We start from the raw sequence: 56,873 nt of genomic DNA, 5'->3' as shown, positions 1-56,873 counted from the left end.
GTCGGCCGGTAGGTACACCCGGCCGCGGTCGAGGTCCTCGGCGATGTCGCGCAGGAAGTTGGTGAGCTGAAACGCTTTTCCCAGCGCAGCCGCGTAGGGGGCAGCATCGGCTCGTTCGCCGACGGTGCCGAGCACCGGCAGTACCTGCAAACCGATCACGTCGGCCGAACCGCGCACATAGCGGTCGAGCGCGGCCCGGTCGGGGTAGTCGGTGACAGTCAGATCCATGCGCATCGAGTCGAGGAATTCGTCGAACAGGACGTGGTCGATCTCGTATCTGGCGACGGTATCGGCCAGCGCGGCGAAAATCGGGTCGTCGACCGGGGCACCGGAAAGGCTGTCGTGCAGGTCCCTCGTCACCGCGTCCAGCCGTTGCGCCGGAGTGCCCGCTGCATCGTCGGTCAGCGGTTCGTCGACGATGTCGTCGGCCCACCGGGCGAAGCCGTAGAGAGCGTGGATCGCCGGGCGCTGGGCGGGCGCGAGCAGCCGAGTGGCGAGGAAGAAGGTGCGGCCATGGCGCGCGTTGAGTTCCCGGCAGCGCTGGTACGCCTCGCGCAATCGAGCATCGCGGATACCGGCCGCGTCGAGTTCCGTGCGAATCATCGTCGATCGCCTCCGATCGAGGTCGAGGTCGAAGCCCGCGACGCGGACACCGTGCCGGTGACGCGGTCGGCGGCGAGGCGGCCCGACAACAGTGCCGTCGGTACGCCCACGCCGGGTACGGTGCCGCAGCCGGCCAGCACCGCATTGCTCACACCGCGCGGCAGGTTCGCGGGGCGGAAGGGACCGGTTTGAGCGAAGGTGTGCGCGAGCGAGAACGGGGTTCCGGCCAGCAGGCCCTGGCGCTGCCAGTCGGCGGGCGTGTCCAGATGCACGACCCGGGCGTCGCTGACGAAGCCCGGAACCAACCGGTTCTCGACTATCGCGGCCAGCTCCTCGCCGTAGGCGGTGGCACGGCGATCCCAGTCGAGGTCACCGCTGCGGTAGAGGTTGGGCACCGGGGCGAGAACAGTGAACAGGTCGCGGCCGGGTGGGGCCAGGGTGGGGTCGGTCGCGGTCGGGCGGGTCACCAGCAACGACGGGTCGGTCATCACTTTTCCGGCACCGATCAGTTCGTCGAAGGTCTGCTCCCACGCGGCGCCGAAGACGAGGTTGTGATGGGCGGTCGGCACCGATTCGGGGACACCGACGTGCATGACGACCGCGGACGGCGCGGGGCGCCAACTGCTCGGCCGACGCGGGACGCGGTCGAGCAGCTCGTAGGCGGTGGGAAGTTCGGTCGCCAGAACGACAGCGTCGCAAGGGATTCGGCGGCCACGCTCGGTGAGTACCGCGGTGATCCGGGATCCACGCCGCTCCAGATCGTTGACTGTCTCGCCGTAACAGAACGTCACACCGGCATCGACAGCGGCGGCGGCCAGGGCGTCGGGTAGTGCGCGCATGCCGCCGCGCGGAAAGGAGACCCCGCCCACGGTGTCCATGTAGGAAATCACCGCGTACAGCGCCAGTGCGCGTTGTGGCGAAACGCCCGCGTAGAGCGATTGGAAGGTGAAGACGCGGCGCAGCCGCTCATCGGTCAGGAACGATCCGATGGCCCTGTCGAGGCGCCGGAATCCGCCCAATGCGATCAACCGCGCGAACGCCGGCGTCAGCAGCCCGAGCGGAGAGTCGACATTCGCGGCGATGAACCGTTCGAATTCGACCTGGTACAGCTCGCTCAACCACGAACGCAGCCGGCGATATCCCTCGACCTCTGTCGGTCCGGCGAACGCCAGGACCGATTCCTCCATGGCCGAGGCGTCGCTGTGGACATCCAGCGCGGTGCCGTCGGCGAAGTGCGCGCGATAGGCCGGGGCGACGGGCAACAGCTCCAACCGGGACTCGAGGCTGTCACCGACCGCGGCGAGGGTGTCGGCGACGATGTCGGGCATGGTGAGCACCGACGGTCCGGTGTCGAGCAGATAGCCGTCGACGTCGCGCCGTCCGGCCCGGCCACCGGGGACCGTATCGCGCTCCACCACCGTGACGCTGCGTCCGCGTCCTGCCAGGTGCAACGCGGCGGCCAGTCCTGCCAGGCCGGCCCCGACGACGACCACCTCATCGGTTGTTCCCGATATCGTGCGCATTGCTTCCTTTCGGTGGGGCGGCGGGTTCGCCGGTCAGTGCGAGCGGTGCGTGCACAACAGCGCCATTCGCTGCAGCGCGTCGGCCACCGATGGTTCGAGGTCGGCGCTCCGGAGGAGCCGGCGTGCGTGCTCGACGCGCTCGCCGATCATCTGCTCGGCACGCCGGCGTGCGCCGCTGTCGATGATCACGGTCTGGGCGAGCGCTACGGCCTGCTCGTCGATGAACTCGGCCCGCCACAGATCTCGTAGCCGGGCGCGATCCGACGGCTCGGCGAGCTGATCGGCCAGCGCGATCACGGTGGTCGCCTTGCGTTCCCGGACATCGTCTCCGGTGGGTTTTCCGGTAGTCGACGGGTCGCCGAAGATGCCGAGAAGGTCGTCACGGAGCTGGAACGCTTCCCCGATCACGTCGCCGTATTCGCCGAGAACGCGCATCACCGTCTCGTCGCAGCCGGCCATCGCCGCACCCAATTCGAGTGGGCGCCGCACTGTGTAGTTGCCGGACTTGCGCCGCGCGATATCCATCACCTCGCCCACGCTCGGTAGCCGGTTCGCGTCGTTGGTCAGATCCGCGAGCTGACCTACCGCCAGCTCGCTGCGCATCGCGTCGTAGCGCGGCCATGCCCGATCCAGCGCGGCGGCAGGCAGGCCGCTCTCGCGCACCATGCGCTCAGCCCACACCAGGAACAGGTCGGCCATGAGGATCGCCGCGGACTCGCCGAATCGGGCCGGCGAGCCCGACAATCCCTGATCGCGGTGCCATGCGGCGAGCCGGAGGTGAGCGGACCGCTGTCCGCGCCGGACCGTCGACTCGTCCATCACGTCGTCTTGCACCAGCGCGAACGCGTGCAGGAGCTCCGCGCCGGCGGCCGCACGCAGGGCGGCTTCGGATTCCCCAGCGCCGCCGCACAGCCAGCCGAGATAGACGAACACCGACCGTACGCACTTGCCGCCCGACGCGAAATCGATCATCAACCGGCCCGGGAACGAAAATCCCGCCGGGTCGAGTTCTGCCCGGCAACGCGCGCGGACGAACTCGTCGACATGACCGCGGACCGAGATCTGTGTGCGCGCGAGCCAGTCGGCGAACCGCGCGGATCCGTCATCACCGGTTGCGGGTTCACAAGGTCGAAGCGCGATTGCTACTCGTTCGGCATCCACCCATCGATTGTGACACCGATCGAGCAAAAATGCATCGTTTGCGCATCGTTTGATCGTTCCGGCGGCGCTGCGACTGCCACCGCACCAGAGATCACGCGTCATGGACCGACTCTCAACGCTGGACCGCGCTGCGCATTCTTGGCCGGACCCCGGCTCAGGTTGCTCCGGCTCCGCAGGGAAGTGTCGGTAACCTCGTCGCCGGAGGAGGGACTGATGTTGCGTCCAGGAGAGGTTTTCGCCGGGTATGTGATCGAACGGCTGCTCGGTGCCGGTGGGATGGGCGAGGTCTACGCGGCCAGGCATCCGCGGTTGCCGCGCTCGGACGCGGTGAAGGTGCTGGCCGCGGAGTTCGCCCTGGATCCGCAGTACCGGGTCCGGTTCGAGCGGGAGGCCGATCTCGCGGCGGGTTTGTCGCATCCGGCGATCGTGAAGGTCTATGACCGTGGCGAGTGCGACGGCCGATTGTGGATCGCGATGGAACTGGTCGAGGGTGCGGACCTGGCCCAGCGGCTGTCCACGATCGGGCCGTTCGCTACCGACGAGGTGGTCCGGATCGCGGAATCCGTTGCCGGAGCATTGGATCGCGCGAGCGCGCAAGGTTTGGTGCATCGGGATGTGAAACCGGCGAACATCCTGCTGAGCCGGACCGGCGATCTCCTCCTGACCGATTTCGGGATAGCGCGACAAGTCTCGGACACCTCGGATCTGACCGGCACGGGCGTCATGATCGGGACGCTGAACTACGCCTCGCCCGAGCAGCTGACCGGATTGCCACTGGACGGGCGAAGTGATCAATACTCACTGGCTTGCAGCGTCTTTCACCTGCTGACCGGCGGGCCACCGTTCGCGGATGCGAACCCCGCGGTGGTGGTCACCCGGCACGCCACGGCCGCGCCGCCGAGCGTGCGGACCGCGCGACCGGAGCTGAGTCCCGAGGTGGATCGGGCGCTCGCACGGGCGATGGCGAAACGGCCCGCCGACCGCTTCGAATCATCGTCGGACTTCGCGACCGCACTGGGTTCGGCGCTGGGGTTGTCCGGCAGTGGATCGCGGGGCGCTGAGACGTCTCCTCCCGGCGGGCCACAGGCCGCCATCGCGACGGTGATCCGCGACAGCGACGCACCCGCTCGACCGAGACATGGCAGGTGGGTGGGGGCGGGCGTAGCCGCGATCGTCGTCGCGGTCGTGACGACGATCGTCGCGTGGTCGAGTGGTTCCGACGAGATGGGGCCGACCGATGCCGCCCGCGCGATGCCCCGCGTCTCGGTGACCGCGCAGAGTCCCGACCTTGCCGTCCAGCCCACAGCCGAGCGGTGGCGACAGCCGGCGGTGCCGGGCTCCGAGTACCCGGTCGGCGGCTCGGACGACGTGGTGCTCTACGCCCGAACCGGGCGGACGAACTCTCTGGACATCCTCGACGCGGAGAACGGGACGGTGCTCCGTAGTGTCGATGTGGGCCATGGGAGCATCGGCGCCTGCGTGTTCACGCCCTCGGGCCGCTACGCGGGATGCCGGGTGCGCCACGCCGAGTCGGCGGCGGGAACCGCGGACATCGACTCGGACTCGTACGCGACGACGATCATCGACATCGAGGCCGGGGCGGTCTCCGGCAGGCTCGGCGCCGCGACCGAAATCGTCGCGGCGGGAGAAACATTCGCGATCTTCGAGCCCGAACGCAAGGGCAGTTCCAGCGGTTCGGTGACCGTCGCGAACAGCGCGGGCACCGTGATCTGGCAGGCCGACGGCGTTCGCGCCGGTCTGGTGCGCGGAGCGAGTGTGCTGTCGCTGGAGAAGGATCCGGTCTCGGGTGATCCGTTCTCGACAGCGAGCTTCGAGCTACGAGCTGTCGAGAGCGGCAAGATCGTGTATCAGATGACGCCGAAGAACGCCGATTCCGCGACCGTCTGGGCGCCGGACTGGGCGGCATTTCCCGGCGGCTTCGCTGTCGGCCGGGACATGTACGCGCTCGACGGCACGAAACGGTCGAGCGTGGGTGCCGACTGGCGCGTCATCCCGAACGCCGTCTATTCCACTCAGGGCGACGACCCCTCGCCCAACGGCGGCGCCGAGCACTACGCGGAGCCCGCTACCGCGGCAGCTGTGCCGGTGCTGATGAACAAGCAGACCGGTGTCGTCGGCGCGTTCGATCCGGCGACCGGTTCCGCCCTCTGGTCGAGGGAGGTCCCCAAAGAGGCGAGCTACGGTCACCACCTGACCGTGGCGGGCATCGGCAGCAAGATTCTCGTTCGATGGGATACGACGGAAAAATCCCGATTCGCCGATGCGACAAACGCCGTCGCCTATGCGTGGTTCGACGCGTACACCGCCGACGGCGGCGTCCTGCCGAGCGAGCAGATCCCCTGGGCGACAGACGGCACCCGAGTCGTGGCCGTTCCGCGAGGCGGTCAGGGAACGGTGACCGCGATTCCGGCCGGCGAGCACTCGAATCCGCTCTGGTCACTCGACTTCGGCAGTCCTCTTCGCTGTTTCGACGGCCGGGTGTACGTGGGCAATCGGCGGGTGGTGTGAGATCCGGCGGCCCGCGCACCTAAGCCTGCGCGCGGGTGCCGCGTCGACCGACACGGGCCTCACCCTCCCCTCCAGGGTGAGGACCGCATCGGGGCCGCTGATCGAGCGGCGCGCCAGGCCCCGGATCTCCAACGGCCAGGGACGGAACAGCCGCGAGACTCGAGGTCGGCCAGGATTGTGAGCTGTCAGTTGGAGACGCCGACTGCTGTGCGCAGGTGTTGGCGCTGCTCGATGATGTCGAGCATGAAGTCGGCGGCATCGCCGCAGGTGATGGAGTAGCCCGTCGCTCGCCCGCTCGGGTCGGCCTTGACGGTTCCCTTGTCTGCCACTGCCTTCAGAGCCGGGAGGCGAACGGCTGTCCAGGCCAGCTCACTGGCTGCGAGCTGGGCTTCCATCGCCACTTTGGCATCGAGAATGGGCGGCAGGCGGCGCGCGAACAGCGGCACCAGGACGCGGCGGAAAAGGAAGGCACCGGAACCGGGTAGTCCCATGTTGCTCGCGCACACGAGTCGTTCGACGCCGTGCGCGCGCATCTTCTCGATGATCACGCGTGTGGCGTCGGGGACGAGGTCATTGGGTTTGCCGTCGCCGAGCCCGCCGACCCCCAGGTACTGGATCACGGCGTCGGTGCCGTCCAGCGCGCGCTCGACCGCCGCCGGATCCAGCGCATCGCCGCGCACGACGCGAACGCCGTGGGGCGCTTTGTCGGCGCTTGTCGCGGAGCGCGCGAGGACTGTCACGTCGTGCCCGCGTTCGAGCGCTTTCGCGACAACAGCGCTGCCGCCCATACCGGTCGAACCGAAGACCACCAGTTTCATGTTCCGAGCCCCGCCTCTGTGTGGTCGTTCGAGATCGCGATCGCCCACTCGGGCGACCCACCCTCACGACAGTAGTTACTGTTGTTTGAAACGACAGTAACTACTGTCGTAAGGTCGGTCAAGACGGAAGGCGGACACATGGTCAGAACGTGGGCGACAGACGATCCCAAGGCCGGGCTCATGGCGCGCAAGCGTGCCCAGATCGTCGCGGCCGCGCGTACGGCCTTCCTCGACGAGGGATACGCCGCGAGCTCGGTCAACAAGATCGCCGACGAGGCCGGCGTCTCGATCAAGACCCTCTACCGCCACTTCGAGACGAAGGACGAGCTCTTCACCGCCGTCATCGCGGGACTGTGCGCACCCGACAGCGACACCACCCGAGACCCCGCCTGGTACACCGATCCGCCCGAGGTCGGCTTGGTTCGCGCGGGCGAGGAGTACCTTCGCCATGCCCTTTCCGACGAGCAGCTCGCGCTCTACCGGGTGGTCGCTCACGACGCGGATCGTTTTCCCGAACTCGGGCGCATCTACCGGCGGGAAGTCCTCGGCCGTAGCGGCCTGATCTTCGCGTCCTATCTGGACCGGTGGCGTGAGCGGCAGGGCTGGCGAATCGCCGACAAGTACGAGGCGGCCGCGGTGTTCGGCGGACTGCTGAAGGCCAGGCTCTTCGACCAGGTGTTACTCGGCGGAGCGCAGCCCGACACCGAAGAGATCACCCACCGAGCGCGCCACGCGGCCGACCAGTTACTGACCATCCTCGAAGCGGGCGACCTCTGACGCTGCGGACGTGGCCCGCCGACCACAGCTCCGACTTCATCACCCCACGGAGGCTTTCGCCGACGTCCGCGGCCGATCCGTTGTTTCGGTGCGAGTTCCACGACTGCCGCCCTAGGCTTGGCCCGATCTCGTCGACAACACCGCCTCCGACAACGGCAGAGCTGCCGGCCCGGACCCGAGGAACCCCATGCCCCTCTCCCCCATTATGTCTCGCGCGCTCGCCGCGATAGCGATCACCGCGACAGCCTCCACCCTTCCCGCCGCGCAGACCGCTTCCGCCGAACCGGTTTCGTGCGCGCAATGGACTCGGCACACCGTCGCGGCGGGGTACGGAATACTCGAGAACCTGGGGTTCGACGGTCGCGGAAATCTGCTGCTGGCAGAGCAATCCGCCACCGGATCGTCCGGCACCCTGCAACGCCTCGGTGCCGACGGCTCGCGATCTGTCGCGGTGAGCGACGTGGAGGGTCCCGGGTCGATCCTGACCGCCGGCGACACCGCGTATTTCACGACGGGCAACAGCGTCACCGCCGCCCTCACCGACCGCGCCGACGGGACGATTCAGGCCCTGCACCTCGACAGCGGCACCGTGCAGACGGTGGCCACCGGTCTGACGATGCCGAACGGGTTGGCGCAGTTGCCGAACGGCGACTTCGTCGTCAGCAGAGACATCGGCGCGGGCACCTTGACTCGGGTCACCTCTGACAACATCGCGACACCCTACGTACCGTCACTGAGCTCCACCAACGGCCTCGCGTTCGACCCGCACCGCAATCGGCTCATCGTCTCGACGACGTTCAACCCCACATCGGTCATCGCCGCCGTCGACTACGCCGATCCCGACAGCCCACCACGCCAGGCCGTGATTCCCGGTGTCGGGCCACTGAACTCGGCCGACGATCTGACTGTCGGCCCGGACGGCAAGGCGTACGTGACCCTCAACGTGGCCGGCGCAGTTCAGCAGGTCGATGTGGACACCGGCCGGACCTGCGCGATCGCCGACGGTCTGCCGTTGTCGTCGTCGGCACGGTTCGGGTCCGGACCCGGCTGGGATCCGAACGCCCTGTACGTCACCAGTTTCCTCGGAACGGTCACCGAGCTCACGCCGCCCTGATCATCGATTGAGGCAGACCATCCCGAGCAGCGGGCCGTACCGATTCTCGGCGCTGCCCACCATGACCAGCAGGCCCCCGACCGGGCTGCAGAGCACGTCCAGACTCGACGAGCCGGTGTCCGCCACCGGCTGCTGGGCGTGCGCGGAACCCGCGCCGACGGCGGACGCGAGCAGGAAGAGAGCGAGTGCGGACGACGCCGCGAGCTTGTTCATAGCTCCACCGTGCCGTGTGTCCTCGCGGCGCGCACGCCCCGAATTGCTGGGGCGCGCACCGAGAATCACACCGGACCGCATCATCTGAACCCGTGCGAGTTACCCACTCGGACAACGCCCTTCGCGAATGCTCATGCGCCCCGGATCACTCCGTCACGCCGGCCACGCTCGAATGACTCGCTGTCATCGACACCTGGTGCCACCACGTGGCGATCCGGTCGACCACCGGCCCTGGTGTCCGCACCCACTTGATGTGGTCGTTGGACGCACCAGCCGGTACGTCCGCGGTGCGGTAGTCCCATCGAGTGACCCTGCCCGGGGTGAACAGCCGGCGGGCGAAAGCCTCGATACCGCGTCGCGGTGCCAGTGCGTCGTCTTCGAGGGCGATCACCAGCGTCGGTGTATTGATTGTGTCCAGTGCAGGGAAGGGAGGCCGCCCGGTCAGGACCATGGCGGCCCACTCGCGCATTTGCGTGCGTGCTCCAGGTGCGCCGAAGGCAGGCTTGGGCAGATAACCGAAGACCGCCGTGATGACCGGCACGAGCGAAGCCATGATCGCCACGGGCAGGCCGAAATTCGGAAAATGCCGGTGGTATGGCAGGCTGCCGCCGACGGTCACCATGCCATCGGCGCCAGGGTGGTTGAGCTCGTGGCCCGCGGCGAGTTGGGCGCCGAGGCTGTGTCCGAGGACGACGACCGGCCGGGCGGGGTCTTCCCTGCGGGCCTCGGCCACCGCGTGCGCGATGATGTCGATCTCGTCCCGGTAGGACCAGTTGTTGTGCCGCGATGCCTGCGGCGTGCCCTGTTCGAAGCCCCGCCGTGGCAGCGCCCGCGCGCTCCAGCCGAGGTCGGCGAATGCCGCGACGAGCGGGGCGTAGAAGCGCGAACCGATGGCCATGGCCGGCGCGATCAAGACGATCGGCGATATCGCCTTCGACTCGATTCCACCCGAATGCCGACTGCTCGACCTGCTCACTGATGCACTCCTTCGTTCGTCCGATACGCCCATCGGGTCGTTGACGGCGGGCAACCCCGAGGCTAATGTTAGCAGCGAAAACATTGGCTGCGGGTCTACGGACTCTTCTGCCGTTCCGGCCGCCTGGCATCCCCTCTGTCGAGAGTACGACCGCACCCAGGAGGAACATGTTGTGACGAAAGTGCTGATGGTCATCACAGCCGCGGATCGCTGGACATTGAAAGACGGCACGGTGCACCCGTCCGGCTACTGGGCCGAAGAGGTCGCTTTTCCGCACCGCGCTTTTACCGAAGCCGGATGGGACATCACCATCGCGACCCCGGGCGGCAAGAAACCCACGCTCGACCGACTCAGCCTCGGCATGTCCGGCGGAATGCCGAGCAAGCGCCGCGACATCGAGCACTACCTCGACAGCATTCAGGATGCGCTCGCCACACCGGTCCCGCTCGACACTGTCGACTCCGATTCTTTCGACGTCGTCTTCTACCCGGGCGGTCACGGCCCGATGGAAGACCTGGCCTACGACGAGACCTCGGGCGCGCTGCTCGCCGCCCGGTTGGCCTCTGGCAAGCCCTTGGCCCTGCTCTGCCACGCTCCCGCGGCGATCACGGCGGCGACCGGACCCGACGGAAAGAATCCGTTCGCCGGTCGCCGGATGACCGGGCTGTCCAATCGGGAAGAGCTACTCAACCGGTTCGCCTGGAAGGCACCGTGGCTGCTCGAGGACAAGCTCAAAGAACTGGGCGTCGACTATTCGAAGGCGCTCATCCCCTTACGGCCACACATCGTGGTCGACGGAAACCTCTACACCGGACAGAACCCGCAATCCTCCGAAGAGCTCGCCGACCGACTCATCACCGACGTCGGCGCCGCATGGTCGTTGACCTGACCGTCTAACGGTCACGCCACACCAGTGTTGACAGTGCTTACATTGACGGTTAGCGTCGGGATCGCCTCGAAAAGCAAACAAAGGGAGCTGCGCCGATGTCAACGACTCAACAGAGCACGGTCCAGGTAGATCTCGGTGGTCGTACGGTCACCGTGCCGGAAGACGGTCTCTACGACAGATATCGCATGAATCCCGATCTGGACGAGATAGCGCGCGATTCCCGGGTCAGCGGTGTCGACTTTTTCCGGGAACTCCCTAAAACCAAGGTCGACTCACTGATCGGCGAAACCTACACGCCGAATTTCTACTACCGGATGTCCAGTGCCAGGCTCACGATGCTGGCCCGTTCGCGCGCGATCCGTTCCCGGCTGCCCGCTGAGCTGGCGCCGCTGGAAGTGTTCCCCGGATTCGGCGTGGTCTCGGTCATGTTCTTCCGTTACGACGTCTGCGATATCGACTTCTATACCGAGGCCGCCGTGGGCATCGCGGTCCGACCGGCCAGACACGGCAAGCTCGGTCTCGCCGACCTGCTCACCGGCCTCGACAGCGACCGCCTGGATTCCTATGTGCTGTCGCTGCCGGTGAGCACCGAGATCGCCCAGGTCCGTGGGCACGACGGCTACGGCTTCCCCAAATGGGTCACCGAGATCGACTTCGAGGTCGATGGCGCCCGGACCACCGGCCGGGTCCTCGACGACAGCGGCGCAACAGATCTGACCTTGTCGGTGGCCACACCTGCCCAGACCGCATATCCCAGCGGTGAGCGGGTGTCGACGCTCACCTCCTACACCTCGATCAAGGGCGGCTGGCACTCGACACTGAGCCAGACCAACGTCCTGTCGGCCGGCAGCACGACGATGCCCCGTGACGTCACGCTGACGATGGGGCACGGCCGCCTCTCGCGAGATCTTCGATCACTCGCGCCGATCAAGACTCTGCGCCTGGACGTGATGAGCGAAGGCCAGAACGCTTTGCACATGCCGGTTCCGACTTCGGTCCCGACAAGGGCATAGGACGCCACATCGCCTGAATGAACACCCGACCAGAAGGAGATCGTGATGACCGAAATCAAGCCGGTTCTCGAGCCTGAGGCAGCGGAGTTCGCCACAGCCACCGATACCCCGCCGTTCCTTTTCCAGTTGCCACCGGAGCAGGGTCGCAAAGCGGTCGACGAGGTCCAATCGGGTGACATCGACAAGCCAGCCATCGACGAGGAATGGATCACCGTCGAGGGCGGGCCGACCGGCTCGGTGAAAGTCCGCATCGTCAAACCGGCGGGCGCCACCGGCACGCTTCCGGTGATCTTCTACATCCACGGTGCGGGCTGGGTATTCGGCAACGCGCACACCCACGATCGGCTGGTCCGCGAACTCGCGGTCGGCGCCGATGCCGCCGTGGTGTTCCCGGAGTACGACCTGTCGCCGGAAGCGAAATATCCGACGGCGATCGAACAGAACTACGCCGCCGCACAATGGGTGTTCGCACACGGTGCTGAAAAGGGTCTCGACGCTACGCGTTTCGCGGCCGTGGGCGATTCGGTGGGCGGCAATATGGCCGCTGTACTCACCTTGATGGCCAAGGACCGTGGCGATGTGCGGATCTCGCAGCAGGTGCTGTTCTATCCGGTCACCAACGCCGATTTCGACACCGCGTCCTACCACCAGTTCGCCGAGCACTACTTTCTCGCCCGCGACGGCATGCGCTGGTTCTGGGACCAGTACACCGACAACGACGCCCAGCGTGCCGAGATCTACGCGTCACCGCTGCGCGCTTCGGTCGATCAGCTCGCGGGCCTGCCACCCGCGCTGGTGATCACCGGGGAAGCCGACGTCCTGCGTGACGAGGGCGAGGCATACGCGGCCAAGCTCAGGGCGGCCGGGGTGCCGGTCACCCAGGTGCGCTTCGGCGGCATCATCCACGACTTCGTGATGATCAATTCGATGCGCTCGACGCACGCGGCCGACGCCGCCATCAAGCTGGCGCAGGACACCCTGCGCGCGGCACTGCACTGAATCCGAAACCATGGAGCTTTCATGTCTGTCGACCACGCCACCCGAACCGAGGGCCTGCCGCCTTCCCTGTCCCCGGCCCAGATCAACCGGTTGACCGCACGGATCGCGGCAGGTCCGGACGCCACACAGGTGACGACCACGGTCCCCTATACCGGCAACCCGCTGGCCACGCTGCCCGTCTCGACTCCCGAGGACGTCGAGGCGGCGTTCGCGCGTGCCCGCACGGCCCAAACCTCGTGGGCCGCAATGCCGGTGGCCAGGCGTAAGGCGATCCTGCTGCGGTTCCACGACCTGCTACTGCAACGTCAGGCCGAGGTTCTCGACCTCATCCAGGCCGAGAACGGTAAGACTCGTAGCGACGCGTTCCTGGAAGTCACCGACATCGCGATCGCCACCAGGTACTACGCCCGCAGCGCCGCACGGCTGCTCGCTCCCAAGCGTCGCCGGGGCGCCATACCGATCCTGACCCACACCACCGAGCTGCACCATCCGAAGGGTGTCGTCGCGGTGATCTCGCCGTGGAACTATCCGCTGAGTATGGGGGCCGGAGACGCGATTGCGGCGCTGTTGGCCGGCAACGCGGTGGTACAGAAGCCCGACACCCAGACCGCGCTCACCGCGCTGTGGGCCCTGGATCTGATGCACGAGGCGGGTCTGCCGAGCGGGGTGTGGCAGATGGTGGTCGGCCGCGGCAGCTCGATCGGCACGTCGCTGATGGACAACGCCGACTACCTGATGTTCACCGGGTCCACCGCCAGCGGTCGCCGGATCGCCCGCGACGCGGGCGAACGTCTCATCGGCGCTTCTCTCGAACTCGGCGGCAAGAACCCGATGATCGTCCTCGACGACGCCGATATCGATCGTGCCGCCGACGGTGCGGTGTCCGCGTGCTTCTCCTCGACCGGGCAGCTGTGCGTGTCGATCGAACGGATGTATGTGGCCGAGGCGATCCGCGACGAGTTCGTGGCCGCGTTCGTCGAGCGGACGAAAGCGATGAACATCGGTGCCGCCTACGACTACAGCACCGACGTCGGCTGCCTGACCAACCCGTCCCAGCTCGATACCGTCACCGCGCACGTCGAGGACGCGGTCGCCAAGGGCGCCACTGTGCTGGCCGGTGGCCGGGCGCGGCCCGATCTCGGGCCGCTGTTCTACGAACCGACCATCCTCGCCGATGTCACCCCGGAAATGACGCTCTACGACCACGAAACGTTCGGGCCGGTGGTGTCGATCTACCCCTTCGCCGATATCGACGAGGCCGTCGTGCGGGCCAACGCCACCGCCTACGGTCTCAATGCCAGCGTCTGGACCCGCGACGGCGCCCGCGGCCGGGCCGTTGCGGCCCGGGTGCGCGCGGGTACGGTCAACGTCAACGATGCCTACGCCGCGGCATGGGGCAGCGTCGATTCGCCGATGGGCGGCATGGGCGATTCCGGGCTCGGCCGCAGGCACGGCGCCGACGGCATGCTGAAATACACGGAGCCGCAGACGATCGCACACCAGCGCCTCCTCGGCTTCGACGCACCGGCAGGTCTGTCACGGAGCGCGTGGGCGACCACTCTGACCACCGTGCTCGCGGGCATGAAGAAGGTGGGTGCCCGCTGAGATCGGGTGAACACCGGGGCGCGGCGCAGATTCACCGTCGCGCAGCGCTTGGTTCCTCACCGCAACACGGCTGTCCGCATCCGCGCCGAGCGCTCGGCGGCGGCGCTCAGCCGTGCGCGGACGGCAGCGTCGGGAGTTCGACGATCGCGAACACCGTACCGCGGATACGACTTTCGAGTTCCGCGTCGGCGGCGGCATCGAACTTGCCCTGCAGATAGAGGAACGCGAGACCGTGCACCAGAGCCCACATCGCGTTGGTCAGCGATTCCTCGTCGGCGGTGGGATAGATCCTCCGCACGATCGCCTGGACGTAGTCGTGGATCGCCGTGGTCGCGGCCACGCGTTCGGGACTGGTCGGATCGCACGGGTCCGAGAACATGACCCGGAACAACGCGGGCCGCGCCAAGGCGAATCGAACATAGGCCACAGCGATGGTCGCGAGATCCTCGGGCGTGCTCGGCTCCGCGCTCGCGGCGACGAGCTGTTCGGCCAGCTCACGAAAGCCCACCGCGGCGACGGCCGACAGCAGTGCGTCGCGATCGGCGAAATGGCGGTACGGCGCGGCCGTGGACACCCCGGCACGGCGGGCGGCCGCCCGCAGCGAGAGGTCTGCCGCGCCATCCTCCTCGAGGAGCTCCACGGCAGCGCGCACGAGCGCGCTGGGTAGATCGCCGTGGTGATACGACGTGTTCGACATTGCCATGGAAACAAATCTAGCAAGTGTTGACACTGCTTACATTTACCTCTACCGTTGGGCTCCGCACGCGAATGTAAGCAGTGTCAATATGCGTGCCGAAAGGAGCGAACAATGGCGAGCGGTGCGGACTCGGGCGAGGTGTTCTCGCCTCTGCGGTTGCGATCCGGCCAGGTCCTGCAGAACAGGATCGCCAAGGCGGCGATGGAGGAGGGAATGGCGGGCAAGTCCCAACTTCCCGACGAGCGCCTCATCGCGCTGTATCGGCGATGGGGCGCCGGGGGCGCCGGGCTCCTGATCACCGGAAACGTGATGGTGCACGCCGAGGCGTTGACCGGGCCGGGCGGCATCGTGCTAGACGCGCAGGCGCCGCTGGCGCCGTTCACGGCATGGGCGCAGGCAGGCAAGGCGGCAGGCGCGGCCATGTGGATGCAGATCAGCCACCCCGGCCGTCAGGTGCAGGCTCGCATGCCCGGCGTGGTCTGGGGTCCGTCGAACATCGCGGTCGAATTGGGGCGTCACTCCAAGCGTTTCGGACAGCCGGTGGCGATGACTGCCCGGCAGATCCACGAGACCATCGGGCGTTTCGTGACCACCGCCCGACGCGCCGAACAAGCCGGCTTCGACGGCGTGGAAGTTCACGCCGCACACGGGTATCTGCTGTCGCAGTTCCTCTCGCCGCTGGTCAACGATCGCACCGACGAATGGGGCGGCTCACTCGAGAACCGTGCCCGGCTGCTGACCGAGATCGTGCGCGGCATTCGCGCCGAGGTATCGCCGACGTTCGCCGTGGCGGTGAAACTGAACTCGGCGGATTTCCAGCGCGGCGGTTTCGACGCCGACGACGCGCACGCGGTGATCGGCATGCTCGCCTCGCTCGGTGTCGACCTGGTCGAGGTATCGGGTGGCAGCTACGAGAGCCCCGCGATGTCGGGCCGACCCGCCGACGGACGCACCGCCGCACGCGAAGCGTACTTCCTCGAACTGGCCGCGGAACTGGCCGCGACCAGCGCCCTGCCGCTCATGCTGACCGGCGGCATCTCGCGCCGGGACACCGCCGAACGAGTGCTGGACAACAAGGTCGCGCTGATCGGCATGGCGACAGCACTCGCGGTTACGCCCGATCTGCCTCACCGCTGGCGCGAGGGACGCGAAGCCCCCAGGACCATGAAAGCGGTGACCTGGACGGACAAGGCGCTGGCTTCGGCGACCGAGATGGCGATGGTCCGCTACCAGATGCGGCGCATGGCCACCGGCGCCGATCCCGCGATCGATGTCAGCCCTGCGCTGGCCATGCTGGCCGACCAGCGCGTGCAAACCCGCGCACTGCGCAGCTACTCGAAGTGGCTGGCCGCCAAGTGATGTCATCGACCACCACCCGGGAGCACGCTGACCCCCACGGTGCTCCCATCCCCCACAATCATGTCGCGATCGTCGGCACCGGCTTCGGCGGGATCGCCGCCGCCGTGCGACTGCGGCAGGCGGGATTCGCCGATGTCGTCCTGCTCGAACGCGCCGGTGAGGTGGGCGGTGTGTGGCGTGACAACGACTACCCCGGCGCGGCGGTCGACGTACAGAGCAACCTGTACTCGTTATCGTTCGCGCCGAATCCACACTGGCGCAATACCTTTGCCGAGCAGCCCGAGTTGTTCGCCTACCTCCGAGACGTCGTGGACTCGCAGGGTCTGCGCGCGCACTTGGTACTCGACTGCGCGGTCACGAGGCTGGAATGGGATTGCGCCGCGCAGCGGTGGCGGCTCGAGACCGCACACGGGCCACGCACCGCCGACCATGTGGTGTTGGCGACCGGCGCACTCGCCGACCCCCTCGTCCCTGCGATTCCGGGGCTGGATCGTTTCGAGGGCGTGAGCTTCCACTCCGCCCGGTGGAATCACGAGGTCGACCTCACCGGCAAGCGGGTCGCCGTGATCGGCACAGGCCCCTCGGCGGTCCAGTTCGTCCCTGCGATCGCACCTGATGTCGCGCGGATGACCGTCTTCCAGCGCACACCGGCGTGGGTGGTCCCGCGCCACGATCGACCCATCAGCGCGCTGAGCCGACTGCTGTATCGCCGGTTGCCCGCGATCCAGCGGCTCGAGCGCCTGCGCCTGTATCTACGACGCGAGTGGCAGGTGGTGGCCTTCCGCAATCCCGCGCTCATGGCATTGCCCGAACGCGGTGCGCGTCGCCACCTCGCGGCACAGGTCAGCGACCCGCTGCTGCGCGCGAAATTGGTGCCCGACTTCCGGTTCGGCTGCAAACGGGTGCTCATCTCCGACGGGTATTTGCGCGCCCTCGACCGGCACAACGTCGCGCTCGAAACAGCGGGAATCCGGGAGATCACCGCAACCGGACTGGTCGACGACGCCGGGACCGAGCACGAGGTCGACGTCATCATCTTCGGGATCGGATTCCGGACTTCGCGCCTGCCACTGACCGATCGCACCCATGGGCGCGACGGGCGCACGATGGCCCAGGTGTGGGGCACGAGCCCGACCGCGTACCTGGGAACTTCCGTCGCGGGTTTCCCGAACATGTACCTCATGCACGGCCCGAACATCGGTCTCGGCCACACCTCGGTGATCCACATGTTCGAATCCCAGGCCAACTACATCGCCGGCGCCGTCGGCTATGCGGCCGAGCACGAGCTGGCCGCCGTCGAACCGACCGCCAGAGCCCAGCAGGAGTTCGCCGACGATGTCGAACGCCTCGGTGAGGGCACGGTGTGGACCAGTGGTGGCTGCACCAGCTGGTATCTGAACGAGGACGGCCGCAACACCAACATCTGGCCCGGCTCGACCTTCGACTTCCGGCGCCGCACACTACGTTTCGACCCCACCCAGCATCTGATGCGGCGACGCGAGGCGCCGGTGCTGTCGTGAGCGCAGGCGCAGTGCTCACTGGCAACCCTGGCCTGCCGACGGTCGTCCTGGTCCACGGTCTCGCCGGCTCCCACCGCGCCTGGGACCGGGTCGTGCCGAAGCTCGAGTACGTGACGCGGATTGTCGCCGTCGAGCTGGACTCGAGCGGCTCGATCGGCGACGACGCCGGCGACGTGGCCGCCCTGCTCGACACGCGGACCGTGGTTGTCGGCCACTCCCGTGGCGGACTGGTCGCCACCGCGCTGGCCGAGCGTCGTCCCGACCTGGTCTGCGCGTTCGTGCTGTTGTGTCCGCCGTGGTCACGCGCTGCTCGGCTGACCGCACGTGGGCCGGTCGAGCGCGCCCTGGCGATGCCCGGCGTGGGTGAGCTGATGTGGGCCCTCGCCTCCGGCGAACAGCAGCGCACCGCACAACGCAGCGCCTTCGCTCCCGGTGCCACCGTGCCGGACCAGTTCATCACCGACGCGCGAACACGCGGCAGGCGCAATTTCGTCCGCAGTTCGCGGGCGATCGACAGCTATCTCGGCGCTCGCCCACTCGCCGACCGCCTCCGCAACCTGCCGATCCCGACCGAGCTGGTCTTCGGCCACCTCGATGCCCGCCTCGCCCTGCCCACCGACGAATTCGCCGACCTGGGCCACGTACGCACCACCGTATTGACTGGCACCGGGCACACCCCGCAGTGGGAAGCACCCGACGAAGTCGGGGACTTGATCACCCGCATCACGGGCATACCTCGCTCCGAAGGAGAATCTCGATGACCGGTCGTATCGTGCTGCTCGGCGTCACCGGCTACACCGGCGGGCTCGTCCTCGACGCGCTACTGCGGCGCGGGATCGAACCCGTTGTGGCCGGACGCAATCGGGAGGCGCTCGCCGCGATCGCCGACCGCCACGGCCTCGAGTACGCCGTCGTCGATGTCACCGACTCCGCCGAAGTCGCAGACCTCGTGGATCGCGGCGACGTACTCATCAGCACCGTCGGACCGTTCGAACGCTTCGGCTATGCCGTCGCCCGTGCCGCGGCGGAGTCCGGCGCGCACTACATCGACTCCACCGGCGAGGTCGGATTCGTGCTCGATTTGCGCCGCGAACTACATGCGCTGGCCCGCGAGACCGGTTCGGTGATGCTGCCCGCGTTCGGCTACGACTATGTGCCCGGCATGCTCGCCGCGACCCTGGCGGCGCGGCAGGCGGGCCCCACTGTGCGCTCGGTCGACATCGGCTATTTCGCCATCGGTTCCCTGTGCCGAGGGCTCAGTCACGGCACCCGCACCACCCTGCGTGACGGTCTCACCCTGCCCGCGCCGCGCCGACGCCGCGGTGAGCTCATCCAGGAGCGAACAGGTTCGCGGGTTCGCGGGTTCGACGTGCGCGGCCGGCGTCGCAACGCCACACTCGTCTCCGGCACCGAGGTCCTCTTCCTACCGCTCGACCTCCCCACCCTAGATTCCGTGACCGTCTACAACGGCTGGTTCCCCGCGCTCAGCCGCCCGCTCGTGGCGTTGTCGGCGATCACCGCCCTGACAGCGCGGATCCCGCTGGGGCGCAGGCTCATCGATGCGCTGACCCGTCCGATGATCGGCCCGCCCGGCGGCCCCGACGCCGACGAGCGCGCACGCACGCGCTCACATGTCGTCGCGGTCGCCACCGCCGAGGGCTCGCGCCCTGCCGAAGTCCACGTCGAAGGCCCCAGCGCCTACAGCTTGACCGGGGAACTCATGGCCTGGGCCGCCCAACAACTGGCTACAACGACACCTCGCGCCAACGGTGTCGTCGGTCCGGTCGAAGCATTCGGTTTCGACACGCTGCTCCAGGGCTGTGCCGAGGTGGGGCTGCGACCGGTCGGATCGGGCCAGCGATGAATTCGCTTCGGTCGTCTCGTCTAACCATGCAGCAGGCGCTTCGCGTCGGCGTGGCGAGGAGGGCTTCCGATGATCGTGATCGAACGTCAGCGGGCAGGGCACGATGTCCTGTGCCGCGTCGTAAACCGCTGTCCTGCTTGTCGACTACCGGGTGGACCGGTAGCTCGACTGTCCCCCGGTAACCCAACCGCCAGTCGGGTTATAGTCGGCCGGTCGACCACGGGTCGGTCGACTTGCGCCGGAAGGGTCCCGGCGCCGACAGGTTCGGGAAGCACGACGGTTGACTGTTTCTGAGGGCATGGATTTCGCCGGGTACCGCCTCGAGCGGCGCCTCGGCATGGGCGGTATGGGCACGGTCTACCTGGCCCAGCATCCGCGGCTACCGCGCAAGGACGCGCTGAAAGTGCTGTCCGACAGGCACTCCGGCGATGCGGTGTTCCGTGAGCGCTTCCTGCGTGAGGCCACGATCGCGGCCCGGCTCAACCACCCCAACCTGGTCGCGGTGCGCGATCGCGGTCAGCACGGCGGCCGGTTGTGGATCGCGATGCAGTATGTCGACGGTGTCGACCTCGCCCAGCTGATCCGCCGTGGACCGAGCGCGCTGCCGCTGGAGCGGACGGTCAGGATCGTCGCCGAGGCCGCCAAGGGACTCGACCTGCTGCATCGCAAAGGTGTGCTGCACCGCGACGTGAAACCGGCCAATATCCTTGTCGCCGAACAGGACGGCCGCCCCGACCGGGTGCTGATCACCGACTTCGGCATCGCCAGACCCGCCGACGCGCCCACGGATTCGACCGGCGCCGGGCTCAGCGCGACCCTGGCCTATGCCGCACCCGAGCAGATCAACGGCGGGGCGATCGATCACCGATCCGACGTGTACGCGCTGGGCTGCGTGCTCTACGAACTGCTGACGGGGTCGGTGCCGTTCCCCCGCGACACCCCGGCCGCGGTCATGTACGCCCACCTGAACGAAGCCCCGCCGGCCCTCGACAAGCCCGGGCTCCCACCCGGATTCGACCAGGTGATCGCGACCGCGCTCGCGAAGAACCCCGGCGACCGGTATCCGACCTGTGGCGCCTTGGCCGCTGCCGCGTCGGCCGCCGCGCAGGGGACGGTCCGGCTGGCAGCGGTCCGGGCTCCCGTCCGGCGGCGCCCGCTCGTCTACGGCGCGCTGGCCGCCGCTGTCCTGATCGCGTTGACGGCCGCGGTGCTCGGTATCAGCCGAACCGGTTCCACCGAACACGCGCCGACCGCGATCGCGCTCGGACCGCAAACCGCGGTCGACCCGGTGTCCTGGGGTGCGTACACCTATGTCGCGCAGGCATTTCCGGAGTTGCTGCCTGCCTCACAGTTCGGGACCGGGTACCAGGAGATGTGGGGGTGCAGGCCCTCCGACGCACAGCTGCGGGACCTGCCCGTCGACGTCTTCGTCCCGACCGGCCGGATCATGTGTTTCGGCAATCGTGAACCGGTGCAGACGATCGAACTCGTGTGCAACGCCGACCGCACCCCGATCGCCCCGCCGCCCACCTACGATCGCGCCGAGGGCGACGAACAGTGGACCAGGCCGTCGAGCCACGGAAACCTGCACTGGGGAACCTATCTCGACCTCTACAAGGCCCCGCAGCTGACGGGTTACCTGCGGCTGTACTTCGACGATCCCGACCGCAGCTTCTGCTACATCGTCGTCACCGGCGCGCGGGACGGCACCGAGCTGCGGGCCGCCTGGTGGACGGAGGCACCGCTGTGAGACTCGCACCCCTGGCTCTCGCGCTCGCTGTGATCCTCGCCGCGGTCTCGGGCTGCGCGATGACCGGTGATCCAATGCCCGTGCCGGATCCCGCCACCCTTGATGTCGGCCCCTACAGCCGCTTCCCGCTGCGCGCGCCCGAACGCGGCAGCGAGTATCACGGGCGCGTGGTCGAATCGGTTCGGCTCGGCGAGGCCATCGCCAATCCGGCCAGGGTCGACCCGGCGCTGACCGTGCCCCGCTCACGATCGGGTTCGGACCCCCTGCCGACCGCCGCGAAAGCGGCGGCGCTGCTGGCCAATCCGGTGCGCGCGGTCCTGGAGCGTCACGGCATGCTGGCCGGCTACACCGTCGGCGCCACCGATGCTTCCACCCAATTCTCGATCGGCAGCAGCCGGATTCTGCAGCTCACACTGCTGCGATTTCCCGATGCGGCAGCCGCGGGACTGGCCGCGCAGGAGATCGACTCCGCCGACGCGGCGGTGAGCCCGGACAATGTGGCTGTCACGATCCCCGGGCACCCGGCGGCTCGCGCGCACTGGCGTCCGACGGTTCCGACGCTGGCGGCGACGATGGCCGTGGACTCGTTCGTCGTCACGGTCATGGCCGGGCACACCTCGCCCGACCTCGCCGCCCTGACAACGCTGGCGGGCAGGGCTTTCGAGGAACAGCGCCCGATGCTGCGCGATGTCGCGCTCACACCGCCCGAGCAGTTCGCCGACCTGCCCCTCGACCGTGACGGCATGCTGGGACGGATGGTGCCCGAAGCACCAGGGCGGTGGCCGTTTCCGGTGGTGATTCTCGGCGACTTCAGCGAGGTCGCCGGGTGGGAAAGCCTGCTGCAGGCGCGCGGCATCGTTCTCGGTCCGCGTGCGGGCCACTTCTACCAACCCAGCCGCGAGGTCGCCGAATTGGTCAGCCTGAACCGGTACGACCGCCTGATGCGCTTCGCCGACGCGGCGACAGCGGCCGCCTTCTTCGCCGACCTGCCGAACAACAACGACCAGCTCGCGGTTCCGCCACCGAAGGGCATGGTCGACATCAACTGCGCGGAGTCGACGAGAGACTCGCCGATCACCAAGTTCAGTTGCCGCCTGAAGTACGGCCGCTACGTCGCGCTGGTTTTCAGCCGGGACTACCAGGATGTCCAGCAACGAGCGGCGGCGCAGTACGCGCTGCTGGTGAACAGCGAGTAGAGGCGATGACCGAAACCCTTCCCCCGGGAACCGTTTTCGCCGGCTACCGGATCGAGCGGGTGCTCGGCACCGGCGGCATGGGCACGGTGTATGTGGCCGCGCATCCGCGGCTGCCCCGCCGTGATGCGATCAAGGTGTTGCCCGAGAACGCCGGTGCGGGCGAGGAGTTCCGGGCGCGCTTCCTGCGCGAGGCCGAACTCACCGCCCGGCTCGATCACCCGAACATCGTCTCGGTGCACGACCGCGGGGAGCACGAGGGCCAGTTGTGGATCGCGATGGAGTTCGTGGCGGGGACCGACGTGGCCGCGTTGTTGCGCCACGAGTCACCGATACCGCCGCCGCGGGCCGTGCACATCGTCACCGAGACCGCGCGCGGGCTGGACGAGGCGCACCGCCACGGCCTCTTGCACCGCGATGTGAAACCGGCCAATATCCTGCTCGAGCCGGTCGAGGACGCACCGGATCGAGTGTTGGTCGCCGATTTCGGCATCGCCAGGGCCGCCGGTGACGGCACCGCGCTCACCGCGGTCGGAACGGTGGTGGCGACGCTGGCCTACGCGGCGCCGGAACTGCTGACCGAACAGCGCGTGGATCATCGCGCCGATGTCTACGCTCTGGGCTGCACGCTGTTCGAACTGCTCACCGGTACGAAGCCGTTCCCCCGCGATTCGGTGGTGGCGGTGATGCAGGCGCATCTGATGGCGGTGCCGCCGCGGGCTACGGCCCTCCGGCCGGAACTGCCGCCCGCGATCGACGCGGTGCTGGCCCGCGCGCTGGCGAAGAACCCCGACGAGCGCTATTCGTCGTGCGGCGCACTGGCCGCGGCGGCCGCCGGCGCCTTCGGTGTGGCGGCGGATCACACCGTGGTCGCCGGCGCACCGCCCGCACCGCCCTCGCCCAGCACCGATCGCCCCGTCGTGCCCGCCCCGAAACAGCCTCCGCAGCAACAGACTCCACGGCTGCGGTATGCCGCCATGGCCGGGGCCGTCATCATGCTGGTGCTGGCACTCACCGTCGCCGTGGCGCTCGTCCGCGACCCCGACGGTTCGACCGCGAGCCCCGCCACGCCGACCAGCAGTGCCGGGGTGACCTGGGGGCGGTACGCCTTCATCGCCGATGCGCTGCCCGGGCTGCTGCCTGCTACCCCGACCCGAACCGGACATCAGGGCATTCGATGCGCCGCCATGGGCCTGAACACCGGTGCGGCCGCCGACCTGAATCTGATGCCCGACGAAGTCGCCCGCATCACCTGCACCGGCAACAACGACCCCATCCGCGATGTCGACGTGCGTTGTTCGACGAACCGGCACCCCTTCATCCTCGTGAACGAACCGGGTGCCGTGGTTCTCGGCGACCAGAAGTGGGAACGCGCTACCGGGCGTGGCCGGGTGACCTGGTCGACCATGACCGTGTCCACCGGCGATCTCGGCTTGGTCGGGGTCGGATTCGACGAGCCATCCCGAAACTTCTGCATGGTCGTCGTGATCGGCGCGACAACAGGCCAGGAACTCTACGACCGGTGGTGGCCAGATGCTCCGTTCTGACGACGAGTTCGCCGGATACCGGATCGAACGGCGGCTCGGCGCCGGCGGCATGGGCGAGGTGTACCTCGCGCACCACCCCCGGCTCCCCCGACACGACGCGCTGAAGATCCTGTCCGACCGATACACCGACGACGAGGAATTCCGCGCGCGGTTCTTGCGCGAAGCGGAAGTCGCTGTGCGGCTACAACATCCCAATGTCGTCGCGGTCCGCGATCGTGGCGAGCAGGACGGCCGCCTGTGGATCGCGATGCAGTTCGTCGACGGTGGCGATGTCGCCGAGCTGATCCGGCAGGAGACCGCCGTTCCGGTCGAGCGGGCGCTGCGCATCGTGACCGAGTCGGCGAACGGTCTCGACGAGATCCACCGGGTCGGCCTGCAGCATCGCGACGTGAAGCCAGCGAACCTGCTGCTCACCGCGGAACCGGGCCAACCGGATCGGGTGCTGGTCACCGACTTCGGGATCGCCCGCACCGCCGAGACAGACGGGACTCTCGCCGAGGGTGCCGGATTCACCGCGACACTGGCCTACGCCGCGCCCGAGCTGATCAACGGCGACCCGGTGGACCATCGCGCCGATGTGTACTCGCTGGGGTGCACGCTCTACCAGCTGCTCACCGGGACGGTCCCGTACTCGCGCAGCAGTCCCGCGGCGGTGATGTACGCGCACCTGTCCGACGAACCGCCTCGGCCGTCACGCGAAAACGGCCGGGTACCGGCCGAATTGGACGCGGTGATCGCCACGGCGCTGGCCAAGGACCCCGCGCAGCGCTATCAGAGCTGCGGTGAACTGGCTGCTGCCGCGCGGGCGGCCTGCGTACCCGAAGCCGCTGCCGAGCCGCGCCGACTGCTGACCGGCGTGGCGATCGCAGCCGTAGTGGCCGTGGCGGTGGCGATTTCGCTTGTCATCGGGTTCGCCGGTGACGATCCCGATTCGGCTGCCCCTGCCCGGGTCGCCACCAACTCCGACGCATGGGGCGCGGCCGCGCTGGCCGCCGAGACCTTGCCGAACCTGCTGCCGGTCGCACCGCTGACCGTCGGATACCAGGACGTCAACAGCTGCATACACGTCGACCAGGACGGCACTGCGCTCGCGCTCGATCAGCAGGTCGAGATCGGCGGGGTGCTCTGCCTCGGTGACCGGAACCCCGTCGAAACGCTCTCGGTCGTCTGCCGGTCCGATCGCACCCAGATTCCGGCGTGGACAGCGAATCTGGCTGTAGAGGGCGAGGAACTGTGGACCCGCGACGGTGCGAGCGGAAAGGTGCGATGGGGAACCATCACCGGCGACGAGGGCACGCTCATCGGTCGGCTCGACGTGATGTTCGATGGGCCCGACCGCCAGTTCTGCAAGCTGCGCATCTCCGGCGGCACCTCGGGTTCGGTGCTGTGGCAACGCTGGTGGCCGGATGCGCCACTGGGACAGGGGTAGTCGATGTTCTCGCGGGGTGAGCGAATCCGAACCGTGGCCGTCCTGGCCGCGGCGTTGACGGTGCTGTGCGGGTGCGTGCGACCCGGCGAAGCGGTCCCGCAGCGAGTCGACCTGGCCACCCTTGATGTGGGTTCGAACAGTGTCGACCCGATGACGCCGCCGGCCTCGAGCACCGAGAAGTACGGCAGGGTGCTGGAATCGGTGCGGATGGGTGAGGCGGTGCTCGATCCGGTCGAGGTCGATCCAACCCTGACCAACGGCATCTCCAACCGGACCGCACCGCTGCCCACACCGTTGAAAGCAGCCGGAATTCTGGCCGAGCCGGTCCGCGAAGTGCTCGAATCCCAGGACATGCTGGCCGGATTCGTGGTCAGCGGCAGCGACGCCAACTTTCGTGGCAAAGCACCGGAGATCGGCTCCGCCCGTCTGCTCACCGTATTGCTGCTGCGCTTCCCCGACGACACGAAGGCGCGGCTGGCGGCCAGGCAGATGAACGCCACCGACGCCGCGGTCACCGCCGACAACGTCGCGGCGCGGATCGCGGAGTACCCGGGGGCGTTCGCGCATTGGCGCCCGACCGTGCCGACCATGGCGGCCACCCTCGCGCACGGGTCGTTCGTCGTCAGTGTGCTGGCCGCGCACACCAGCCCGGACCAGGCCGCGCTGCTGGCCATGGTGCGCAAGACCTTCGACGTCCAGCTCCCCCGGCTGCAGGATTTCCAGCCGACCGCGCCGGACCGGTTCGCCGACCTGCCGCTCGATCGCGACGGCATGGTCGCGCGCGTACTTCCCTTCGGCGCCGGGCACTGGCCCCCGCCGACGGTGATCACCGCCGATACCGACGCCAATGCCGGCTGGTCGGCCTCGATCGAGATCGGCGGCGTCGTGCTCGGTCCACGAGCCACCCGGCTGATGAAGCACTTCGGTTTCCAGGATCCGATCGAAGTCGTCGCCGTGAACGGCAACAATGTGGTCGAACGGTTTCCCGACGCGGTCAGCGCGCGCCGGGTCTTCACCAAGGAGCGGCAGGCAGCCAATCCCGCGACGATGATCGACACACCGGTCGGCGTGCCGGATGTCTACTGCAACAAGCTCGATCAGCACCCGGCGTCACCCGCCCAGGTCTACTGCCATGTGCTCTACGGCAGATACACCGCCTCGATCATCGGCCGCAGCCCGGCGCACGCCGCACAGCAGAGCGCGGCCCAGTACGCGCTGCTGGTGCGCAGTGAATAGCCGCCCGCTGCCGCCGGGCACGGTCTTCGCCGGGTACCGGATCGAGCGGGTACTCGGCGTCGGTGGCATGGGCACCGTCTACGTCGCCGCCCACCCCCGGCTCCCGCGCCGCGACGCGGTGAAGGTGCTGTCGGCGGAATTCGGCGCCGACCCCGAGTTCCGGGCGCGCTTCGGTCGCGAAGCCGAACTCGCCGCGCGGCTGGACCATCCGAACATCATCGGCGTCTACGACCGTGGCATCGAACACGGTCAACTGTGGATCGCGATGCGCTTCATCGACGGCCCCGACGCCGCCACCCTGCTGCGCGACCGCGCGCTCACCCCGCACCGTGTCGCGCATCTGGTCACCGGGGTGGCTCGTGGACTCGATCACGCGCACCGGGCCGGGATGCTGCACCGCGATGTCAAACCGGCCAATATCCTGGTCGAATCCATTCCGGGACAACCGGATCGGGTCGCGGTCACCGATTTCGGCATCGCCAAGGCCGCGGCCGCGACGACGCTGACCCAGGCCGGAACCATTCTGGCGACCGTCGCCTACGCGGCCCCCGAGCAGCTCACCGGCACGGCGATCGATCACCGTGCCGATATCTACGCGCTCGGCTGCACCCTCTACGAATTGCTGACCGGCGCCAAACCGTTCCCGCGACCGAGCGTCGACGCGGTGATCGCGGCACACCTGCACGACCCGCCACCCCGCCCGAGCGCGGTGGCCGGGGAGCTGCCGCGCCGGATCGACGACGTTATCGCCCGCGCGCTGGCCAAGAATCCGCAGCGGCGCTATCCGAGCTGCGGCGCGCTGGCCGCCGATGCCGCCGCCGCCCTGGGCGTCGCCACCGACGCGGTAGCGGTGGTGGGGCATCGACCGGCGCGTCGCCGTCGCCTCGGCATCGTGGTCGGCGCGCTGACGGCGGCGATCGCGGCGATCGTCACGAGTGTGGTTGTGCTGAATCGTGATTCGCCCGAGGAGAACACAGCTGCGGCGACCTCGACGGCTCCGATCGACCCGAATTCCTGGGCGGCCCACCAGTGGGTCGTCGACGCTTTCCCCGAGCTGCTGCCGAAATCTCAGACAGACAGCGGCTACCAGGGCCTGCGGTGCAGCGCCGTCGACGGCAACCAACGTCCCATCGACGCGCGTCAGACCCGCGATTCGCTGAACGCACTCGCCTGCAACGGTGACCAGAACCCGGTGTTCCGCTTGTTGCTCACCTGCGGAACCGACGAACCGGTGGAACGCTACGTCTCCTCCGCCACCGCGGTTTTCGTCGGCGAGGAGGACTGGCAACGGCCCAGCGGCCGCGGACACGCCCGCTGGAACGACGCACAGGGAGTGGCGGGACCGACAGGCGAGATGCTGGTCGAGTTCGAGAACGGCACCCGATCCCGGTGTGCCCTCGCAGTCTCGGGCGGCACCTCGGGCCAGGACCTCTACGACCGATGGTGGCGCAACGCCCCGCTCTGAACGGGTCGTCGATGTCGGTCGAATTCGGTCTGCGGAAGCAATACAGTGGCCGCATGCGTGGACGTTTTCGAATCCTGGCGTTCTCGAGCGCCGCGGCAGCGCTGTCGCTGCCGGTTCTCTCTACTGCGGCCGCCGACCCGATACCCCAGCCCGGCGGCTGCGCGGAGGTCCGAGTCGTCACCGTCCGTGGCACCCTCGAACCGCAGTCCGGCAGCCGGCTGCTCACTCCGCTGGGCGAGCGGATCGCCCAGGAATCCGGCCGCCGCACCACGGTGGGTGAACTCGAGTATCCGGCCTCGATGAGCCCGGACAGCTCCGTCCAAGGAATCGCGAATCTCACCGCGCTCCTGAACGCGACCGCCGCCGCGTGCCCTGACCAGCAGCTCGTTCTACTCGGCTACTCGCAAGGCGCACGCGTGATCGGCAACGCCCTTTCCGCGCGAACCACGTTGACCGAACAGGCGGCCACGCGAGTCCGTGCCATCGCCCTGTTCGGCAGCCCGCTGTTCAACGGCGCCGAACCCTACAACCGCGGCAGCTTCGATCCCGCGCTGTCCGGCACCGGGTCCTTGCGCCTGGGCGCGCTCACGGAATTCGCCGATCGCCTGCGCGACTATTGCAATACCGGCGACCGCGTCTGCCAGGGTGGCGACCCGGCCGCCGGGTTCGGAAATGCGCTGAGCTACGGCCACTTCATGTACTTCCTCAATGACACCCGCGACCAAGCTGCGGCGTTCGTCCGCGAACAGCTCGGCGAATAGCCCGGGTATCGGTGGAGGCAGATCGCGGCGCACGCCCCGATGTACTGGGGCGTGGGTTCTTACGTCCGGGTTCTCGGCGTCGTCGGCGGGGTCCTTGCCTCGCTGCGGTGCTGGTCCCACCAGGAGTCGCTGTCGTGCTGGGCGGGGGGCGAACCTTTGGACGACGACGGCGCACCGGGTATGCCGAGGACTCTCAGCCGCCAGTCGTCCTCACGGATCGCTGCCACGATACGAACGGGAATGACTGCCGTGAGCAACAGATAGTTACCCACGCAGATCATCAGGCAGATCGGGGGAACGGACACCACGATCGCGGTGCCGAGGGTTCCCATCTCGATCGGATCGCGGGAGATGGAGAGCAGGTTTCCGCAGATGCTCGACAGCACGGCGCCGACAAGCAGCAACTCGTAGACCCGCACCAGCGACGTGGCCTTCTCATCGCGGATACCCACCAGCGTGATGAACGTGCAGGCGACCAGCGCCACGGTGAGACCGACCACCACCGGCCACAGCCAGGTCAGGTGCTCGGGAACTCCGGCTACCCGCGCGAGGGTGGAGGTGAAGGTGAAGGATGCGATTGCCGCGGCGACGACCAACGCTGACCCTAAGCCCACTAGCAGCTTCGGTACCGTGACGGGAATAGGGCGGGGGAAAGGGTCCGTGTGGTCCATCAGGCTCCATCCTACGGTCTACGGTCACCAAATGTGCAGGCACTCAACAGAGTACGTGCCCGCGCAGAGTACGAATCGCCGCAGAATTCGTCCTGGGGGCGCTGCCTCTCGCCGCGCACGCCGTTACCGACCAGTCAGTGTGTATCCAGTGGTCGGCCGACACGCCGGACGCCGCGCGATAAGCTGACCGCGACGCGCACACGGAAGGCGGCCATGACCGGAGGGACCAGGGCTTCGCGACCGGCCGAGCCGGTGTCCAAGCGCAAGGCGGCGGCGGCCGGTCGCGGGGCACGCAGGCTCGGAGTCGAGGACTGGACGGCCGCCGCACTCGGCCTGCTGCTGCGAAAGGGCGTCGCCGCCATCACCATTTCCACCCTGTGCGACGAACTCGGCGTGACCAAGGGCAGCTTCTACTGGCATTTCGACGGCATCGATCAACTCCTGGAGACCACCGCGCAGTTCTGGTGCGCCGACCACAACGACGCGGCGCGCGGCTTCCACGACCTCGACGAGCTGCCACCGCAGCAGCGGTTGGCCCGCATGGGCGAGTTGCTCACCGGAGAACGGGTCTGGCAGGTCGAACTCGCGGTCCGGGACTGGGCCCGAACGAACGCCAAGGTGGCCGAGGCCGTGAAAGCCCTGGATCAGCGGATATTTCACACACTGTCCGACACCCTCGTCGATATGGGGTTCTCGACCGAGCAGGCACAGATGCGGGCGGGTCTGATGTGCTTCGCCGGAATCGGCTTCGTGCACGGGAACCAGAACCTGCCCGTACCGACCGAGGAGCAACGCCGCGAGTTCTTCCGATTCATCACCAGCGGGGAGACACCGGGCTGACCGTCCGGGGCGCGCGGTGCCGGTCAGGTCAGCGCGACCAGTTCGTGCAGGGTCGAGCCGGTTCGTCGCTGCGTTCCCGCGGCGGTGCGCACGCTGAGGTCGAAGGTGGATTCGAACCGAAAGTAGCCGGGGTGCCCGACCAATCGGTGCATCAGTGGCTTGATCACCCGCGATCGCACCACCGGAAGATCGTCGAGCAGGTCGTGGGCGTGGATGACGCGCACCACGTCCAACCGGAGGTCGAGCTGATCCGGTACATGCAGTTCGACCCATTCGGGATAGGTGCGTCCTGCGGTCACATCGAAGCGTTCCGGGCCCTCGATGAGCCTGGTCTCGCCGGTGGACAGCACGATCTCGTCGTGGTGGGCCAGCATCAGCGGGCTGATCTCGTGTCCGCCTCTGCGCTGCTGGGTCAGCACCGAGGCGAACAGCAGCGAGTAGTCCTCGACATAGAGCCGCCCCCAATGCCAGCGCTCGATGATCTTCTTCATGTCGCCGACACCCCAGTTGTGGTCGTGATAGCCACGCCCGGTGACCTCGTGCCGCACGCCGTCGAGCTCGATCGCGCCGGTCACCCGCGCGCGGGGAGCAGCGACCATCCAGCCGAAGGAATCCTTGGTGCCGAAGCGGGTTTCACCTTTGCCCGGCATCCAACCGGGTACCTCGTTGTGGAATCGCAGATCGAACTCGATGCCGCCCTCGGCCATCCGCAGGTGATGGCTCACCTGCCCGTCGGCGTCGGACACGGTGCGTGCGGTGTTGTGACCGATGCGCACGTCGCACCCCTCGGCCGAGAACGAGGTGGCCGAACGCGGGTAGCGCTGCGATACCTGACGCAAGGTGCCGTCGGGCGAATAGACCATCATCTCCACCCAGGGCCTGGCCAGGGGCAGATCCTCGGGCCTGCGTTTGATCAGGAACCCGATCACCACGTGCCCGGTGTCGAGGTGCGCGTCGAAGTACCAGTGTTCGAAGGCCAGTGTGCTCGACGACGGATGTAACGCGTTGTGCCGAGGCTCGACCGGGGTCAGCACGCCGTCGCGACGTCCCGGCCCGTTCCACACTTCGACGATGGGGGCAGTGCTCATGGCTACCTTCGGTGGGTTCATCGGCGCAGTGCGCCGCTGGCGTCGAATGCGGCGGTGCGGCCCTGCATCTGGGCTCGATACCAGTTCTCGCGATGCGCGAGCATCAGTTTCTCGTGCGCCCGCGCGAACGGCGGACAGACCCGGCGCACGATCTCCATCACGGTGATCAGCGGGAATCGCGCGATCGGAACGATGATCCACGGCAACGCGGGCGGCATGGTGTAGCGCCGACGGGTTCCCGGCGCCATGTACATCGCGGAGTACACGGAATTGATCCGGTAGTTGTACATTTCGCGCAACCGGGTCAGGCCACGGTGCCCGTCGCGGGGCGCGAACGCCGCCGGATACGACTCGATCAATTCCGTACCGTGCTGACCCGCGTCGTAGGAACGCGAGACCATCGTCATGGCCAGCACCCGCAGCGCGTCGCGCACGGTCTCGGGGTACCAGCGCAACCGCACACCGAGCAGGTGGCCCATGTACTTCTGGAAGTGCAGCAGCGCACGGATTTCCGAGGGCGTCGTCTGGTAGCCCAGCGCCCACAGGCCCAGTCCGGGGGTCACACTGCCTGCCAGCAGGGTCAGCATCTGGTAGGTCTGGCTGATCGGCAAGCCCCACCGCCGCATGTCCCATTCGGGATGGTCGGCGACCTTCGCCCGCACCGAAACGTGCATGACGCGGACCTTCAGCGCGGTGGCCCGGCCCGCCGATCCCGGGGTGAGCAGCGCATCGGGGGCCGAGACGTCCATCCAGAAGCGGGTGGTCTCCAGGAACCGGCGCAGCGCGCTGTCTCCGGCGTAGCCGCCTGCCAGTGACAACGGGGTCGCGACCGCGGCTTCGGTGTACATCTCGAGGGTTTCGGCCCCGGCGAAGCTGAACAGCATGGTGCCCCAGCGCCGCCAGATCGCCGCGCCCTGTTCCACCAGTTCGGGGACCACCCAGTCGGGCACTGTTTCGAACTCGGCGAACAACGCGCGCATGGATTCCGGTGCGTCCGCGACGGCGTCGATGCCCTCGGCCAGCGCTGTCTCCAGCATCGCCCGCCCGGCTTTCGATCCGATCTCGCCGTGCATCACCTCGGCGACGAATCGCTCGGCCACCGGGTCACCCGCGAACAGGTCTTCGCACATGGCCGCAGCCTGCTCGTCGCTGGGGAACAGCGGTTGCCGGGTCACGGCCGCGAAAGCGCGTTCGATCCGTCGCACTGCCGGCGTGCCACGGGCCTCCCAGTAGCGAAAGGCGGTGGGACATCTCGACGGCGCTCGCACGGTGTCCACGCTGCTCGCGGCGCGGGTCGCGACCCGCTGGAGATGATCCTCGACGAACTCGGCCAATGTCGGCCTCCTGACGTGAAATTCGCTGAACGACCCCGCTGGGCGTCACGTCCACCGACCATACTATGAAGCACACTTATCCATACCTGAAAGTATGGAAGCGTGTGGCACGATCGTCGGTGCCCGCGGCCGATGTCATCGGCCGCCATCCGACACCGGAGGAACACCGATGGGACTCGAGAACGAGGAGTTCGACTGTGCCAGTCCACCATTGGCGCTCTCCCCCACCGACGCCCGCCGGTACTGGTCCGACCATCGCCACCACGAGTGCGAGCTCGGCGCCGCCGCGTGGGCGGTCCTGAACGGATCCCGGGGTCTGCCCTGGCCGGAAACACTCCAACTGCGCACCCCCCTGGACTGGCTGGATGCCTACCAGCATCGAGGACTACCGACCGAGGTCACCGCCGACGGAACAGGCGTGCAGCTGGTGTGCGACGACACGGTCACCGCGCTGCTCGTTCCCGCCGGGCTGGCCGCCGCCACCTACGACCGCAACGCGCTGGCGGTACCGACCCTCGCCACGGCGCCTGCCTGCGTTCCGCTGCACCGCTGGGCGATGCTCACCCGAACCTCTCCCCTGTCCGACGATGCCATCGGGGCACTCACCGATCTCCACATCACCGTCCTCGCACCCGGTGATCGACTGCGGCTACCCACCGGCCCCGACGCCGGCCTCGACCCACCCCACTACTGGCACGAATGGCCCCGCCGGTCCACCTCCGGCAAACCATCCCTAGTCCTGTTGCTCCAAGTCGCCAACATGCTGCTGACCACCGGCACAACCGGACGTCGTCTGGCGTCGGTCAACGGCCGCCTCGAAGTCCTGCGCGACCGGTGATCGCGGGCCGGCGTTGCCTGCCGACCGCACCCGGCAGAAGGGCGGTGCCCACTGCTCAAGGGACCGCCGGCGGGCGTTCGGGGACCAGGAGCGTGGCGATCTCCGTGCCGATGCCGACGGCGTTGTTCTGATCGGAGTCGGAGGTGGGGCCGAGGGTGTCGTAGACGACGACGGTGGTCTCGGTTTTCGTGTCGTAGAAGGCGACGCCGTCGTACCCGCCGTAGGACGGGTTCATATACAGCCAGTCGGCGAGGTGGACCACACCGAAGGCGAAGTATTTTTCGGTGGTGAACGGGCCGAGGCCCGCGGTCGACGGGCCCATCATCTGCTGGAACTGGTCGGGGGTGAGTCGTTCGCCGGTGCCGAGGGCGCGGACCCAGCGGCCGACGTCGCCGACGGTGGAGTTCATGTTGCCGCTGTGCAGGAAGGCGGTGGGGTTCCAGAAGGTGGAGTCTTCGAAGAAGTTTCGTTCGTTGGTGTAGCCGTGCAGGATCGGTTCGTCGACCTGCGGGGTGAGTACTACCTTGCTGTCATGCATGCCCAGTGGGACGGTGATGTGCTCGGCGATCAGCTCGCCGAGAGGCTTGCCCGCTGCCTTCTGCAGGACCTCGCCGAGCACGACCAGATCGCTGTGGGCGTAGGCGAAACTGGTGCCCGGCTCGAACAGCGGCGGGCGGGCATTGGCGCATTCGAGCAGTTGCGGCGCGGTCCATTCGCGGATCGGGTTCTCGCCGAAGATCTTCAGGAACTCCGGTTCGGTCACATAGTCGGAGATCCCGGAGGTGCTGTCGGCGAGCATCCGCGCAGTGATCTTGTCCGCGCGCGGGAAATCGGGCAGCCAGCGGGCGATGGGTTCGTCGAGTTTCAGCACGCCCTGGCCGTCGAGTCGCCACAGGACCGTGGACAGCATGGGTTCCATCGGCTGGCCGACGCGCAAGCGCATCTCCGCGGTCGCGGGCACACCGAGCGGTGATCCGCCCAGCGCGCCCAAGGCGATCTGCTCACTGCCCCGCCATGCGCCGTAGACCGCGGAGCTGAGATCGAGTTCGGTCATCTTGGCGCGAACGATGTCGGCGATCTTCGCCGCTTCGGCACTCTCGACCGCCGAAGACGCGGAGCCGCCGGACATGTCCTCCGCACCGCAGCCGCCCGTGGCGATGGCGAGCACGACCGCGAGCACCGCACATGCTCTGCGGCATCCGCGATGCCTGGGCGACTTGCTCATGACAGAGATCCCTTCGTCGAGGAACGCTCACGATCACAGCAAGGTCGAATCTACGCGCCCATCGGTCTCGACCGACTCAGGCTCGTCAGGACCTTGTGATGTCTCCTCCGACGCGGCTGCCGCCGGGGTCGCCGAATTCAGCTGAACGAACGCAGGCAGAGCACGAAAGACGCACCGCCGTCGGAGCCGATGTACCCCGCGAGCTTGACGGAGTCCTCGTACTTCTGGCACTCGGTGGTCTTGTCGGTGCCCGCTATTCGGGCGATGACCTTCGCCTGGGCTCTCACGTCCGAACAGCCGACCTTCACCAACTCGGCATCGGAGAAACCGATACTCAGGTCGTCCTGGGTCGCGACGCAGTCGCCGGCCGACAGCGCGCCGGGCCTGGTGGTGTTGCTGGTGTTGACGATGACCACCGCCGTCACGATGCCGATGACGACCACGATCGTGATCAGCACACCGACCACGTAAGGGCGGCGGCGAAGCAGCGGCTCGCCCGGATCCCGCGTCGGTCGCGGGCTGCCCGGTGCCGCCCCGGCGGGACGACCGAACCATCGGTCGGCCGATCCACCGAACAGCAGGGCGATGATGGCGATCACCGCGACCAGCCCGAAAGGCCCGGGTGACATCCGGACGAAGGCGAAACCGGCATCGGTGTCCACGGTCCCGCCGTTGAAGGCCATGGAACCGAAAGCGACGAGCCCTTCGATCACGGCGAAGACGGTCACGGTGATCCGGACCCAGCCCCGGCGCCGCGCGAAGAACAAGGCCGTGACGGCCATCGCCCAGAAGAACAGGTATCCCTGTGTGTTCCCGCCCGCCGCATGGGGATGACCCATTCCTATCAGCGCGACGGTGCCGGCCAGTCCGATCGCCGACATCACGAAAATGATGACCCGCGCCGCCCGGACCCTCCCCGGCATCTGCGAAGGTGCTGTGTCACCGCGCGATTCGAAACTCCCGCCCGTCCTGGACGGAAATTGTTGCAATGCCTGCTGATCCATACCTGTCGCCCCCTGATTCCGCGTTTCGCGTGCCCGATCCTATAGATGAGGCCGCTGTCGAGGTGTGACAGACGGATGGCGTCCGGTGGGCGTGCGATGATGCCGCCCGCTGGATGCTCGCGCAGGCAATCACCGGTCAGTGCTCCAGCGATGGATCCCAGCGGTTGGCCAGCAGCGTGAAGCTAGGGAGGTCTTCCAGCGAGGTCAATGCCTCGTAGATGCGCTCGTATCGCGTCGAGGTGATCCGCCACTCCCCGTCCGGGTCGCGACGATAGGTGTCGGAATAGTATCCGCCGCCGCGGATCTGGATCTTCGCGCCCGGTACCAGGACGGTGTCCTCGAATGCCCACGAACCCTTCGCGATGTCACCATCGGTCTCGATCTCGGGGTGGTTGGCGATGTGGACCGTGACGATCCCGGGTCCGAGGTTCTTGCGCATGAAGGCCACGACGTCGGCGCGATTGTCGTAATGCAGTGGCTCGCCCATCGCCTGGGTGCCATAGCGCGCGGAGACGTCCTCGGCGAGGCAGTCCGCGAACTCGTCCCACAGTTTCAGGTCGAGCGTGCGGAAGTAGCGGTGCTTGAGACGCTTGATCTCCTCGATAGCAACCAGGTCCATGACCGGAGTGTAGAACGTGTTCTAGATTCAGCGCAGGGAAAGCGCGTCCCCAGCCCCGGTGATCCATATTCGCGAAGGCAGTCGGGGCGTTCCCCGACCGCTCTGCCTCGGATCAGTGCGTGAGGATCACCTTCGCCGCTACGACAGCGGTGGCCGCGCAGCTGAGCAGAATCGCCCCGAGCAGAGTCGACCGATCCGGCCGCGCACCCTCGAGCCTGCGGATGACGAACGTGATTCCGCCGATCCGCACCAGCATGGCGACCTCGGCGAGCACCTGGGCGGTCCGTGGTTCGAGCCATCCGACCGCCGCCGCCGCGAGGATCGCGCAGGGCAGCACCGCCGAACTGAGGATCGGCAGCGAATCGCGCAGGTCGAGCCAAGGCTGGGGCGGGGAGGGCACGCCGCTCTGGCGTACCGATTGCCCGACGCTCTCGGCGAAGACATGGGCGATGAACGTCGACAGGGCGGCCCCGAGAACGACCGCGATACCGACATCCTCGAGGGATGGCGCGACCGGGATCAGCGCGGAGAGGATCAGGACGTTCCCATAGATGTACGCGCTGATCCGGCGAGCCGCGTTCCGGCGGTCGAGCGGAATGTTCCGGGCGAACAAAGGCCCATGTAAGAGCTTGTTTTTGTCGCGTTCCATCGGTCCTCACCCGTTAGTCGCACCCATCCGAGACAGCTCATGCGGAGCGGGGAGGTGCGGACATACGGGGTGGAAATTCGGTGCACCTCGTCGAGCGTCGCCACTGACGACTATATGCCCGGCATCCTCGTAGAACCGGCACACGAGGTGTCGCGCCCTGCCCTGAACAGCGATTGATCGGCCTGCCCCCTGTGGGGGCTCACCGACCGAGGCGCACGACACCCTGCCCAGTTGAAAGAATCACGGCGTCAATGTCTGCAGCGCTCGCCTCATCATCGGCGCCTTGTTTCGGCCGAGCTGATCTCGCTCATAAGTTGTTTCGCGACGGTAGTCACGTGGCCGGCGAAGGCGTTCCGGTCGGTGCCGAGATTACCTTCCGTCCACTCGACGAACAGTGAGATCAAGGCGCCGAAGAGTGCCGAAAAATGCATGCGGACAATAGGATCGCCCGGGGAACCCGCGATGCGATCGCCCAGTGCGGCTGTTGCCAGAGCCGGAACAGTTTCTCGCACATAGCCCCGCAGTCGCACATCCGCCACCGGCTCGACCAGCAAGATGCGGCAGACACGAGGATCGGCCTCCATCAGGCGGGCGGCGGCCTCGAACACCGCATGCAGATCGCCGGATGCCACCGCCGGCGCGACGGCTTGTTCCAAGCGAGACAGCGTCGCCCGGTACACCGCGTGCAGCAGCACGTCTGTGTCGGCGAAGCTCTCGTAGAAGAATCGCTGACTCAGCCCCGCCGCACGGCAGACCGGCCGCATTCCCAGGGCGGAAACACCTTGCGTGCCAACTATTTCGACACCCACATCGATCAGCCGCGCCCGCCGGTCGGCGGCGCGGCTCTGCGCCGTCTGTCCGCCGTAGCTCCTTGACACGGCACCACTTTACAACAACCATCATTAATCAGGAAGCATGTGCTTCCGGATGGAGAGGGTCATGTTCACCGACGAGCAGTTCCAACTGTCACTGCGACAGCCGCGCCTGGCACAACCGATTCCGGCAGTGCTGACGAACCGCGCCGAGCCGGTCGATGTTCTCGATGAAGCCGCGCTGACCGCCATGACGCAGACGTGGTTCGACGAATACGAGAAGAAGATCGCGTTCTATGCCGACCACGGCCTCGATATCGCCTGGACTCTCGACTGGGCGAAGAAGTACTGGTGGAGCTGGCAGACCCGGGATATGAGCCATAACCACGAGCTCTACACCGGCGATCTCAGATACAAGGATGTGACGACCCTCGGCGCGACAATGGTCGGCCTCGACGAATTCGTGGCCTACAACTTCGCGTTCTTCGATGCCATCCCCGACTGGCGCTATGATCCGATACCCGGACAGTGCTACGTCGACCTGTCACCGACCGGTGAGGTCCGGATGGTCGTGCGCTACTACGGAAGTGGTCACATCGTCGGGCCGCTGAAGCTTCACCCATACGGAGCGGACGCCCCCGCGATCCCGGGCAACGGCGCGTTCATCCAGTGCACCGCGGTGGACCGATACCACTTCAACGCCGAACACCTGATGTACGAAGGCGAAACGCTCTACGACCTGCTCGACGGCGTACAACTGGCCGGAATCGTACCCGGGCCTTCGACCACAGCCTTCACATTGCTGATGCGCGGCGCAGGACTCGCAACCCGAGCCATCACCCGACTACGCCCTCCTGCCACCCGGCCTCGTTCGGCATCCATCCGATAATCGCAGATCAGCGTGGCAGAGAAGGCGAGGTCGCGGCAGCAGGCCAGAAGGCTCACCACGATCGCTCTCTGCTCCTTGTGTCGAAGATCGACATCGTTGACAGCCGTGGGATTCCGGCGTTGACTTGATCGCACACAGCGAGGAAACCGCCATGAGCATGAGCAAGAAAATCGCGAATTCCGTCGAGGCCACCAAGGGCCGGGTGAAGAAGGTGTTCGGTCGAGCCACTGGCAACCGAAGCCTGGAGGCCGAAGGTCGGGCCGAACAAATCAAGGGCAACCTGAAACAGTCCGCTGCCAAGATCAAAGACGCCTTCAAGAACTAGCTTCGCCGAACGAGAGACCTCGCAGTAGACCCCGCGCGCCGACCGTTGCGGACCGCTTCGACGGATCCACCACACGCAGGGGTTACGATCGAGCGTGGGCACGATCGTTCTCGTCACCGCCGGGTTGATCATCATCGCGATCGGCGGCTACCACGTGCACAAGGGAGCGACGCAGAGCTTCCTCGAAGACTTGCAAGGCTCCACGAGCAACCTGGTTCGCCGGTTGGGCACGGTGGGATACATCGCGAAGGGGTTGGCCGTCGCGGCCATCGGATTGCTGGTGATACTGGCGGTCGGCCGATCCGACCCCAGCGAAGCCACCGGACTCGACGGCGCGTTCAAAACTCTGGGAGCACAGCCCTTCGGAGCGGCTCTGTTGATCGCGGCCGACCTGGGCATCATCACCTATGGCCTCTACAGTTTCGCCATGGCGCGCTACACCAAGATGTAGCTGACTCTGGGTGCTCGCTGACCAGCGGCGAAACGAAAAGGCAAGCCTGGGAACGACTCTGCGATCCAGCCATGGCGCGACGTTCCACAGGGTCGTTGGAGGGGCTGAGCGCGTCATGAAAGGCTGGACAGATGGATTGGCGGGCCGAGAGCCCCGAACTCTGGGCGTTCCTGGGATCCTTACGGTGCGGCGAGGTCCTTTCCGGCACCGTCACAGCGATTGAATTGTTCGGCGTGTTCGTGGCGCTCGACGATGGCCCCGCGCATCCGCTCTACCCGGGCGTCGGGTTCATCACGATCCCGGAATTGTCCTGGAGGCGTTTCGAAGCGGCTTCCGACATTGTCCAGGTCGGGCAGCGCGTTTCGGGTGAATTCCTGCAGTTCGATACCTGGAATGCCGAGGCCAGGCTGTCTCTGCGAGCACTGCAGCCCGACCCCTTCCATGCCTTTGCCGAGCGCATCACCGTCGGTAGAGAACTACGCGGGCATGTCACCCAGCTGGTGCCCTTCGGCGTCTTTGTCCAAGTGGCGGACGGGATCGAGGGGCTGATTCGTCGCCGAGACCTCACCCAGCCGACAGACGAAGTCGTCCAGATCGGGGACAGGGTCACGGTCGTTGTCACCCATGTCGACCGAGAAAAACGTCAGCTGTTCCTCTCCCGACAAACCACCAGCCAGCTCTGACCTACTGGCACGTCGAGGCCCCTTCCCTCGAAGAGCTCCCAACACGCCGATCTGCACCGGCAGCAGAAACATCGCGCCCGACACCCCGACCGGCGCGGTGAGCATCGCGACGACCAACCCCGCCACGGACCCCGCCACCAGCACATTCACTCGCCGAACTATCCAGGGTCCCTACCGGGTCTGGCCCCCGAAACTGATCAATGTACGCCTCGGAGACTCGAGTGCGAGTTCGCTGCGCGGCAAAAGGTTCGACCTGCTGCGGGGTTGGTCAGAGTTGATCGAATTCCTGCTGGGCGATCCGCATGGCGGCCAGTGCCGCGGGTGCGCCGCAATATCCGGCGGTGTGGATGATCGACTCGGTGATCTGCGCGCGAGTGAGCCCGTTGTTGAGCGCGCCTCGCACGTGGCCGGCGAGCTCGTCGTGTGCTCGTAACGCTGTGAGGATTCCCAGGTTGAGCAGGCTGCGGTCGCGGCGATCCAGACCAGGCCGATTCCATACCGCGTCCCAGACATGCTCGGTGACGAAGCGCTGAAGATCTGCCGATTCGCTGCCGGAGGTGCGGGCCAGCGCCTGGGCAACGTATTCCGCACCCATGACTTCTTCGCGGGTGCGCAGGCCGTTGGTGTAGGCCGAAGGCTGCCGGGGTTCGGGATCAGTCATGTACTACCTGTTCGTCGAGGGGTATCGGAGGCGTCATGGGCGGTCGCTCATTCGGCCGGATCGGACTGCAACGCGCGGATCACCCGGATGACGTGCTGGTCGACGAACCGTTCGTCCATCGGTTCGCGGGTGAGGAAGTGGCGGAAGTGTATCGGCGCGATGAGGGTTTCGACGACGGTCCGGGTATCGGTGCCGGCGGGTAGCTCGCCGCGTTCGACCGCCCGGGCAACCATGGCCCGGTTGGCTTCGTAGCGGGTTTCCCAGAAGGTGTTCCGTGCTCGGGCGATGTCTTCGGAGTCGCTGATGAACGCCAGTGCGCGCGCAAGACCGGTACCCAGAGGGCTGTCGAGGTAGGCGATGAGTGCGGTGGCGAAGAAGGAAAGGTCTCCGCGCAACGACCCGGTGTCCGGCAGCGGCAGGGTGCGCTCGCTCGCGCTGAGCATCACATCGAGCACCAGGTTCTCCCGCGTTCCCCATCGCCGGTAGATGGAGCTGTCGCGGACACCGGCGCGGCGGCTGATATCGGGGATGCCGACCTTGTCCACGCCGTGTTCTTCGACAGCGTCGAGCACGGCGCGATGCACGGCTTCGCGGACCTTCGCCGCCCGTCCTCCGGGTCGACGCGGCGGCTCGATGTTCTCGGCTTCCGACATAGCCCCATGCTAAAGCAGAGCTTCTTGCTTTTGGCTATCGCTGTGTCTACGCTCACAAAAGCAGAAACATCTGCGATTAGAGATCGAGAGGCACAACGATGACGTCAGTGCGGGAGATCGGCAAACGAGTGCTCATCAGCGCTCGCGCGATGACTCACACCACCGAGCGTGCGGCCCGGCGGGTCGGCGTGGCGGGATTCCTGCCCCGGTTGTTCGCCGAGAGGTTCACCCACCTCGGCGGGATCGACACCGAGGAATTCCAGCGTCAGCTGCACGGTTGCCGGTCCTTCGACGACACCCGCTGGACCGGGCACTGGCAAGACTTCGCCCGCCAACACTTCGCGCGGGCCGACACGGCGTTGCTGCGCCTGGGCGGGCCGTCGACCGACCAACTGCTCGACCCCGCCGCACCATTGGACCTGCATGCTCTTGGCGAGTTGCTCTCACCAGCGGTAACGATCCTGGCCGACCGAGGGCCGGTGGCCGATCCCGAGGCAGTCGACCGATTCTGTGCGGCTCATCCCGACGCCGCCGATGCCGCGATCGCGATCGACGGGCTGATCAAGGCGTTGGTGTACGAGTTCATCGCCGCCTGGCCGGGGTTCAGCCCGGCCAGGCTCGTCGCCTACGAGCGCTCGCACCGGCTGTGCGAAGTGCTGCTGGGTTCGCTCGACACCGCGATGGGAGTGCGTATCGAAATGGTGCGAATTCCGGTCGGCGCTCAGACTGTGCGTGGAATGCTGATGCTTCCAGCCGGTGTGGAGTCGGTACCGACGATCCTTGTCACCAACGGGCTGGAAGGCACCATCGCCGAAGCGCTATTGCCGCTGTTGTCGCGGCGTGACGCCGGTATGGGCGTATTCGTGATGGAGATGCCCGGCACCTACTCGTATACCGAGCCGCTGAGCATCGACGCCGAGACCATCTACTCGACCGTCATCGATCACCTCTGCGCTGACCCGCGCCTGGATGCGCAACGGATCGGCATGCTGGGCTTCAGTTTCGGAGCCTACTGGTCGACGCGGATGGCCGCCGCCGACCCGAGGCTGACGGTAGCGGTGTCCAACGGCCCGCTCGCTGACCGCAGTTTCGGGCTGCTCAACTCGATCGGCATGCCCGAGATCATGGTCTCCGCGCTGGTCTCGACCCTTGGTGCTCGAGGCCCTGCCGACTTGTCGAGCAAATTGGCGACATTCTCACTCGCCCAGCACTATCGCCGGATCGACATCCCACTGTTGGTGATCAACGGCGCCCGCGACACCCTTGCCTCCACCCAGGACTCGATCGACATCGCCATCGCCGCACCGGACGCGCAATTGGTGCTCTATGCCGAGGACGACCACTGTGCCATGGGCCACGCCGAGCAGTGGACAGCACTGTCGACGAAATTCCTTCGCGATCACCTACGTGTGGGCGTCGAGGTCACCGCATGACCCACCCACACGATCGGCCCACTGCGGCGATCCCTCGGATGCGGCGCATCCTCGATCGCAGCACACACCGAATCGATACCCAGATCGAATACGGCACGGGATGGCGCACCGAGTCCGAATCCGATGGTAGCCAGGGGTTCCCGAGAATCGAGCCCGCCTTTACCCTCGATTTCGAGCTAGCGCGCTACGACGCCCTCGGACTGGACGACGGGGCCCTCGTCCTGCCGGTGTGCCCGGCCTCGTTCCGCGATTTCATGATCTTCGAAAGGCACGCCGTCGACGCCGCGCGCGGTCTGGCCCGCCGATTCTTGCCTGCGGGCTCCCGCGTCGCCACCGCGTACGAGACACTGACCCGGCGCACTTTCCCGCCGTTCCGGCCGCACGCGCTCTGGTACCGGCAGCCGATCTACTACATGTCCAACGCCTTGACCATCGTCCCCTCCGGGTTGCCGGTTGCTGCCCCGAACTACACGCGGGCACTGGATTTCGAACTCGAACTCGGCGTCGTGCTCGGTGTTCCGCTGCGCGACGCCACGGTCGAACAGGCGGCCGCCGCGATCGCCGCAGTGGTGGTGATCAACGACTTCTCCGCCCGCGACGTCCAACTGGCCGAAATGCGTTCGGGGTTCGGACCGCAACGATCCAAACACTTCCTCACCTCGATGTCGGCGACCGCGGCCGCCGGGCCCGCGCTCATCGATCGGCTCGACCGATTGACCGCCACGGTCACGATCAACGGAGAGACCGTGGCGCGCACCGGAACACACAATGCCCGGTACTCGATGGCCCAAGCCATCGCGCACGTGTCCTGCAGCGAACAGCTCTACCCCGGCGAACTGCTGTCGACCGGCACCTTGCCCGGTGGAAGTGGGATGGAACTGGGCCGCTGGCTCGCCCCCGGCGACCATCTGCGCCTGGAAATCGACGGCATCGGCATCATCGAACACGACATCCAGAAGTAGGCCCGAGATGAAAATCGATCAGGTTTCCGACTCCGTCCATGTCGTAGCCGGCACCAACGTCAACTGGGCACTGATCAGCGACGATTCCGGGATCACCGTGATAGACGCCGGATACCCCGCTGACGCCGCCGACGTGCTCGGTTCTGTCCGGCAGATCGGCGGTCGGCTTGCCGATGTTCGGGCCGTGCTGATCACCCATGCCCATCTCGACCACATCGGTGCGATCCCGGCGCTCATCGAGCAGTTCGGCATGCCGGTCTACACCGGCGCCGAGGAAGTGCGCCACGCCAAACGCGAATACCTGCAACAGATCACGCCGATCGGAATGCTCGAACAACTCACCACCCGCCGCGGCCGCCGTTGGGTCGCACACACCCTGCGCGCGGTGCACGGCCACATCGGCACGGCCATCCCACAAGCTGAGGCGGTCGAGCCCGCCACCCTGGCGGCACTGCCCGGCGGACTCGTCGCGATACCCACCCCCGGGCACACCAGCGGCCACACCGCCTACCTCCTTCCCGCCGAAGGCGTGCTGTTCTCCGGAGACGCACTCGTCACCGGGCATCCGCTGCTACCTCACGTAGGCCCCCAGTTGCTACCGGCGGTGTTCAATCACGACGAAGCACTCACCTACGACACCGCTACGACTCTCGCAACGGTGCACGCGCACACCCTGGTTCCAGGACACGGACTGCCCAGCAGTTTCGACGGACCGTCCATCGCCACAGCTTTGGGGCCGCGACCACCACTCACCGACACTGACAACAAATAGATGGAACCAATGAGGTACCTGCGCAGCACCGTGTACAGATCCTTCCGCCCTCTGGGCCTGGCAGCGGCGTCCATCGCGATCGTCAGTTGTTCCATACCCGGCCAGGTGAACGACCCGCTCGGCCGCTCGACCAAGATCACCGCCGACTTCGAGAACATCGCCGGCATGTACGAGGGCAACGAGATCATGGTCCTCGGCCTCGCGGTCGGCAAGGTCGACAAGATCGTCCCCAAGGGCACCTACGTCGAGGTCCACATGACCATCGACGCCGGCGTCAAGGTCCCGAAAGACGCCATCGCGGCGATCATCTCGCCCTCGATCGTCACCGACCGCCACATCGAGATCACCCCGCCCTACACCGGCGGCGGTACCCTCGAATCCGGCGATCACCTGCCGCTCGCGCGGACCAGGACCCCGGTCGAGCTGGACACGATGATCAAGACCATCGACCAGTTCGCAGCCTCGCTCGAGCCCGAGGAAGGCCAGGAGGGTCTCGGCCCGCTCTCAGGCCGGGCGCTCTACCCGGTGCTCAACGGCAACGGCCAGAAGATCCGCGAAACCCTCGACGCGCTCTCGGGTGCTTTGAAGGTCGGTGTCGACAACAAAGACGCCATCGCCAACATCATCATCAAGCTCAACGAGCTCACGACGATGCTGGCCGACAACGACCAGTCCGTGCGCGACTTCAGCGACCGGATGACCGCCATGTCGGGGCTGCTCGCCGACCAGGCGCCCGGTCTGCAGGCCACCCTCGACCAGCTCAACCAGTTCCTGAACAACACCTCGACGACCTTCGCCGGGCACCAGGACGAACTGGCCGCCTCGCTGACCGGCCTGACCACCGTCACCAACCAGCTGCGTGCCAACTCCGGCGCGATGGTCGAGATCGTCGACGTGGTGCCGCTGCTCATGCAGAACATCGACGGCGCCATGAACAAGCAGGAGGGCTTCGTGCGCATACACGCCCTGATCGGCACCGCCCTCTCCGGCGAGATCGTCAGCGCGTTCTGTGAGCGGATCCAGATGAAGTCCGATGGCTGCCGCTCCGGAAACATGCACGACTTCGGCCCCGACTACGGGCTCACCGCCGCACTGCTCGGACTGACGAAATGACGAAACGCTGGACCACGAGATCGCGGGGAATAGTCGCAGAGCCGACACGATGACAGACTTGCCCGGTGGCGATCGACGGGGTTGAAGTAGCACGGCTGCTGGTCCGGCGAAACTTTCCGCAGGCTCGGGCAGCGTGGCTAGGTGGCAGCGTGGCTCTCGGAATGGCCACGGCGACTTCTGATCTGGATATCACCGTATTGATGCATGGTTCATCGGCGTCCTACCGTTCATCGATACATTTCGGTGAGTGGCCGGTGGAGCTGTTCGTACAGACTGAAGACTCACTGGAGCATTTTCGCTCCAAGGAGCACGCCGTCCGGAAGCCGAGCACGACGGGTACGACGGGTACACAGTCGGTCGTCCCCCTACATGATCGGCATTGAGTGCGTTCTGACGTGGCGGTTCGGATGTTCCTCCAGGCGCTGGATGACGGCAAGCAGTACGCTTGTCCTGCAAGAGATGTCAGGAGGGGATCCGTGATTCACCACGTACAAGTCGCTTGTCCGCCAGGCGCCGAAGGTCGCATGCGGTCGTTCTACACCGGTGTCCTCGGCTGGGCCGAACTCCCCAAACCTCCGTTGCTCGCTGCCCGAGGCGGCTGCTGGTTCACGGTTCCGGGAGTGGGCGGCCCGGATGGGGAATTGCACGTGGGCGTCGAGGAACCCTTCCATCCTGCGCGCAAAGCTCATCCCGCCTTCATCGTTGACGTGGACGCGCTCGCGTCCGCGGTCACGGCGGCTGGACACGAAGTCCACTGGGCTGATCCCGCCGAGATTCCCGGCCGCCGCCGATTCCACACAACCGACCCGGTGGGCAACCGTCTCAAGTTTCTGGGCGGCTAACCGGTTGCTGCTCAGGCATACTCTCCGAGCACCCCTGCAAACCTCGCGCTCATCGCCATGAGCGGACGTTCGGGCACCGCTGGTGGTGGCATATGTGATGGGTCAGCCACCATTGTCGGTCCTCGAATATTGGTTACCTCAGCCGTCGCAGTGCTCGTTCGGCGGCGTTGGCACCGCACATGCCGTGCGCGCCGGGGCCGGGCGGGGTCGCCGCCGAGCACAGGTAGTGGCCTGGGAGGCCGGTGTCGTAGGGCTGCAGGGTTTTTCGGGGGCCGAAGACCAGCTGCGGGATGTTCTTGGCGCCGGTCATGATGTTGCCGCCGACGTAGTTGGGGTTGTAGTCGGCGAATTCTGTGGTGGTGCGGGTGGTCAGGCCGACTACGCGGTCTCGGAAGCCGGGTGCGAAGCGTTCGATCTGGGCGATGATCGCTGCGGTGGCGTCGCCGGTGTAGCCGTTGGGGACGTGGGCGTAGGTCCAGACTGGGTGAACCGATCCTGCGGATCGCTGAGGGTCGGCGAGGTATTGCTGGCCGACCAGGACGAAGGGGCGCTGGGGCATTCGGCCGACGTGGATGTCACGTTCGCCCGCGGCGATCTCGGCGAAGGAGCCGCCCAGGTGCACTGTGCCCGCACGACGGGCGGCCTCGGTGGTCCACGGGATGCCGCCGTCGACGGCGAAGTCGACCTTGAAAGCGCCGGGGCCGTAGCGGAACCGGTTGTAGGCGCGTGCAATTCGAGTGGGGAGTCGGTCGGCGAGGATCTCCGCGAGCGCGGTCGGGGCGAGGTCCCACATGGTGATGTCGGATGGCGGCAGGTCGGCGACCGAGCGCACGCGGACGCCGGTCTCGACCTTTCCGCCGTGGTCGGCCAGTACCGCGACCATGCTGTCGGCGATCCGCTGGGATCCGCCGACCGCGACCGCCCAGCCGTATCGGTGTCCCGCCGTCAGGATGCCGAGCCCGACGCTGGCGCTCAACGGGCGTTCGAGGGGTTGGAAGGCGTGTGCGGCGACGCCGCCGAACAAGGCCCGTCCCGCTTCGGTGCGGAAAGCTCGCGCGAGCAGTGTGGCGGGTGCGGTCGCCGGAATGCCGAAGCGCGCCAGTCGGATCGGATGGCGAGGAATGCGCAGCAGCGGGCGCATGATGTCGGCATCGAATATGTCGTAGCCGGCGACCGGGCGTTCGAACAGCGTGCGCCACAGCCGTTCATCGGCGCCGAGGCCCGTGGCGGTCTCGGTGACCGAGCGGTGCAGCACACCGGCGGTGCCGTCGTCGAGGGGGTGGACGCAGTCGAGTTCCGACCACGCCCACCGCAATCCGTACCGTTCCAGGTCGATGCGCCGCAGGAACGGCGAGCCCACGGCCATCGGGTGGATGGCCGAGCAGTGGTCGTGCAGCAGACCGGGCAGGATCGCCTCGCTCGAGCGGGTGCCGCCGCCGATCGTGTCGGCCGCTTCGAGAACCGTCACCTCCACGCCCGCGCGGGCCAGGGTGATCGCCGCTGCCAGCCCGTTGGGGCCGCTGCCGACCACTGTCGCCGTTGTCATCGACGTGCCTTTCTCTTGGTCGAGATATCGTCCGGTGCTCGGCTATTCGGCCGGAGCCACCACACCCTGCCGCGGTGCGGTGACCGCGCCGGTGACGTCTTCACGCCGCCAGGTCACGGTATGCGCGATGGGACCGTCCGGCAGCCACGGCAACGCCTCGACCGCGTCGGCCACCTCCCATGTTCCGCGTTCGATGACGCCCAGCGCCGCGTCGACCACCATGTATTGCTGCGTGCTCTTGTGTACCGGCTGCGACTCCACCCACACCACGATCCATTCTCCCGGAGCGAAGCCGACCCGTGCCTGCACCGCGTCGATCAGGTCGAGGTTGTGCAGGTGGCCGTCGCCGAAGTTGAAGCCGATCAGCGAGTTGCAGGCGAACTCGGCTTCGCGCACGGTCCAGCGATCGACGTCGGGAAGGTGCTTGTACAGCAGGGAGAACAGGCCGCGGCCCTGACTGTGCATGGAACGCCAGGCGATGGTCTGCTGCATGGTGATCTCGGCGACCGCGGGCGGGTAGCCCATGGCCAGCAGCTGGTCGACCTGGTTGTCGGCGGGGCGGTGCGCGATGGTGTTGAGCTTCGCCTCGGCGCCCGGTGCGAAGGCCCACAGCGCCGAGGCCCAGTTGCCGGCGTACTGACGCATGGACGGCAGGAACGACACCAGGTCGGGGCGCAGGTTGCCCAGCACAGGGAAGAAGGCGAGCCCCGCCGCGATCGCCACCGTCAGCCACGGCGACGACATGTCGAATACCCCGTACCCGTCCGAGTTCGGGAACCCGAGGAACAGGAACACGGTGAGGTAGGCGAACAGGATGTTCCACTCCAGCGGCACGGCCAGCGGGAAGGTGGACGTGATGAACAGGTGGAAGATGACCATCATCGCGACCCCGGCCAACGTGAGCCAGTGGTTCGTCGAGAACAGCAACACGATCGGGGTGAGCACCTCCACGGCGGTACCACCGACATGAGCCATGAACGCCGCCACCCGCGACGGGCGGATATCGCGCGGAAAGTCGCGGTAGTGGGCGCGTTTGATCGACCGGAACGGCATCGACGGGCTGTTGGACACCATCGGGGGCACCACATTGGTGAAGTGCTTGCCGAACTTCGAAACTCCCGCGCCGACCCACACGATCACGATCAGCAGCTTGGCCGCGATGATCATGTCGGTGAACGGCAACACCGCGAAGAACAGCAGCGCGGGCAGATACTGCTCGCCGCGAGCCGCCAGGAAGATCGTCTTGTCGCGCAGCCCGCACAGGATGTAGAGCAGGATCGGCGCGATCAGCAGCACGGGCCGGACCAGACCGGAGGTGTTGTCCGGCAGCGCTTCCAGCAGTGCGGCGGTGGTCCGGCCCGGTGCGACCAGGGCGATCACCAGCGACGCGAGAAAGCCCAGATACAGGACCACGTCGAGGGCGGTGCGCGAGTCACCGTTGGTGAACGGCACCCGATACCAGGGCCGCAATCGGATACTTCCCCGTCGCGCGAAGTACAGGATGCCGCCGGTCATCGGCTTGAACTTGCCCGCCAACGGTCCCCAGGAGCCCGCGACGCCGAGGGCTTCGAGCAGCACCGTCCACAGGACCAGCTTCTGGTAGACCACCGGCTGGTTCCACCACTGCGCCACATCCCAGAACGGCCCGGTGCCCGACGTCGCCGTCGCGATCGCGATGCCGCCGATGATGTAGAGCACGAGCACTTTCGCGAGATACACGGTGTGGATCATCTTCGGCGTACCGAATCCGTATTCCGCCCAGTGCAGCGCCAGCGTCCGTATACGTTCGCGCAGTGGCAGATCCAAGAATGTCTCGGTGTCCACCGGCGGGAAGTCTCCCGTCTTGAATCCCATGGCTCGATCCCTTTCTTCCGGCTTCCGGACGCGAGTGACCGCGACCGAAAGGGCTGTCTTTCGTTCGAAGTGGATTGCGGTGCACAACCGCTCAGGTGCGCGCGGCCGAGAGCCGCAGCTGCTTCTTGTCGATCTTGCCGACCGGATTGCGTGGCATCTCCGCGGTCAACACGATCGCGGCGGGAACCTTGAACGCCGCGAGTTCCACGCGGCAGTGTTCGATCAGCTCTTCGACGGTGACCGTGGCCTGCGGCGCGGGCACCACGTGGGCGACCGGCACCTCGCCCAGCACGGCGTCGGGCACACCGACTACCGCGGCTTCGTGAACAGCGGGATGACGGTAGAGCGCGTTCTCGATTTCCTTGGGGTACAGGTTCTCGCCCGCCCGGATGATCATGTCCTTGATCCGGTCGACCAGAACCAGATAGCCGTCGGCGTCGAAGTAGCCGACGTCGCCGGTGTGCAGCCAGCCGTCCACGACGGTTTTCGCCGTCTCCGTCGGCCTGCCGAGGTAGCCGCGCATCACGTTCGCTCCGCGAATGACGACTTCGCCGGGTTCGCCGGGCGCCGACAACGCGCCGCCGACATCCATGATCGCTACGGTCTGACCGGGCAACGGGATACCGACAGTCCCCGGCTTCCGTTGGCCCGCTACGGGATTGAGAGTCGACGCACAGGTCCCCTCGGACAGACCGTAACCCTCGACGATCGGCACACCGAAGCGCTGCTCGAACCGGGCGATGAGCTCGGCGGGCATCGGCGCGGCACCGCAGATCGCCAAGCGCAACGAGGAAGTGTCGGGACGAGGACCGTCGGGCTGGGCCACCAGCATCGCGTAGATGGCGGGCACCGCCGAGAAATAGGTGGGCCGGACCCGCTCGACCGTGTCGAAAAAGCCTGAGGCGGAGAACTTTCCGGCGATGGTGGTGCGTCCGCCCGCCAGCAGTGGCGACAGCACGCTGACCACGATGCCGTTGACGTGGAACAGCGGCAGGATCAGCAGGCTGTGGTCGGTCTCGTTCAGGCCGAGCGAGTCGATGATCATCGCGCACATGGCGGCGAGGTTCTCGTGACCGAGCAGCACACCCTTGGGCCTGCCCGTGGTGCCGCTGGTGTAGATGATCAGGGCGAGATCGTCAGAGGACGCGGCGGCGACGGGACCGGCGTGCTCGGCCAATTCCGCGATGTCGAGAGTGATTGCGGGCCTGCCGGATTCGCCGATGACAACGGCGGCGCCGGAGTCTTCGACCTGGTACCGGATGTCGTCGTCGGTGAGCCCCGGATTCACCGGAGTGACGGCCGCACCGAGTCGCCAGGCCGCGAACAGGGCCACCACGAGGTCTACTCGGTTGGGCAGCACCACCGCGACGACGTCGTCGGACCGCACGCCCTCACGATGCAGGACCGACGCAGCGGCATCGACCCGAGCATGGAACTGCGCATTGGACAGTGTGACGGTGTCGTCGGCGATGCAGGGTCCGTGCGGGTCGGCAGCGGCTCTGACCTCGGGCAATTCGGCGATGTGTCGCATGATTCCTCACCGGTGGCGAATGTGATCTGAGTTACATCACTCACGGTAGGACGCGAATCAGGCGCCGACTACGGGCCCGCAGCCCAGCGTTGCGCCGACGTGTTGTGCCACGGGCACAAACAGCGCCACACAGGTGAGCGTCGGGGGTACTGTCTGCGGCCATGGCCCACGACAACGATCCACTGGTGCGTGCGGTGGCGGGCCGGATCAAAGCCGACCTGGACCACCTGTCACCGAGGATGACCACGATGTTCACCGAGGTCATCCCCGAATTCCGGCACGACGACGAAGTGCGCAGACTGATGGTGGCCAGCACGGAGTCCAACCTGTCCGCGATCTTGGACATACTCACGCTGGCCATCGGCCTCGACGACATCACCGTGCCGCCCGCCGCCGCCGAATACGCCCGCCGCTTCGCCCAGCACGATCTGTCGCTGGAGGCACTGCTGCGCGCCTACCGGCTCGGCGAGAACATGTTCGTCCAGTGGACGATGACGCTGCTGGCCGAACTGAACCCGCCCACCGACGTGGCGATGGCCACCGCGGCCCGCATCGCCTACCTGGTCAACAGCTATATCGACCAGGTGATCGAGGGCCTGATCGATATCTACGAGAGCGAGCGCCGCCGCTGGGACGCGCGCACCGACGCTGCCCGCGCCGCACAGGTGCGCGCCGTCGTCGACGCCGATGATCTGGACGTGGGCTCGGCCGAACAGATGCTGTCGGCCTCCCTGCGTGGCTGGCACCAGTTCGCGACGCTGTGGACACCACCGGGAACCCGCGATCCCCGCGCGTCGCTGCGCGCGGGCACCGCCCTGCTGGCTGCCGCGACCGGCAAGACGCCGATGACCGTCGAGGTCGACGATCACAACCGGTGGGTGTGGATCTCCTCGGTGGCCCGACCCGTGCTCGACACCGAACAACTCGCCCACGATCTGCGGGCCCATCCGAATCTGTCGATCACCCTGGGCGATCCGGCTACCGGCCTCGAAGGATTCCGCCAGACCTTCCGCGACGCGCAACAAGCCCGCGCCGTCGCCCTGACCAGGCGAGAGCACGGACTCACCGTCCATTCCGACGTGGCGTTGACCGCCCTGTTCGCCGACCGGGTGCCCGAGATGCGGGTGTGGGCCGAGCGTGTGCTCGGCGCACTGCTGGGCACGGACGAGACAGCAGCGCGGTTACGCGAGACCGTCCGCGCGTTCCTCGACGCCCGTGGCAGCTACACCGACGCCGCCGCGCGGCTGCACGTCCACAAGAACACCGTCCACTACCGGGTGCGCAAAGCCGAAGAGCTGCTCGGACATCCGCTCGGCGAGCGCAGGCTCGACATCGAAGTGGCCCTGCTGACCTGCGCGCAACTGGGGATCCCCGAGGCTCCCCGCGAGCCCCGGCGAAGCCGTCGCAGGTCGGCCGAGACCACCGTGGACGACGCGACCTGACGACCGGTTGGTCACCGAGACCTTCGATTTCGGCGACCTCGCCAAGGCCGTCGACTACTGCGCCGGCGAGAACGGCGCCCGCGCAGTCGCCCTCTCCTGACCTGCGGCGCCGGGACGGCTTACAGGTCGAGTTGCCTGATCCAGGCGAGGTAGGCCGAGGTCTGTGCCCGGAGATCGTCGACCGGCCAGTCGTCGGGTTGCAGCGCCGCAGGAAGGGCGGGGTCGGTGGTGAGCAGGTCGAGCGCGGCGCATACCACCGCGAATCTTGCTGCCGGGTCAGGGTTTTCGATGTCATCGAGCAGGGCGCGCCCCCGCGCCGACCAATCGGCCAGCGACCACAGTTCGGCGGTGAGGTCGGCAGCGTTCTCGACCGGCCGGAGTCGGAAATGGAGCGTGGTGGTGGCCAGATCCGCGGGCAGCTCGCGGACGAGGTTGGCCGGCCGCAGCCAGACTCCCTCGCGAAGTTCTGCCAGGCGAAGCGAGAGCAGCCTGGCGCGCAAGGCCGCACGCTCGGCCGACGGCCGTCCGGCGGCGGTGATGACGACTTGCTCCCAGTCGCCGTCCCAGGGCCGAACGGGCGGGGCGGTGAGTTCGGTCCGGCGTGCGCGCAAGGCGGGATCGAGCGTGTAGGCGCGCTGTTCGCGGATCAGCTCGCCCGCGGCCACCATCCGCGACACCGCGACACGCACCGTTGTCTCCGGATAGCCGACGGCGGTGGTGGCAGCGCAGATTTCACTCGAGGTGGTCGTCGGCGACTCGGCCGCTATCAGAATCCGGATCACCGCCGAACGGGCCGACACCGGACGGACCCGTGCGTCGAAGCCGGTAGCAGCGGATTTCACGAGACCGAGTCTACATATTTCACTATTGCCGCGACTGTCAGAAAACTGTAACGTCGCACGGTATGACCACGACCACATCCACGACCTCCCCGTTCCCGCTGACCGGGCGCACCATGATCATGTCGGGCGGCAGCCGCGGCATCGGGCTGGCGATCGCCGTCGCCGCCGCCCGCGAAGGCGCCAACATCGTGCTGCTCGCCAAGACCGATACGCCCGACCCCCGACTGCCGGGCACCGTCCACACCGCCGCCGCCGAGATCGAAGCCGCCGGCGGACAGGCGCTCGCGGTGGTGGGCGATGTGCGCGACGAAACCTCGGTCGCCGACGCGGTAGCCCGCGCGGTCGAGCGCTTCGGCGGCATCGACTACTGCGTGAACAACGCCTCGGCGATCGCCCTCGCCCCCACCGAGGAACTGCCGATCAAGCGGTTCGACCTGATGCAGCAGATCCAGCTGCGCGGCACCTACCTGCTCTCGAGCGCCTGCCTGCCGCACCTGCGCCGCAGCGACAACGCCCACATCCTCAGCCTGTCGCCGCCGCTGAATCTCGCACCCGAATGGCTCGGCGCCTACCCCGCGTACATGCTCGCCAAGTACGGGATGTCGCTCCTGACGCTGGGCTGGGCAGCCGAATACGCCGAACACGGCATCGCAGGCAACTGCCTGTGGCCCGAGACCCTGATCGCCACCGCCGCGGTGCAGAACCTCCTCGGCGGCGACGACGCGATCGCCAAAGCCCGTACCCCGCAAATCATGGCCGACGCCGCGGTGGCGCTCCTGCGCAAGGACGCACGATCGGTCACCGGAAATACCTTCCTCGACATCGACGTGCTCCGTGCCGAAGGCGTCACCGATCTCTCGCCCTACGGAGGCGCCGACGGGCTGGAATACGACATCTTCGTCGACCCGCCGCACAAGCGGGCCTGAGCCACCCGCCCGCAGCGCGAACACCGGGGGTTTCGCCGACACCGGAAACGCGCCTGACGTCGTCGAACACCATGGGTTCCGGGGCTATCCTCGGTAGAGGGCGGCGCACCAGCGCACCGCCACGAGGTCGCACCGAATCGAGCCTGAATGGCCGAAAACTTGCCGACGCAGCGCAGCTCGGCCACCGGGATCGCGGCGGAACTGACCGCCGAGGGCTTCGAGGACGCCCAGGAGATCGGACGCGGCGGTTTCGGTGTGGTCTACCGCTGCGTCCAGCCCGATCTGGACCGCGTGGTCGCGGTGAAAGTACTGACCGCCGAACTCGACCCCGACGGATTGCAGCGCTTCGTGCGCGAACAGCAGGCGATGGGCAGGCTGTCCGGTCATCCCTACATCGTCGCGGTCTTCCAGGCGGGCACCACCCACGGCGGGCACCCCTACCTGGTGATGCCCTATCACGCGCGTGGTTCGTTGGAACAACGTATCCACACTGTCGGCCCGCTGGACTGGGCAGCGACATTGCGGTTGGGCGTGAAGATGGCGGGCGCCCTCGAGACCGCGCACCGGGCCGGCATCCTGCATCGTGACGTGAAACCGTCCAACATCCTGCTCAGCGACTACGACGAACCCGAACTCACCGACTTCGGGATCGCCCGGATCCAGGGCGGGTTCCACACGACGACCGGAATCGTCACCGGCTCCCCCGCTTTCGCCGCGCCGGAGGTCCTGCGCGGCGCGCAAGCCACCGCCGCCGCCGACGTGTACGGCCTGGGCGCCACGCTGTTCTGCGCACTCACCGGACATGTCGCCTACGAGCGGCGCGTCGGAGAGCAGGTGTTGTCACAGTTCCTGCGAGTCTCCGCGCAGCCCGGTCCCGATCTCACCGGCCAGGATGTGCCCGACGAGGTCAGAGCCGCCATCGAGCACGCGATGGCGACCGACCCCGCCGACCGGCCCGACAGCGCCGCCGCCTTCGGCGCGGAACTGGTTGCGGCCCAGCGCAGTACCGGCAGCCCCGTCGATGTCCTCCGGGTCCCGGATACTCAGCGCCCCGTCGCGGTGCCGATCGCACCGGCGGCCCGGGCCCGCGACCGCACCACCGCGCCTCCCACACCCGCCACGAAGTATCGCCCGCCGACTCCGGCGCGGGCGACTCTGGCCAGAAAGCGCCTGCTCGAGCACTTGCGCACCACCGAACGCACCCGGCTCACCGCCATCCACGCGCCCAGCGGATTCGGCAAGACCACGGTGGCCGCCCAATGGCACGACGAGCTGGTCGAGCACGGCGCCGCAGTCGCGTGGCTGACCGTCGACGAGGACGACGACAATGTCTCCTGGTTCCTCACCCACCTCGCCGAGGCGATCCGGCCCGCCGTCCCCGTGCTCGCCGACGATCTCGACCGGCTGTTGGAAGCCAACCCCGACGATCCGACCCGCGCCGTGCTGACCGCACTCGTCGACGGTCTGCACGCCGACGACCGGCGGGTGACGCTGATACTCGACGACTGGCAACGGGTCACCGCCCCCGCCTCGGTGGACGCGGTCCGGTTCCTGCTCGAGCACGGGTGTCACCATCTGCCCCTCGTCGTCACGAGCACCGAGCGGCTCGACCTGCCGTTGAGCAGGTTGCGCATCCACGGTGAGCTCGCCGAAATCGACGCCACGACACTACGTTTCACTCCCGACGAAGTACACGCGTTCCTCGCCGAAGCCGGCGGTGTGCACTTGCCCGCCGACGAGGTGGCCGCGCTGGCAGGCGCCACCGACGGCTGGGTCGCGGCACTACAGCTGACGGTGCTGTCGCTGCGCGCGGGTGAGGACCCGGCG

Annotated in this window: 53 protein-coding genes and 1 pseudogene (2 of these 54 cut by a window edge); 33 read left to right on the top strand and 21 right to left on the bottom strand. The window is 67.3% G+C overall.

The window, feature by feature from the left end; genetic code table 11:
- The 3 genes in view from ACFQ9R_RS08540 to ACFQ9R_RS08530 are tightly spaced (at most 33 nt apart) and all read right to left on the bottom strand, a layout consistent with a single transcriptional unit that may run on beyond the window.
- A protein-coding gene (locus ACFQ9R_RS08540) for a phytoene/squalene synthase family protein (RefSeq protein ID WP_378989706.1) crosses the window boundary here: on the bottom strand, positions 1-603 show its 5' portion. It extends 360 nt beyond the left edge of the window; the window shows 603 of its 963 coding nt (coding positions 1-603); the start codon lies at positions 601-603; its stop codon lies off the left edge, out of view.
- Complete coding sequence (gene crtI, locus ACFQ9R_RS08535; protein ID WP_378989705.1) at positions 600-2,126, bottom strand: phytoene desaturase family protein; 1,527 nt, start codon at positions 2,124-2,126, stop codon at positions 600-602. The genes ACFQ9R_RS08540 and crtI overlap by 4 nt, the downstream gene beginning before the upstream one ends.
- 33 nt (positions 2,127-2,159) lie before the next feature.
- A complete protein-coding gene (locus ACFQ9R_RS08530) occupies positions 2,160-3,098 on the bottom strand; it encodes a polyprenyl synthetase family protein (protein ID WP_378989704.1) in 939 nt (312 codons plus the stop codon).
- A 402-nt stretch (positions 3,099-3,500) separates the two neighbouring features.
- Here ACFQ9R_RS08530 and ACFQ9R_RS08525 point away from each other — a divergent pair, with 402 nt between their 5' ends.
- Positions 3,501-5,816, top strand: a complete 2,316-nt coding sequence (locus ACFQ9R_RS08525; protein ID WP_378989703.1) for a protein kinase — start codon at positions 3,501-3,503, stop codon at positions 5,814-5,816.
- 185 nt (positions 5,817-6,001) lie between these two features.
- On the opposite strand, the gene ACFQ9R_RS08520 is transcribed toward ACFQ9R_RS08525, so the two are convergent.
- Positions 6,002-6,634 (bottom strand): NAD(P)-dependent oxidoreductase, encoded by a 633-nt coding sequence (locus ACFQ9R_RS08520; protein ID WP_378989701.1) that lies wholly within the window; start codon positions 6,632-6,634, stop codon positions 6,002-6,004.
- Between the two features lie 138 nt (positions 6,635-6,772).
- Here ACFQ9R_RS08520 and ACFQ9R_RS08515 point away from each other — a divergent pair, with 138 nt between their 5' ends.
- The gene (locus tag ACFQ9R_RS08515; RefSeq protein WP_378989700.1) at positions 6,773-7,411 is read left to right on the top strand and encodes a TetR/AcrR family transcriptional regulator; all 639 of its coding nucleotides are present in this window, start codon (positions 6,773-6,775) and stop codon (positions 7,409-7,411) included.
- A 187-nt stretch (positions 7,412-7,598) separates the two neighbouring features.
- Entirely contained in the window at positions 7,599-8,525 is a 927-nt protein-coding gene (locus ACFQ9R_RS08510) for an SMP-30/gluconolactonase/LRE family protein (protein WP_378989699.1), read from the top strand.
- Here the strand turns inward: ACFQ9R_RS08510 and ACFQ9R_RS08505 are convergent, their stop codons facing one another.
- A complete protein-coding gene (locus tag ACFQ9R_RS08505) occupies positions 8,526-8,738 on the bottom strand; it encodes a hypothetical protein (RefSeq protein ID WP_378989698.1) in 213 nt (70 codons plus the stop codon).
- Positions 8,739-8,883: 145 nt separating this feature from the next.
- The gene (locus tag ACFQ9R_RS08500) at positions 8,884-9,636 is read right to left on the bottom strand and encodes a serine aminopeptidase domain-containing protein (RefSeq protein ID WP_378989697.1); all 753 of its coding nucleotides are present in this window, start codon (positions 9,634-9,636) and stop codon (positions 8,884-8,886) included.
- A 250-nt stretch (positions 9,637-9,886) separates the two neighbouring features.
- On the opposite strand from ACFQ9R_RS08500, the gene ACFQ9R_RS08495 reads away from it, so the two are divergent.
- The 4 genes from ACFQ9R_RS08495 (at position 9,887) to ACFQ9R_RS08480 (ending at position 14,220) form a co-directional block, all read left to right on the top strand.
- Entirely contained in the window at positions 9,887-10,603 is a 717-nt protein-coding gene (locus ACFQ9R_RS08495) for a type 1 glutamine amidotransferase domain-containing protein (RefSeq protein WP_378990008.1), read from the top strand.
- Positions 10,604-10,698: 95 nt separating this feature from the next.
- Positions 10,699-11,616: an acetoacetate decarboxylase family protein gene (locus ACFQ9R_RS08490; protein WP_378989696.1), complete on the top strand. Its 918-nt coding sequence runs from the start codon at positions 10,699-10,701 to the stop codon at positions 11,614-11,616.
- A 45-nt stretch (positions 11,617-11,661) separates the two neighbouring features.
- Positions 11,662-12,615, top strand: a complete 954-nt coding sequence (locus tag ACFQ9R_RS08485) for an alpha/beta hydrolase (protein WP_378989695.1) — start codon at positions 11,662-11,664, stop codon at positions 12,613-12,615.
- Between the two features lie 21 nt (positions 12,616-12,636).
- Positions 12,637-14,220, top strand: a complete 1,584-nt coding sequence (locus ACFQ9R_RS08480) for a succinic semialdehyde dehydrogenase (RefSeq protein WP_378989693.1) — start codon at positions 12,637-12,639, stop codon at positions 14,218-14,220.
- Positions 14,221-14,326: 106 nt separating this feature from the next.
- Here the strand turns inward: ACFQ9R_RS08480 and ACFQ9R_RS08475 are convergent, their stop codons facing one another.
- Complete coding sequence (locus tag ACFQ9R_RS08475) at positions 14,327-14,923, bottom strand: TetR/AcrR family transcriptional regulator (RefSeq protein WP_378989690.1); 597 nt, start codon at positions 14,921-14,923, stop codon at positions 14,327-14,329.
- 105 nt (positions 14,924-15,028) lie between these two features.
- Here ACFQ9R_RS08475 and ACFQ9R_RS08470 point away from each other — a divergent pair, with 105 nt between their 5' ends.
- The 11 genes from ACFQ9R_RS08470 (at position 15,029) to ACFQ9R_RS08420 (ending at position 29,041) form a co-directional block, all read left to right on the top strand.
- Complete coding sequence (locus ACFQ9R_RS08470) at positions 15,029-16,276, top strand: NADH:flavin oxidoreductase/NADH oxidase family protein (protein WP_378989689.1); 1,248 nt, start codon at positions 15,029-15,031, stop codon at positions 16,274-16,276.
- Positions 16,276-17,796, top strand: a complete 1,521-nt coding sequence (locus ACFQ9R_RS08465; protein ID WP_378989688.1) for a flavin-containing monooxygenase — start codon at positions 16,276-16,278, stop codon at positions 17,794-17,796. Before ACFQ9R_RS08470 ends, ACFQ9R_RS08465 begins: the two co-directional genes overlap by 1 nt.
- A complete protein-coding gene (locus tag ACFQ9R_RS08460; protein ID WP_378989686.1) occupies positions 17,793-18,557 on the top strand; it encodes an alpha/beta fold hydrolase in 765 nt (254 codons plus the stop codon). The genes ACFQ9R_RS08465 and ACFQ9R_RS08460 overlap by 4 nt, the downstream gene beginning before the upstream one ends.
- Positions 18,554-19,660: a saccharopine dehydrogenase family protein gene (locus ACFQ9R_RS08455; RefSeq protein ID WP_378989685.1), complete on the top strand. Its 1,107-nt coding sequence runs from the start codon at positions 18,554-18,556 to the stop codon at positions 19,658-19,660. Before ACFQ9R_RS08460 ends, ACFQ9R_RS08455 begins: the two co-directional genes overlap by 4 nt.
- Positions 19,661-19,940: 280 nt before the next feature.
- The gene (locus ACFQ9R_RS08450) at positions 19,941-21,410 is read left to right on the top strand and encodes a serine/threonine-protein kinase (protein WP_378989683.1); all 1,470 of its coding nucleotides are present in this window, start codon (positions 19,941-19,943) and stop codon (positions 21,408-21,410) included.
- On the top strand, positions 21,407-22,606 hold the full coding sequence (locus tag ACFQ9R_RS08445; protein ID WP_378989682.1) for a hypothetical protein: 1,200 nt from the start codon (positions 21,407-21,409) through the stop codon (positions 22,604-22,606). Before ACFQ9R_RS08450 ends, ACFQ9R_RS08445 begins: the two co-directional genes overlap by 4 nt.
- Positions 22,607-22,611: 5 nt before the next feature.
- On the top strand, positions 22,612-24,150 hold the full coding sequence (locus ACFQ9R_RS08440; protein ID WP_378989681.1) for a serine/threonine-protein kinase: 1,539 nt from the start codon (positions 22,612-22,614) through the stop codon (positions 24,148-24,150).
- On the top strand, positions 24,137-25,579 hold the full coding sequence (locus tag ACFQ9R_RS08435; RefSeq protein WP_378989680.1) for a serine/threonine-protein kinase: 1,443 nt from the start codon (positions 24,137-24,139) through the stop codon (positions 25,577-25,579). Before ACFQ9R_RS08440 ends, ACFQ9R_RS08435 begins: the two co-directional genes overlap by 14 nt.
- A 3-nt stretch (positions 25,580-25,582) precedes the next feature.
- Positions 25,583-26,815 carry a hypothetical protein gene (locus ACFQ9R_RS08430; RefSeq protein ID WP_378989679.1) on the top strand — a complete coding sequence of 411 codons (1,233 nt, stop codon included), beginning with the start codon at positions 25,583-25,585 and terminating at the stop codon, positions 26,813-26,815.
- Complete coding sequence (locus tag ACFQ9R_RS08425; RefSeq protein ID WP_378989678.1) at positions 26,808-28,280, top strand: serine/threonine-protein kinase; 1,473 nt, start codon at positions 26,808-26,810, stop codon at positions 28,278-28,280. Before ACFQ9R_RS08430 ends, ACFQ9R_RS08425 begins: the two co-directional genes overlap by 8 nt.
- 53 nt (positions 28,281-28,333) lie before the next feature.
- The gene (locus tag ACFQ9R_RS08420) at positions 28,334-29,041 is read left to right on the top strand and encodes a cutinase family protein (RefSeq protein WP_378989676.1); all 708 of its coding nucleotides are present in this window, start codon (positions 28,334-28,336) and stop codon (positions 29,039-29,041) included.
- Positions 29,042-29,100: 59 nt separating this feature from the next.
- Here ACFQ9R_RS08420 and ACFQ9R_RS08415 read toward each other — a convergent pair whose 3' ends face one another.
- Complete coding sequence (locus ACFQ9R_RS08415) at positions 29,101-29,655, bottom strand: hypothetical protein (protein WP_378989675.1); 555 nt, start codon at positions 29,653-29,655, stop codon at positions 29,101-29,103.
- Positions 29,656-29,925: 270 nt separating this feature from the next.
- On the opposite strand from ACFQ9R_RS08415, the gene ACFQ9R_RS08410 reads away from it, so the two are divergent.
- The gene (locus ACFQ9R_RS08410) at positions 29,926-30,552 is read left to right on the top strand and encodes a TetR/AcrR family transcriptional regulator (RefSeq protein WP_378989673.1); all 627 of its coding nucleotides are present in this window, start codon (positions 29,926-29,928) and stop codon (positions 30,550-30,552) included.
- A gap of 23 nt (positions 30,553-30,575) precedes the next feature.
- Here ACFQ9R_RS08410 and ACFQ9R_RS08405 read toward each other — a convergent pair whose 3' ends face one another.
- The gene (locus tag ACFQ9R_RS08405; RefSeq protein WP_378989672.1) at positions 30,576-31,640 is read right to left on the bottom strand and encodes a lipocalin-like domain-containing protein; all 1,065 of its coding nucleotides are present in this window, start codon (positions 31,638-31,640) and stop codon (positions 30,576-30,578) included.
- 17 nt (positions 31,641-31,657) lie between these two features.
- Complete coding sequence (locus ACFQ9R_RS08400; protein ID WP_378990007.1) at positions 31,658-32,917, bottom strand: oxygenase MpaB family protein; 1,260 nt, start codon at positions 32,915-32,917, stop codon at positions 31,658-31,660.
- 226 nt (positions 32,918-33,143) lie between these two features.
- On the opposite strand from ACFQ9R_RS08400, the gene ACFQ9R_RS08395 reads away from it, so the two are divergent.
- Entirely contained in the window at positions 33,144-33,812 is a 669-nt protein-coding gene (locus ACFQ9R_RS08395; RefSeq protein ID WP_378989671.1) for a hypothetical protein, read from the top strand.
- Positions 33,813-33,867: 55 nt separating this feature from the next.
- Here the strand turns inward: ACFQ9R_RS08395 and ACFQ9R_RS08390 are convergent, their stop codons facing one another.
- The 5 genes from ACFQ9R_RS08390 to ACFQ9R_RS08370 form a co-directional block, all read right to left on the bottom strand.
- On the bottom strand, positions 33,868-35,037 hold the full coding sequence (locus tag ACFQ9R_RS08390) for a serine hydrolase domain-containing protein (RefSeq protein WP_378989670.1): 1,170 nt from the start codon (positions 35,035-35,037) through the stop codon (positions 33,868-33,870).
- Positions 35,038-35,174: 137 nt separating this feature from the next.
- The gene (locus tag ACFQ9R_RS08385) at positions 35,175-35,918 is read right to left on the bottom strand and encodes a hypothetical protein (RefSeq protein WP_378989669.1); all 744 of its coding nucleotides are present in this window, start codon (positions 35,916-35,918) and stop codon (positions 35,175-35,177) included.
- A 259-nt stretch (positions 35,919-36,177) separates the two neighbouring features.
- Positions 36,178-36,660 (bottom strand): nuclear transport factor 2 family protein, encoded by a 483-nt coding sequence (locus tag ACFQ9R_RS08380; RefSeq protein ID WP_378989668.1) that lies wholly within the window; start codon positions 36,658-36,660, stop codon positions 36,178-36,180.
- Positions 36,661-36,772: 112 nt separating this feature from the next.
- Positions 36,773-37,309, bottom strand: coding sequence for a hypothetical protein (locus ACFQ9R_RS08375; protein ID WP_378989667.1), 537 nt, complete (start codon positions 37,307-37,309; stop codon positions 36,773-36,775).
- A gap of 272 nt (positions 37,310-37,581) precedes the next feature.
- Complete coding sequence (locus ACFQ9R_RS08370; RefSeq protein ID WP_378989666.1) at positions 37,582-38,187, bottom strand: TetR/AcrR family transcriptional regulator; 606 nt, start codon at positions 38,185-38,187, stop codon at positions 37,582-37,584.
- A gap of 61 nt (positions 38,188-38,248) precedes the next feature.
- Here ACFQ9R_RS08370 and ACFQ9R_RS08365 point away from each other — a divergent pair, with 61 nt between their 5' ends.
- From ACFQ9R_RS08365 to ACFQ9R_RS08350, 4 genes and pseudogenes are all read left to right on the top strand, one after another.
- The gene (locus tag ACFQ9R_RS08365) at positions 38,249-39,010 is read left to right on the top strand and encodes a nuclear transport factor 2 family protein (protein WP_378989665.1); all 762 of its coding nucleotides are present in this window, start codon (positions 38,249-38,251) and stop codon (positions 39,008-39,010) included.
- A 157-nt stretch (positions 39,011-39,167) separates the two neighbouring features.
- Positions 39,168-39,335 (top strand): CsbD family protein, encoded by a 168-nt coding sequence (locus ACFQ9R_RS08360; protein WP_378990006.1) that lies wholly within the window; start codon positions 39,168-39,170, stop codon positions 39,333-39,335.
- A 94-nt stretch (positions 39,336-39,429) separates the two neighbouring features.
- Positions 39,430-39,786: pseudogene (locus tag ACFQ9R_RS08355) on the top strand (DUF1206 domain-containing protein); the annotation flags it as partial.
- A 131-nt stretch (positions 39,787-39,917) separates the two neighbouring features.
- A complete protein-coding gene (locus ACFQ9R_RS08350) occupies positions 39,918-40,469 on the top strand; it encodes a S1 RNA-binding domain-containing protein (protein ID WP_378989664.1) in 552 nt (183 codons plus the stop codon).
- A gap of 268 nt (positions 40,470-40,737) precedes the next feature.
- Here the strand turns inward: ACFQ9R_RS08350 and ACFQ9R_RS08345 are convergent, their stop codons facing one another.
- The gene (locus ACFQ9R_RS08345; RefSeq protein ID WP_378989663.1) at positions 40,738-41,130 is read right to left on the bottom strand and encodes a carboxymuconolactone decarboxylase family protein; all 393 of its coding nucleotides are present in this window, start codon (positions 41,128-41,130) and stop codon (positions 40,738-40,740) included.
- A 47-nt stretch (positions 41,131-41,177) separates the two neighbouring features.
- Positions 41,178-41,783, bottom strand: a complete 606-nt coding sequence (locus ACFQ9R_RS08340; RefSeq protein WP_378989662.1) for a TetR/AcrR family transcriptional regulator — start codon at positions 41,781-41,783, stop codon at positions 41,178-41,180.
- Between the two features lie 98 nt (positions 41,784-41,881).
- Here ACFQ9R_RS08340 and ACFQ9R_RS08335 point away from each other — a divergent pair, with 98 nt between their 5' ends.
- The 6 genes from ACFQ9R_RS08335 (at position 41,882) to ACFQ9R_RS08310 (ending at position 46,905) form a co-directional block, all read left to right on the top strand.
- Positions 41,882-43,216 (top strand): alpha/beta hydrolase family protein, encoded by a 1,335-nt coding sequence (locus tag ACFQ9R_RS08335; protein WP_378989661.1) that lies wholly within the window; start codon positions 41,882-41,884, stop codon positions 43,214-43,216.
- Positions 43,213-44,178 (top strand): fumarylacetoacetate hydrolase family protein, encoded by a 966-nt coding sequence (locus ACFQ9R_RS08330; protein ID WP_378989660.1) that lies wholly within the window; start codon positions 43,213-43,215, stop codon positions 44,176-44,178. The genes ACFQ9R_RS08335 and ACFQ9R_RS08330 overlap by 4 nt, the downstream gene beginning before the upstream one ends.
- 7 nt (positions 44,179-44,185) lie before the next feature.
- Positions 44,186-44,950 (top strand): MBL fold metallo-hydrolase, encoded by a 765-nt coding sequence (locus ACFQ9R_RS08325; protein WP_378989659.1) that lies wholly within the window; start codon positions 44,186-44,188, stop codon positions 44,948-44,950.
- 9 nt (positions 44,951-44,959) lie between these two features.
- Entirely contained in the window at positions 44,960-46,063 is a 1,104-nt protein-coding gene (locus ACFQ9R_RS08320; protein ID WP_378990005.1) for an MCE family protein, read from the top strand.
- A gap of 65 nt (positions 46,064-46,128) precedes the next feature.
- The gene (locus ACFQ9R_RS08315; protein ID WP_378989658.1) at positions 46,129-46,446 is read left to right on the top strand and encodes a nucleotidyltransferase domain-containing protein; all 318 of its coding nucleotides are present in this window, start codon (positions 46,129-46,131) and stop codon (positions 46,444-46,446) included.
- 141 nt (positions 46,447-46,587) lie between these two features.
- Entirely contained in the window at positions 46,588-46,905 is a 318-nt protein-coding gene (locus ACFQ9R_RS08310; RefSeq protein WP_378989657.1) for a glyoxalase, read from the top strand.
- Positions 46,906-47,038: 133 nt separating this feature from the next.
- Here the strand turns inward: ACFQ9R_RS08310 and ACFQ9R_RS08305 are convergent, their stop codons facing one another.
- The 3 genes from ACFQ9R_RS08305 to ACFQ9R_RS08295 form a co-directional block, all read right to left on the bottom strand.
- Positions 47,039-48,451: a phytoene desaturase family protein gene (locus tag ACFQ9R_RS08305; RefSeq protein ID WP_378989656.1), complete on the bottom strand. Its 1,413-nt coding sequence runs from the start codon at positions 48,449-48,451 to the stop codon at positions 47,039-47,041.
- Between the two features lie 42 nt (positions 48,452-48,493).
- A complete protein-coding gene (locus ACFQ9R_RS08300) occupies positions 48,494-50,305 on the bottom strand; it encodes a DUF3556 domain-containing protein (RefSeq protein WP_378989655.1) in 1,812 nt (603 codons plus the stop codon).
- A 91-nt stretch (positions 50,306-50,396) separates the two neighbouring features.
- Positions 50,397-51,836 (bottom strand): class I adenylate-forming enzyme family protein, encoded by a 1,440-nt coding sequence (locus ACFQ9R_RS08295; RefSeq protein ID WP_378989654.1) that lies wholly within the window; start codon positions 51,834-51,836, stop codon positions 50,397-50,399.
- 161 nt (positions 51,837-51,997) lie between these two features.
- On the opposite strand from ACFQ9R_RS08295, the gene ACFQ9R_RS08290 reads away from it, so the two are divergent.
- Positions 51,998-53,278, top strand: a complete 1,281-nt coding sequence (locus tag ACFQ9R_RS08290) for a helix-turn-helix domain-containing protein (RefSeq protein ID WP_378989653.1) — start codon at positions 51,998-52,000, stop codon at positions 53,276-53,278.
- A gap of 119 nt (positions 53,279-53,397) precedes the next feature.
- Here ACFQ9R_RS08290 and ACFQ9R_RS08285 read toward each other — a convergent pair whose 3' ends face one another.
- On the bottom strand, positions 53,398-54,120 hold the full coding sequence (locus ACFQ9R_RS08285) for a PaaX domain-containing protein, C- domain protein (RefSeq protein WP_378989652.1): 723 nt from the start codon (positions 54,118-54,120) through the stop codon (positions 53,398-53,400).
- A 62-nt stretch (positions 54,121-54,182) separates the two neighbouring features.
- Here ACFQ9R_RS08285 and ACFQ9R_RS08280 point away from each other — a divergent pair, with 62 nt between their 5' ends.
- Both ACFQ9R_RS08280 and ACFQ9R_RS08275 read left to right on the top strand, forming a co-directional pair.
- Positions 54,183-55,046 carry an SDR family oxidoreductase gene (locus tag ACFQ9R_RS08280; protein ID WP_378989651.1) on the top strand — a complete coding sequence of 288 codons (864 nt, stop codon included), beginning with the start codon at positions 54,183-54,185 and terminating at the stop codon, positions 55,044-55,046.
- 147 nt (positions 55,047-55,193) lie between these two features.
- Positions 55,194-56,873, top strand: partial view of a protein kinase gene (locus tag ACFQ9R_RS08275; RefSeq protein WP_378989650.1) — the 5' portion only. It continues 1,623 nt past the right edge of the window; 1,680 of the gene's 3,303 nt are visible here — the first part of the coding sequence; it begins with the start codon at positions 55,194-55,196; its stop codon lies beyond the right edge, outside the window.

The sequence above is a fragment of the Nocardia sp. NPDC056541 genome, assembly GCF_042794235.1.
Taxonomy (GTDB): domain Bacteria; phylum Actinomycetota; class Actinomycetes; order Mycobacteriales; family Mycobacteriaceae; genus Nocardia.
Note: the sequence above shows the minus strand (reverse complement) of the source record. Positions and strands in the feature narration are given on the sequence as shown.

Bases quoted from the DNA above. Each gene is read 5' to 3' on its own strand.
- ACFQ9R_RS08345 (WP_378989663.1), bottom strand. From the start codon at position 41,130: ATGACTGATCCCGAACCCCGGCAGCCTTCGGCCTACACCAACGGCCTG.
- ACFQ9R_RS08390 (WP_378989670.1), bottom strand. From the start codon at position 35,037: ATGAGCAAGTCGCCCAGGCATCGCGGATGCCGCAGAGCATGTGCGGTG.
- ACFQ9R_RS08480 (WP_378989693.1), top strand. From the start codon at position 12,637: ATGTCTGTCGACCACGCCACCCGAACCGAGGGCCTGCCGCCTTCCCTG.
- ACFQ9R_RS08385 (WP_378989669.1), bottom strand. From the start codon at position 35,918: ATGTCGGCGATCGGACTGGCCGGCACCGTCGCGCTGATAGGAATGGGT.
- ACFQ9R_RS08325 (WP_378989659.1), top strand. From the start codon at position 44,186: ATGAAAATCGATCAGGTTTCCGACTCCGTCCATGTCGTAGCCGGCACC.
- ACFQ9R_RS08435 (WP_378989680.1), top strand. From the start codon at position 24,137: ATGCTCCGTTCTGACGACGAGTTCGCCGGATACCGGATCGAACGGCGG.
- ACFQ9R_RS08530 (WP_378989704.1), bottom strand. From the start codon at position 3,098: ATGATCGATTTCGCGTCGGGCGGCAAGTGCGTACGGTCGGTGTTCGTC.
- ACFQ9R_RS08485 (WP_378989695.1), top strand. From the start codon at position 11,662: ATGACCGAAATCAAGCCGGTTCTCGAGCCTGAGGCAGCGGAGTTCGCC.
- ACFQ9R_RS08290 (WP_378989653.1), top strand. From the start codon at position 51,998: ATGGCCCACGACAACGATCCACTGGTGCGTGCGGTGGCGGGCCGGATC.
- ACFQ9R_RS08320 (WP_378990005.1), top strand. From the start codon at position 44,960: ATGAGGTACCTGCGCAGCACCGTGTACAGATCCTTCCGCCCTCTGGGC.
- ACFQ9R_RS08505 (WP_378989698.1), bottom strand. From the start codon at position 8,738: ATGAACAAGCTCGCGGCGTCGTCCGCACTCGCTCTCTTCCTGCTCGCG.
- ACFQ9R_RS08360 (WP_378990006.1), top strand. From the start codon at position 39,168: ATGAGCAAGAAAATCGCGAATTCCGTCGAGGCCACCAAGGGCCGGGTG.
- ACFQ9R_RS08365 (WP_378989665.1), top strand. From the start codon at position 38,249: ATGTTCACCGACGAGCAGTTCCAACTGTCACTGCGACAGCCGCGCCTG.
- ACFQ9R_RS08430 (WP_378989679.1), top strand. From the start codon at position 25,583: ATGTTCTCGCGGGGTGAGCGAATCCGAACCGTGGCCGTCCTGGCCGCG.
- ACFQ9R_RS08525 (WP_378989703.1), top strand. From the start codon at position 3,501: ATGTTGCGTCCAGGAGAGGTTTTCGCCGGGTATGTGATCGAACGGCTG.
- ACFQ9R_RS08350 (WP_378989664.1), top strand. From the start codon at position 39,918: ATGGATTGGCGGGCCGAGAGCCCCGAACTCTGGGCGTTCCTGGGATCC.
- ACFQ9R_RS08295 (WP_378989654.1), bottom strand. From the start codon at position 51,836: ATGCGACACATCGCCGAATTGCCCGAGGTCAGAGCCGCTGCCGACCCG.
- crtI (WP_378989705.1), bottom strand. From the start codon at position 2,126: ATGCGCACGATATCGGGAACAACCGATGAGGTGGTCGTCGTCGGGGCC.
- ACFQ9R_RS08500 (WP_378989697.1), bottom strand. From the start codon at position 9,636: ATGGCCATCGGTTCGCGCTTCTACGCCCCGCTCGTCGCGGCATTCGCC.
- ACFQ9R_RS08280 (WP_378989651.1), top strand. From the start codon at position 54,183: ATGACCACGACCACATCCACGACCTCCCCGTTCCCGCTGACCGGGCGC.
- ACFQ9R_RS08455 (WP_378989685.1), top strand. From the start codon at position 18,554: ATGACCGGTCGTATCGTGCTGCTCGGCGTCACCGGCTACACCGGCGGG.
- ACFQ9R_RS08470 (WP_378989689.1), top strand. From the start codon at position 15,029: ATGGCGAGCGGTGCGGACTCGGGCGAGGTGTTCTCGCCTCTGCGGTTG.
- ACFQ9R_RS08405 (WP_378989672.1), bottom strand. From the start codon at position 31,640: ATGAGCACTGCCCCCATCGTCGAAGTGTGGAACGGGCCGGGACGTCGC.
- ACFQ9R_RS08510 (WP_378989699.1), top strand. From the start codon at position 7,599: ATGCCCCTCTCCCCCATTATGTCTCGCGCGCTCGCCGCGATAGCGATC.
- ACFQ9R_RS08475 (WP_378989690.1), bottom strand. From the start codon at position 14,923: ATGGCAATGTCGAACACGTCGTATCACCACGGCGATCTACCCAGCGCG.
- ACFQ9R_RS08335 (WP_378989661.1), top strand. From the start codon at position 41,882: ATGACGTCAGTGCGGGAGATCGGCAAACGAGTGCTCATCAGCGCTCGC.
- ACFQ9R_RS08305 (WP_378989656.1), bottom strand. From the start codon at position 48,451: ATGACAACGGCGACAGTGGTCGGCAGCGGCCCCAACGGGCTGGCAGCG.
- ACFQ9R_RS08310 (WP_378989657.1), top strand. From the start codon at position 46,588: ATGCGGTCGTTCTACACCGGTGTCCTCGGCTGGGCCGAACTCCCCAAA.
- ACFQ9R_RS08410 (WP_378989673.1), top strand. From the start codon at position 29,926: ATGACCGGAGGGACCAGGGCTTCGCGACCGGCCGAGCCGGTGTCCAAG.
- ACFQ9R_RS08465 (WP_378989688.1), top strand. From the start codon at position 16,276: ATGTCATCGACCACCACCCGGGAGCACGCTGACCCCCACGGTGCTCCC.
- ACFQ9R_RS08520 (WP_378989701.1), bottom strand. From the start codon at position 6,634: ATGAAACTGGTGGTCTTCGGTTCGACCGGTATGGGCGGCAGCGCTGTT.
- ACFQ9R_RS08440 (WP_378989681.1), top strand. From the start codon at position 22,612: ATGACCGAAACCCTTCCCCCGGGAACCGTTTTCGCCGGCTACCGGATC.
- ACFQ9R_RS08395 (WP_378989671.1), top strand. From the start codon at position 33,144: ATGGGACTCGAGAACGAGGAGTTCGACTGTGCCAGTCCACCATTGGCG.
- ACFQ9R_RS08490 (WP_378989696.1), top strand. From the start codon at position 10,699: ATGTCAACGACTCAACAGAGCACGGTCCAGGTAGATCTCGGTGGTCGT.
- ACFQ9R_RS08330 (WP_378989660.1), top strand. From the start codon at position 43,213: ATGACCCACCCACACGATCGGCCCACTGCGGCGATCCCTCGGATGCGG.
- ACFQ9R_RS08420 (WP_378989676.1), top strand. From the start codon at position 28,334: ATGCGTGGACGTTTTCGAATCCTGGCGTTCTCGAGCGCCGCGGCAGCG.
- ACFQ9R_RS08515 (WP_378989700.1), top strand. From the start codon at position 6,773: ATGGTCAGAACGTGGGCGACAGACGATCCCAAGGCCGGGCTCATGGCG.
- ACFQ9R_RS08380 (WP_378989668.1), bottom strand. From the start codon at position 36,660: ATGGACCTGGTTGCTATCGAGGAGATCAAGCGTCTCAAGCACCGCTAC.
- ACFQ9R_RS08375 (WP_378989667.1), bottom strand. From the start codon at position 37,309: ATGGAACGCGACAAAAACAAGCTCTTACATGGGCCTTTGTTCGCCCGG.
- ACFQ9R_RS08300 (WP_378989655.1), bottom strand. From the start codon at position 50,305: ATGGGATTCAAGACGGGAGACTTCCCGCCGGTGGACACCGAGACATTC.
- ACFQ9R_RS08340 (WP_378989662.1), bottom strand. From the start codon at position 41,783: ATGTCGGAAGCCGAGAACATCGAGCCGCCGCGTCGACCCGGAGGACGG.